This window comes from Methylorubrum rhodinum (assembly GCF_014199935.1).
In the GTDB taxonomy this organism is placed as follows: Bacteria; Pseudomonadota; Alphaproteobacteria; order Rhizobiales; family Beijerinckiaceae; genus Methylobacterium; species Methylobacterium rhodinum.
Genome location: NZ_JACHOP010000017.1, coordinates 51,453 through 102,755, shown reverse-complemented (window position 1 = coordinate 102,755; position 51,303 = coordinate 51,453). Strand labels below are relative to the sequence as shown.

Below are 51,303 nucleotides of genomic sequence, written 5' to 3'. Positions count from 1 at the left end.
GAGCGTCGGCCCCTTCTCGTTGCCCTCCGCCGTGTGGTTGTAGACCACGTCCAAAATCACCTCGAGGCCGGCGCCGTGCATGCGCGCGACCATCTCCTTGAACTCGGAGAAGGCGAAGTCCGGCACCGCGGCGTAGCGTCTTGCGGGCGTGAAGAACGAGATCGTGTTGTAGCCCCAGTAGTTGATCAGGCCCTTCTGCTGCAGGTAGTCGTCCTGCACGAAGGAATGCACCGGCAAGAGCTCGACCGAGGTGACGCCGAGGCTCTTGATGTAGTCGAGCACGGCCGGGTTGCCGAGGCCGGCATAGGTGCCGCGCAGCTTTTCCGGCACCGCCGGATGCAGCTTGGTGAAGCCCTTCACGTGGGTCTCGTAGACGATGGTGCGCTCCCACGGCACGCGGGGCTTTTCGTCCCGGCCCCAAGTGAAGGCGGGATCGATCACGCGCGAGCGGCGGGTGAAGGGGGCGGAATCGCGCTCGTCGAAGGTGAGATCGTCGCCGGTCTCCATCTTGTAGCCGAACAGGGCCGGGTTCCACTCGATGGTACCGACCAGCCCCTTGGCGTAGGGGTCGATCAGGAGCTTGTTCGGGTTGAAGCGATGGCCGGCCTCGGGCTGGTAGGGACCGTGGACGCGGTAGCCGTAGATGGTGCCGGGGCGCGCGTCCGGCAGGTAGCCGTGCCAGACCTCGTCGGTGTATTCGGGCAGCTCGATCCGCTCGATCTCGTTCTTGCCCGCATCGTCGAACAGGCACAGCTCGACCTTCGTCGCGTGGGCCGAGAACAGCGCGAAGTTGACGCCGCGCCCGTCCCAGGTGGCTCCGCGGGGATGGGGCGAGCCCTCGCGGATGCGCGAGCGCGCGGTGCGCGGCCTCGACCCCACATTCCTGTCCTGATCGGCCATCGTCATCCCAATTGTCAGCGTGGCGGGCCCCTGCGGCGGCCCCGTCGCGACGGTGAACGTTCACGCAACGGTGAAGCTCCACCGTGGAGCCGCGTTGCAGCAATTATTTCTGCAGGCGTTTTGCTAAGGTGCAGGCCTGAAGGCAGGGGGCGGGCCGGATATGGCAACACCTCCATGCACCCCGGGAAACGAAACCCGGACGGAGCGAAGGCGTTTCCCGCCACGCCCGAGGGACGACCAGCAGTCCCGATCGGGGCGCGGCGGAGGGCAGGGAGCGGTTCACATGAGCGAAGAAGCGGCCGAGCGGCGGGCCAATCGCGCGGCGATCGCCGAGCGGCACGGGGTCAGCGTCGAGGCGGTGCAGCACCTCGTGCGGGCGCTGGAGACGGGCCACGGCAACATGGCCCAGTTCGACCATCCCGAGTTCGGAGGCCTCGGCCAATGGTCACGCGGCGGCATGATCATGGTCGGGCGGATGAACGACCATGCCCTCAAGGCCCGGGTCGATGCCCTCTGCACCGAACTCGCCGCGGGCCTGCCCCTGCCCGAGACCCACGGCGTGCCGGGGGCGGGCAATTGGTGGCCGGACGGGCTCGGCGTGCCGTCGAGCGTCGGCGCGCAGGACGGCACCCGCTACGCCGTCTTCCCGGCGAGCCGGCGGCTGGCCGTCGAGACGCGAGGGCGGATCGACCTCTACGATCTCGGCGACCGCGAGGTGACCGGCGTCTCGCAGCAGCAGAGCGGCGACGGAACGGTCCGGTTCAGCGGCCCGGCGGGCGGCTTCGCACTGGAGGATCTGATACCGCTCGACCCGGAGCCGAGGGGCGCCGCGGCCGATCCGATCGAGGCCGAGGCGCCCGAGCCGGCGTCGCCGGCGGGCCGCCTCGCCGAGGCCGCTGCGCCCGTGTCGGAGATCGTCTCGGACGCGGCCTCTCGATCCGACGCCGCCCCGGACCGCCGCCCCGCGCCTCCCCCGATCACGGATGCGGGCGAAGTTATGACCATCCTGGAGCGGCTGGCCGAACTCCGTCGCAAGGACGTCCTCACCGATGCCGAGTTCTCCGCCAAGAAGGCCGAGTTGCTGGCGCGCCTCTGAGGGATCCGTCGGCCTCGTCGCCGCAGGCCCCGCTTCGAGGCGGTCATGGGCCGGCCGCCGCGCCATATCCCTGCCATGGCCGAGCGCGCACTCCTCGAGATCGACCGCATCTTCCTTGAGCCGGCCGTCGCGGGCTACGCGCGCGGCGCGGAAATCCTCGCGCGGTTTCCCGAGGCCGAGCGCATCGAAGTGCCCTCGCACTGGAACATCCCCTCGCTCCACGGCAACGAGGGCTCGGTCGAGGATTGGGTGCGGATCAAGCGCTCGACGCTGGTGCTCGGCGTCAAGAAGGGCCTCGCCCTGCGCCCCAACGGGCGCTCGGCCCACTTCATCGCGCCCTCGATCTCGAACGGCTGCGCCATGGCCTGCGCCTATTGCTACGTGCCGCGCCGCAAGGGATTCTCGAATCCGATCTCACTGTTCGTGAACGTCGAGGCGGTGGGCGCGGCGATCACCCGGCACGCCGCCAAGCAGGGACCCCTTCCCCGGCCCGATCAGGTGGACGAGGCGGCCTGGGTCTACGATCTCGGCGAGAACGGCGACCTCTCGGTCGATGCCATGGTCTGCGACAACGTCCGCGACCTCGTCGCCCTGTTCCGGGAGCTGCCGAACGCCAAGGCGTCGTTCGCCACCAAATGGGTCAACCGCGACCTGCTCGACTACGACCCGCAGGGTCGCACCCGCATCCGCTTCTCGCTGATGCCCGCGCGGATCGCCAGAATCGTCGATGTCCGAACCGCGCCGATCCCCGAGCGCATCGCCGCGATCGACGATTTTTTGGCCGCGGGCTACGAGGTCCACGTCAACTTCTCGCCGGTCATCCTCTACGAGGGCTGGGAGGCGGATTGGGCCGAATTGTTCGCCGAGATCGACGACCGGCTGTCGGACGCGGCCAAGGCCCAGCTCAAGTGCGAAATCATCATGCTGACCCACAACGCGGGTCTGCACGCGGTCAATCTCGGCTGGCACCCCAAGGCCGAGGCGCTGCTGTGGCGCCCCGACATCCAGGAGGCCAAGCGCTCCGAGGGCGGGGGCGACAATCTGCGCTACCGCACCGGCTGGAAGGGACAGTGGCTCACGCGCTTCCGCGCGTTGCTCGCCGAGAGGCTGCCGTATTGCACGGTGCGCTACGCCTTCTGATTCACGGCAAGGAATTCGGCGAGGGATTCGGCATGAGCGAACACGAGGCCTACCTGCGCGAGGCGGTCGAGATCGCGCGGGCGAACGTGGCGGAGGGCGGGCGGCCCTACGGCGCCGTGATCGTGCGCGGCGGCGAGGTGGTGGCACGTGCCGCCAACGGCATCCATGTCAGCCACGACCCGACCGACCACGCCGAGATGGCAGCCCTGCGCGCGGCGAGCCGCAAGCTCGGCAAATCGAAGCTCGACGGCTGCATCGTCTACGCCAGCGGCCAGCCCTGCCCGATGTGTCACGCGGCGATGCGGCTCGCGGGTGTCGAGCGCGGCTACTACGCCTTCACCGCCGAGGAGGCGGAGACGGAAGGGCTGTTGAGCGCCGGCATCTACGCCGAACTCTGCCGCCCGGCCGAGGAACAGCCGATGCGGGTCGCCTACCTGAAGCTCGACGGCGAGCCGAACGTTTTTCGCGAATGGTCGGAGCGGCGCAAGGCGGAGGCCGGCTGAGCCGATTCCTCAGGCCGCGCCCGGCGTCAGTGCGTCCAGGGCGCGGTGCGGTTGAACTTGAAATTGTCCGAGTAGGACAGGCCCTTGCGCAGAACCGGGGGCTTGGCCTCCTCGACCCGGTAGGCGATGCCCTGCGACTTGGCGTAGGCCACCGCCTCCTCGGCGGTGTCGAATTCGAGCCGCACCTGTTGCAGCATGTCGGACGAGCCGGTCCAGCCCATCAGCGGGTCGGTCTCGCGCGGGGCGGTCTGGTCGAATTCGAGCAGCCATTGCTTGGTGCGCGCGAGCCCGGACTGCGACGGGTCCTTGGCGGGGCGGTAGATGCGGGCGCTCGACATCGGACGGTGTACGACTCCGGGAAGGGCATGGTCGGGGCGATAGGATTCGAACCTACGACCCTCTGCTCCCAAAGCAGATGCGCTACCAGACTGCGCTACACCCCGACGCCCTGACGGGCCTAGGGGGATTACGATTTTTGCCTCTGACGGGCAAGTGAGCGAGCGCCGTCCAACGGAACGTTCGGGGCTCGTTTTGAGCAATCCGGGGCGAGAGGTCCCGAAAAACTCCCGAAAAGTGTTCGCGGGGCGTTCCGCTCTGCTGCTCGCGGCGGCGGTGCTGTCGCTCGCCCTCGCCGGCTGCACCGACGCCAACACCTCGCCCGGCGTGAGGGGCGACAACGGCATCCGCAGGCGCATCTGGACCGACCCGGCGACGGGCTGCCAGTTCCACTTCTGGGAAAGCGGGGTCGGCAGCAATTACAGCATGGCCCTCGCCCCACGCCTCGGCCCCGATCGTCTTCCTGTGTGTGGCACGGGGAGGATGTGAGCCATGAGCGAGAGCATCACCTACGTCCGCATCGTCGGCGAGCCGTTCCTGTCACGGGCACGCGAGTACCGCGAGCGTCAAACGGCTCGGCGCCGGGCGATCTGGGAATACGCACAGTCGAAGGGCGCGACCGGCTTCAGCACCGCCGGCACCGACCTGTGCTTCAAGGGGCGCTCGCCGCCCAAGAACTGGACGAAGCCGAAGGGCGAGCACGGTTTCAGCCACCCCAAGGTCGGCACTCCCGAGGCCGGCGAACTTCAGCGACTACGCAGCATTCACCCGCAGCCCGTCTACCGAGACGTCTATGGCGACGGCCTCTGCGAGGAGATCAGTTGGGAAGCGTCCGACGGCAGTTCCGGCACCTGGGGCATCGCGGACGGCAGTAATCTGACGCTGGTCTTTGAGGGCGCGTGGCTCGGCTGGGCGGGCGACACGTTCTTCGGCCTAATCCCTGACGCCGAGGCCGAGCGCCACCGCTACGCCACCAAACACCCCGAACGCACCGTCGTCGGCCCGGCCGCGACGTGGACCCTGCCTGAAGGCCTCGTGCGGATCACGAAGGCCGAAATGGACCTGATCGTCGCCGAGCATCGTGTCGCGGAAGAGCGGGCCAAGGCATCTGCCCCCTCCGCCCGGCCCCTCGCTCTGACCGGGGAGGGGTAGATGGCTTGGACAACCCCAGGGCGCGACACCGACACGGAGCGAGAGGAGGCGCGCGCACTCCTCCGCGCCCTACCCGGCTACCCTTTCATGCCGTGCAAAATCTGTACGAGGGAAGGCTACAGCAGTGTCAGTTGCGAGCACAGCGGCTGGGAGCGCGCTCGGGCGTGGCATCCGGGCCTGATCGGCGATGCCTCGTCTGATTGCTCTCCCTCGAAACGAGGGGAGGCCTGACCATGCGCGTCCTCGTCTGCGGAGGCCGAGATCTCGACGCGGCCGATGTCTGGAACTGGCTGGAACGCTTCGGCCATCAGGATGCGGCGGAAGCCTTGGGCTGGCCGAGCCTGCCTCGCATCACGACCGTCATCCATGGCGGCGCCCGCGGCGCCGACGAAGGCGCGGCGCAGTGGGCCGAGAGCGAGGGCCTGCGGGTGCTCTCGTTCCCGGCCGACTGGAAGAAGCACGGCAAGTCCGCCGGCCCAATCCGCAACGCGCGCATGCTCCGCGAGGGCAAGCCGGTCGTGGTCCTCGCCTTCCCCGGCGGACGGGGCACGGCCGACATGATCCGCCAAGCCGAAGCCGCCGGCATTCCCGTCCGACGCATTGCGCCTCACGAGGTCTCCGCCCGGCCCCTCACCACAGCACAGCAGGAGGCTTGAGCCATGAAACTTCAGGATGTTGAAGCCGCTCGGCAGCTGGCTTCTGAGATGTCGTACGTCGAAGGGGCCAAGTTCTTGCGCTCAGAACTCGGCTGGGGCCTGCGCGAAGCGATCCAAGTGTGCGAGCAGATCGCGAGGGAGTTTCCGACATCGCGGCTCGCCGCAAGCCTTGCCGCACGAGATGCGTCCAACCTCTCCATCCGGCCCTCGCCTATCGTCAGGGAGGCTTGAGGTATGAGCGAGGAAGCTTCAGGACGCGCCCCGATGGGGCCGGGCTGGTCGGCAGAGCCCGAGCCGCAGGGCGTCTCGGCCCTTACGGGCGACCATCCCTCGCGCGGCGGAAGTGCAGCCGGTTCACTCAACGGGCCACCCTACGGCATCATCGACCCCGATTACGCGCGCGTCTTCACGATGGCTCGCTGCCTCGCATGGGCCGAAGGCTACGCGCTGATGATGCACGGGTCGTTCACGCGCGACCTCGATCTCTTGGCCGTGCCGTGGACCGAGCGCGCCTGCGATCCCGAGAAGCTGGTGCGGCGGATCGAACAAGCCGCCGACCTGCGGATCATAACCGACGAGCCCGGCCAGAAGCCGCATGGCCGCCTCGCCTGGACGATGGTGTTCACCGGCTTCGGTGATCCGCGGTTCGTGGACATCGGAGTCATGCCGCGGGCCAGAAATGAAGAAGGAGGCGATCAATGAGCTGTTGGCACGCCGTTTCGGCCGATGAATTCGCTCGCCTGCTACAGGCGATTGAGCTTGGAAACGAGGCGGATGCCGCGCGGATGCCCGACGAGGCCGCCGCGCTCAAGGTCATGCAGGCAGCATACGAGCGACTAAAGGCGCTAGGCTTCCGCGACTTCACTTACTGCCCGAAGGACGGACAGTATCGTGAGTTTGTCGAGGTCGGCAGCACGGGCGTTCATAGCGGCTACCGTGATGCCTCTGGCGTGTGGATTGCCGAGGCCGGCGATCTCTGGCCGAGCAAGCCAATCCTGTTTCGCGACCCGCATGCGCCAGGGATGGAAGCCCGCAGGGCGGGGACGCAAGGCGGCCCCGTTCACGACAGCCCGATCGGCGTAGCCGAGGCGCCCCAACCCGATCCAACCCCGAAGGCAGGAGAGTAGACGATGGCAAACTTGATCTTGGCGCCGTCCGGGCTGCCCGAAGAGCGCCTAAAGCCGTGGGCGCTCCAACTCCGCTATCACGATTGCTGCGGCCCAACCGAATACGCACACGTCTGCTTTGTATCCGAGGCGACCGCCCGCGAGATCGTTAAGGCGGGCGCTCCTTACTTCCTCTACAGCAACGACCGCGAAAAGGACGCCCTCGCCCTTCCTCCTGCGGGAGGACGTTGAGGGATGGCTGAGCGTCAACCACCCGTCTTCTCACCCGTCGATTACGACGCCTGGAGCCGCGGCTACACCCCGCCATCCGAACACGTCCTGATCGACGCGCTCCAGTTTCGCAGGGCGAAGGTTCAAATGTCCACCAGCGTTGGGCGAGGCGGGCAGGTCTGGGTCGTCTACAGCGGACCCGCCTTCAATTCCAAAGCGCGCCGGCATTTGCTGGCGATGATGGAGGCGATGGACGCGGCCCTGATTGAGGATGAGCGCCCCGCGTCAGGGAGCGAAGCGGCGGAAGCCGACGAAACGCGAAGCGGTTCGGCCGGAGGCGAGAGCCCGGTCGCTGAAAGCGAGACGCCCAACCATCCTCCCCGCAGGTGGGGTCGCCATGCCCCCCGTCGCCAGTGATGGACGGAACCGATACCCTCCCGTCATGACCGAATCCTCCCCCATCATCGGCGACCTCTCCGCCAAGCCGACGCATGCGCTCACGCCCGCCGAACTGCGTGAGATCGCGCGGAGAATCGAGCGGCGTCGAGAGAGCGGGCTGGCGATCCCCGGCGACCGGGTCGGCCTCTATGCCGAGGCGATGCGAGCCCTGGCGCGGGAACGGGAGAGCGCGAAGTGACGGGCCCCGAGCCGCCCGGCCCCGCCTTCGAACGCTACCTCGCCGAGGTCGAACGCACGCACCCGGAGCGCCCGCGGTATCGCCTGGGCTCGTCCGGCGACGGTGGAGAGGTCCAGCGCCGGCGAGGCCCGGAGCAATGCGCGGCGGTTCGTCGGTCAGTTCATCGCAGGGCCTCGTGCGGCGCGAGGCCGTGCATGAATTCGGGGGAGGAAAGGAGCAACATGGTCCATTCCGGTCCGGGCTTGGCTTGGGCCAGGGCCGCGAGCGTCGGCGCGCCGAGGCGCCCGCGCAGGACGGTCTCGTAGAACGCGTTCTGGACCGTCGGCGGCGGGGGCTTCGGCTTCTCGGGGGGCGGCGTGTCCTCGGCCGGCAGCGCGAACAGGGCGGGCGCGCCCTCGCTGATCAGCCGCGCCACCTCGAAGCGGGAAACCATCTGGCCCGGCCCGTTCCAGTCCGCCGCGTCGAGCGGATAGCCGTCCGGGGTGGAGCGGCCGAACAGGCCCTGCCCGAGGCGCTTTAACCAACTCTGGATCGGCGCCGGATTGCGGATCGTCCGGTCGGCCGAGATGAGCCGCACGGCCGACAGCACGTAGCGCACCGGATCTTTGAAGCCGCGCCCGAGGCTTGCCCCGAAGTCGGGGTCGCGCACGAGCGCCTTGACGACCTGGGCGATGTCGCCGTCGCTGTCCATGAAGACGCGCCCGAGCCGCTCGACCAGGGCTGCGGAGGGCACGTCACCGAGGAGGGCACGGGCGAGCGACGTCGAGACGTGGCGCGCCGTCGCCGGATGACGGGCCAGGATGTCGAGCGCCTCCTCGATCTCGGCATAGCCGCGGCCCTTGATCGTGCGTCCGAGGAAGCTCTTGTCGCCGTAATCGTGTTGCGTCGGATCGAACACAAACAGACCGTCGCGGCGATAGTCGCGCTGCCGGTCCGGCGGCATCCGGGGCTCCGGCGTGAAGCCGTAGCCGACCCCTGTCAGAATTCGGGCGAGCTGCTCGACATCCCCTTGCGTGTAGCCGCCGCCCACCCCAAGGGTGTGCAACTCCATTAGTTCGCGAGCATAGTTCTCGTTGCGCCGTTGTGCCGTGTTTTTAGCATTGTCGAGATAGCCGAGCATCGCCGGATGACGCAGGGTTGCGCCGAGGAGATCACGGAACCGCCCGAGGGCGCGCGGTCGGATCGCCGTGTCGACGTAGTCGCCGACGAACATCCGTAGATAGGTCGTTGGCAGATAGACGTTGAAGTGGTTAAGCCAGAACCACGTCAGCCGCTCGCGCAACTGGTCCGGCGTGGACAGCGCGGCCAGGATTGTGCGCCCGACCGCCCGCTCTCCCGAACGAACCTCCACGGAGCCGACGTCCTTCGCAGCCCGACGGCGTGCCTCGTCGTCGGGCATGGCGCTGATCACCCGAACTTGCGCTCCATAGGCCGAAAATCGCTCGAGGAGCGTGCCGCCGTCCTGAAATGGCTCGCTCGCCGCCTGCGACGCTGGCGGCAGTCGCAGACCGGTTGGCGGATGGATCTGCGCCTCCAGCCACGCCTCGCGGCCCATCGCCCGCATACACGCGAGATCGTCGGGGGTGATGCCGAAAGTTAGTGCGTCCACAAGGGCCGCGTCGTCAATCGCCGCAGGGACTGAAGCGGTCGCGTGAGCGGCCGGCTCCTCAGATCGGACCGGACCGGTGACGCAGGTCAGGGCGATCGCGATCAGGCCGGCGAGGCGGCGCAGGTGACTCGGCATCGCGTGCGAGCTCCTAGGAAAGACGCCAGGCCGGCGACGAACCTAGAATCGACGCCTGAAATGCGGCCCTGATATGGGCTCTACTATCGCCCAGCGGGGAGATCCCTTAGCGGCAAGGCACGCCCGGCGGCCAGCCATGACCCTGCTATTTCCGCCGCCCGGAGCCGGGCCGAGACGCAGCGCTGCCTGTTGGTGCTCCATCATCATCTACTGGCGTGCGGCCTACTGGGTCCGCAGCTGCTACTGGTGCTGGACCAAGACCTGTTGCCGCATTATTTTCTGGCTCAAGGCAACCGCCTGCTGCGCCTAATTCTACTGCCGCTCCGTGGTGCCCGCCTGCGCTTGCTCGACCAACCCCTCATACCTCGAATGACTAATAATATCCTGCGACGGACCACGATCAAAGGCTTTGTCACCTGCTTAAAAGCGACCCGCCCTTGAAGCTCTGCATCGACCAGCATAGCCTCGCGCTCGATATCCTGCCTTTAGAGCCGCTCCCGGTTACATAGTGACGGCCAAGTCTTTGTAATAGCCGGCAGCGGCGAGGCATCTGCGGCACTCCTCTGGGGTGAGGGAGTGAAGGTCTTCCGGATTGTGTCTCGGAGATTAGACGAAAGAACCTATTCCCACTCTCCCGAGCACAGATGCAGATAAACCCAATCTGGAAGATTGTGAAGATTGGGCGCAGCCTCGAAAGGCTGGTCGGCTTCTCTTGCAACTGAGATGCCGTCACTCGCCTGAGCCAGCTCGTCCTCGCCGACGGTAAGGCTTATCTTCGTAGTGGCGTCCATAGGGCAGTTCCTCGACGATTCGGCCGAACATAGATGAAGCGCCGAGGCTTGGCTGTTGCAGCGCGGAAACAGGCGTCCGAAGTTTGATTGGAGCCGGGAACCGAAAAACCCCGCCGCGGCGGCGCCGGGCGGGGTCAAGGCGGAGGTGAGAGCCCGCGGTTATGCGGGTGGCGGTCCGGTCGGGACCGCACCGGGCATCGCGCCGGTGCGCCAGAAGTCACCGATCCACGGCCGCGCCCGCTCAATCACCGGCCCGATGTCCGGCCGAGTCGCCAGCACGGCGCCGACCAGCAGCACCGCGAGGCCGACCCACACCCCGAACACGATCCGCTGCCGCCGCGGCACCTCGCCCTGGATCAGCCCCGGCGCGCAGACGTGGAGCGTCGCCGCGAGCATCGACAGCAGCACGATCGGCGCGACCACCTCGGCGTTCAGGAGCCACTTCGGCGCCTCGGCCAGCCGGTAGACGATCGCGTAGACCGTCTGCCCGAGGTGCGACAGGAAGCTCAGGACGATGCCGACGACGAGGAAGTCGGCGCCCTCCGGCTTAGGCCGGCGCACGGCCTCCCAGGCGTGCGGCGCGTAGACGTAGATGACGGCGCTGTAGAAGCCCGCGGCGAGGATGCGGGCGGCCACGATCATGTCGGCGTTGGGCACGAAGACGTTGATCGTCTGATAGCCCAGGAACAGCACCAGGGCCGTCAGATAGAGCACGCCCCGGATACCCTCCGGCCCGTCCTTGTAGATCATCACCGCGCATTCTCCTCGGCGCTCGCCGCGCGCTTTTCCATCTGGCGAAGGGTGGCCTCGACCACGACCCGCACGTCGTCGAGGCGCCGAGCCTGCTTGAAACTGGCCCGCTCGACCGCGAGCACGGACTTGGCGTGAAGGTCTTCGGCGCGATCCAGGCGGGCCAGCTCGCGCTCGCCGCGGGCGCAGTGCGGGCAGACGAGGCGGCAGAGGAAGCTGCGAAGCCGGCCAGTCATGCGTGCCCGCTCCGGTTCTTGATTCCGTCCTTGATGTCGCGCAGCAGCTCCTTGGTCAGATCATTGCTGCCCTCGGCCCCCTTCATCGCCTGGGTGACGAGGCGGGCGATTTCGACTTGCCCCTCGCGCACGTCCTCAAGGGCGGCGGCGGTGGCGACCGTCGCGGCGGCAGCGCGCTCCAGCGCCGCGGCAGCTTTGCCGGCCTCCTCGATCCGGGCGTTCATGCACTCGCGCCACCACTTCACGACAGCGGAGAGCGCGAGCACGAGGAGCGCGACGGCGCCCCAAGGCCCGTAGTCCTTGAGGAGCCCCGCGATCTCGATGCCGGCCACGGGCAGGACTTAACGCGCGCCCGTGCCGAGGCCCTGGAGCGCGGGCTCCAGCACCTTCGCCGCGGTGCTGTCGGGCTCAAGGTGGAGCGACCGGAAGATGCGGGCGCCGATCTCGGCCGGGCCGCCGGCCATGCGGATCACCCACGCGGGCGTCGAGTCGAGGGCGCGCTGCAGCGCCTTCGCCACCACGGCCGAGCCGACCGGGATGGTGAGCACCTGGCCCTTGGCCGCGCCCTCGACAGCGTTGAGCGCGTAGTCGACGGCGGTGCGCACGACGATCTCGATGCGGCTCGCCAGGAGCGAGGACAGCCACACGGGGCCGATCCGGCCGAGCAGGATCGTGGCGAGGCCGGACAGCGCGGTCACGGCGAAGGCGGAGACGGTCGGCGCGGCGGCGGCGACCATGGCCTCGGCGGAGAGCGTCACCGAGGCATCGCCGATCTTGGCGACCTCCTCGGCGGCGAGGGACGCGCCGGTCAACGCGATAAAGAAGCCGAAGGCTGAAATCGGCAGCCTCGCCCGCATCGGAAGAGCCGAGGCAAGGGCAACGCCGAGGCAAATTCCGCCACCCAGGGCGGCGAGGAACGAGCCGGTCCCTGTCGGAGCGGGCAGCGCGCCGAAGGCCATAGCCGGAGAGCATACGCAGGCAAGTGCCAGCGCCGCGAAGAGGATGCGGGACATGGTGGGCCTCGTTGTCATGGATGATGCGCGGCGGGCCCGGCCGGCGCGGGTCGAGACCGGCAAATTTGCCGGTTTAGATCAGGCGCGGGTCGAGCTGACATTCGTCTCGGCGTGAGGCTCGACCGCGGGCGTGCTGCGGAACAGCCCGGCGAGCCAGGGCCACCACCCGGTCGGCGGCGGCACGACCACCGGCTCGATCACGGGCGTGGGCTTGGTCTTGTCGAGCACGACTGCCACGGGCGCGGCGACGGTGACCGGCTTTGCGCCGCGCACCTGACTCGGCAGAGCCTCGGCATAGGGCGTGCGGAACTGGTCATACTCGGCCCGGCGCCGCGGGATGATGACGGCCGGGCGGTTCCACAGCAGGATAGCCTCGGCCGCCGCTGCCCGGTCGCCGGCCCGCAGCTTGCGCAGCACGGTCGAGCGCAGGAAGGCCGGCTGGCCGATGTTGAAGCAGAGCGAGACCAGGGCGTCGAAGGCGTGCTGCGGCAGGTCCGCCGGCACGGCGTCGCGTACCGTCTTCACAAACTTCTGCACGTCGCGGGCGAAGATCGCATCGCACTCGGCCGCGGTGATGCGCAGGCCCGCGCGCGGCGTTGGGGGGCCCGCGGCGGCGGTGTGGCCGACGCCGATGGTCCAGATGCCGACGCTGTCCTTGTAGGCTTCGAGCCGCCGTCCCTCGCGCGCGATGAGAGCGGCCTCGCCGATGGGGCTGAGGTCCATGGTGGTTCTCCGGTGGTGAGTAGGGCTGTGCAAGGCGGAGTGTGCATCGGCGACCTTTCCAGACAGGCCGTCGCAACAGAGAACAGGATGGACACCGCGTGCCTGCCGGGCTTTAACGACACCGAATCGACCGTTCGGATGGGCGATTGGGTCAGTGACTCAGGGGGACGTGATGGACGCAGAAGCAGAATATGATCGGCTCATCGCCCCACTGACGGGCGACGGCTACACGGTAGTGCTCCGAAATCTGCACAAGTACTTGAAGCCCAAAACATATCTCGAAATAGGCGCTCGCTCCGGCCGCTCGCTTGAACTGGCTGAGTGCAATACTATCGCAATAGACCCTGTGTTTAGCTTGCGGCAGAGTTTTGTTGGAAACAAGCCATCCTGTCTTCTTTATCAAATTGGCAGCGACGATTTTTTCAGTACTAAAGATCCAGTCGCATTGTTCGGAAGACCGATCGACTTATCTTTTCTTGACGGAATGCATCTTGCCGAATTTTTGCTTCGCGATTTCATTAATACGGAAAAAAGTTGCAAAGTAAATTCCGTCGTTGCCATGCACGATTGCGTTCCGGCCGATCTACCAATGACAAGACGGAAGGAGATTGTGTCGGTTGATCAGCTAAGCAAACATGAGCCCACATGGTGGCTGGGCGATGTATGGAAAATAGTACCAATCCTAAAAAAATATCGGGCTGATTTGAAATTGTATGTAGTTAGCGCCCCGCCAACTGGCTTGGTATTGGTTAGTAACTTGAACCCACAGTGTACGATACTTAAAGACAACTATGCTCAGATTATTGAAGAGATGGCTTCCATGAACTTTGATGATCTATTGGCTTATACAAAAAGCATCAAGCTGCTAGCAACATCAGAGTTATCAACGTTTGAAGGGATAAGCAAGTATTTTTACCTTTAAAGTAGCTTGCCTTGACTGTAAATGATAGCGCATCATTAGGGTAAGAAAATGTCACGATCATATGCGGATGCTCCGCAGGCGCTCACCGCCCAAGATGTCAACAGCGTTAAAAGCTTGATTGCTATGAATATTCGTAGTGACGAAAATTATGGGCAAACGGACCCCGGCTTGTTGAAGGAAAGATCCATCACGGCAATTGGCGAAGGCCGTTTGAAGCACTATATTATTACACGTTTTAATTTATGGGATGAAAATCTACGGCGAGCTGCAGGGATCTTAGAGGAGGATGCATACTTAAATTGGATTGAGCGCAGAATTGTACTTTTCCGAGAGTCGCTTCTTCCTACGCTTGTTCATCAAACATACAATGATTTTCAACTGTTGCTTTTCTTTGACACAAACATGGATAGCAGGACGAGCGCATTTATCGAAAGCCTACAGGAATTTGGGTTTATTAAACCCCTATTTGTAGATTTTCGCCTCAAACATGGATGGTCGCATTTTGAGAATACTTTAGCCGCGGAAATCTTATCATCAACTGTCGTGGGCGATGTCGTAGCTACAACAAGGATTGACTCTGATGATGCTCTAAGCATTGGTTTTATGCAAAATCTTAATCAATATTGTAGTCGCATTGGCTATGATGAGGCTATAGCCGATATGTATGTAAATTTTCCGTTTGGGCTGCAATGCACTGACAGAGACATAAGAATCCTTATGTATAATAGAAATCCTTTTCAAACGATGTTGGAGGCAAGAGAAAAATATTTAAACGAAAACATTTGGGTGAGAAAGGGCGTTTTCCAAACGGCACACGATCGGACATTCAAGGTAGGAAAAATTATCAACGTTATTACCTCGTTCCCAATGTGGGCGCAGTTCGTGCACGGTGGCAATGTGGCAAATCACGCCAAGGCAAGCCTTCCGATTGCCGTCCACTCAGACCCATTACGCATTATGTTTGCAAATACCCTCTCCGGCGGACTCAGGGGGTCCCCAATCTGATTGCGCTTGCGTTCCAATGCGCTTCCGGCCATCACAGCAAGGTGCACGTGCTCTTTAGTGCAGGATCATGATGATCACTCGTCGTCGGATTTAGCGAGCCGGCGGTGAACTTATGGGCGAGATGCTGTTCAGATTGGCGCATACTGATGCGTGCTGCCGTTGGTCAGTCAACCACGTTTAGCGAGGAGGCAGGCGATGAACACGAAACCGTTGACCGGAATTATTCCAGCTGGCTCCCTGATCATCTTCTCGCTCGGGCTTGATGAAGACGCCTACAACAAGGGCGCCTACCGAGCGACGCAGGACATCCGTCAGAGCGACGCGATCGACAACTACGCGATGTATATGCGTGATGAGCGTCCTGATGAGCGGCCTTTTAATGAGGGTTTTTGTCTGTGGATGCTCAAAGAAGGGCTTATTGAGGAAGTGGACACCGTAAACTGGTATCTCGGTGACCACGATAGGTTCGATCCACATCACTCCTGACGTAGTTCGCGGCGCAACACTGGCGCGCTCATGCTCTAGGGTGGCAGGCCGCGGAGGTGCTCCGGTGGCGGGTTGCGGCGGATCGGCTATGGTCGCGGCCCTTGGAAGTGAGTGGGCGATTTGATGTTTCAGCGCATCAGCGAATTTCACAGCGCCTGTCCAATTGCCGAAATGGAGAACGGACCTTTTGCGCGCTGGATTGACCTTTCCGGCGGCCACGACACGCAAGGTCTCGTCACCTTTGAAAAGCCGATCGTCTGGCTTCGCCAGAGCACCGCGCAGGCGGTTGTGCTCGATGTGCATGGCGAAGTTGCCTTGGAAGGGGTTCATCACAATGACGCATATGGTTTCTTAAAGTCAATCGAAGGCGCAACTGAGAACGCCGTTAAAATGGCGGAAAGCTTCGCTGCGAAGTCTGATAGCGCAATCACTGTTGAGGTTTGGCTCACAGTGAAAGAAATACCTGCCGTTTCCGCACCATCCCCGCACGCACGCAAAGGCGCTCCTGCTCGTTATCTATCCGTGCCGGAGGATTGGTGCCGCCCCGATGACCCTGTCTTGAAGGCGCGCGCGACTGGTGCAACGCCCCAAGAGAGGGCCGCACTTCCGCCCCCGTCCTTCATTCGGGAGCGCGTGCTGTTCAAGGCCGTCACGTGGTCGTCGCGCAAGGCGCCGCCGGATTGGGAGCAGATGCGATCCGACGCTTGCGCCCGAGCCTACGACGGCACGCTCACTGCGGCGGCGTGAGGTCCGCCGCAATTGTGTAACGTCAAGGCGCCGCCGCGTAGGACCGCGCGATGTGCTCGGGGATCACGCTCGGGATGAAGGCGATCCGGCGCAGGATCAGGGCACCTTGCTGGCCCGTCGCTGCCTCGTTGACGCCGAGCCTCAACGTGGTGAGGCCGACCGGCGCGGCGGTCGGGCTCGCAAAGTAAGCGATATTGCCGTTGATGACGTTGCGGAACGAGCTCGCGCCCACGCCGAAGCTCAGCGCTATCCGACACGACTGTCCTGGCTGCACCACGAGATTCGATCCGAGCGCAGTGGTGGTTCCAGCCGATGTGTGACGGAACTGGACCTCACCGTTGGACTGACGAAACGCTACGATGCGGTTGGTGGCCGTGCCGTCGCAAAGTCCGAAGAGGAATTGCGTAGCTGCTGCCGGAACGGGCGCGGTTGGGATCACGTCCGCATAGAACGTGCCGGTCGTCACGCTGCCGAAGATGTCGGTGAAGGCCGTTCCGCCCAGCGATGCGGCCGTCCCGGCCGAGGCACCGGTCGTCGGGATGAACACGCTCGGCTCGGCGGTGTTCTCGATCTGGACGAACCGCAGCAACCCGTTGACCGCCGCCGTGAAGGTGCCGGCGGTCGTGACCGTCAGGGTCTGCGGCGTGCCGGGTCGGACGATCACGCCGCCGCCGACCTCTGTCGCCACGCCGGTCCCCTGGCTCAGCGCGAGCCACCCGGTGCCGATGCACCAGCAGGTATAGGTGCCCGCGGCGAGCGTGACCGTCTGCGTGGCGGGCGCGGCCGGGTTGGCGAGGTACTGCGTCCGAGCCGGCATGATGACGGCACCGCGGCCGGGCACGAGCGGCAGGGTGTTGGCAGCAAAGCTCATGAAGCTCTCGGCGCTCACATCCTTCGGCAACAGTCCCGTTGCGGTGGAAGTGCGGGCGACGGTCAGGTCGCTCGTCTGCTTGCCGAGGTACTGGCCGCGGGCGAAATCCATATCCAGCGTCGCGCTGGGTAACGGGAACGGCACTTCGCCGACGGCGCCCTGCGCCGCGAACAGCGTCTTTAGGTAGGCGACCTGTTCGGCAATCTCGCGAAGACCGGCACGGGCCGGATCGAAGTCGGTCGCGCCCGCCGCGGCATAGGCCGGGGCGACATAGGCGCGGTTCGATCGCGCCTTGAGGCCCGTGTACCAATACGGCGGGGTGATGTCTTCCTTCGCGTTCCCGCTGAACTGGTTCGAACCGTCGATGTTGATGGAGGCGAAGTCCATCGTTGCCGGATTACGGATCTGAAGGCCGTTCTGCTGCGTCGCGGCCGGCTGCGTGTTCTTGCAGATGTTGCCGGAGAGCAGGATACGCGCCACGGTCGGGTTGAGCTTGGTCGTGTCGCAATCGAGCACGATGCCGCCGCGGTGCAGGCTCGGGCCGTTGCCAGGGAACTGCACCGGATCGACGTCGCGGCTGGCCCAATTGTCGATGCAGAGGTTGTTGCACGCCTCCGAGTCGGTGATGTTGGCGAACAGGATGCCGGCGCCGCCGCACTGCCAGCAAGTGTTGTCGTTGACCTTGAGGTGGTAGCCGACGAGGATGTCGAACGCGGCGCCGCCGAGCGGGCCGCTGCTCACGTCGTTGTGGCAGAAGCTCGAATACGAGCAGTGCGTGATGCCCCAGGCCGGCGGGTGGTCGCCGCGTCCGTAGAGCCTGTTGTGATCGCCAGTGAAGGCGGTCTGGTAGGCGACGTGGATACCGTACGCCTCCTCGAAGTCGCAGTGGGTGCAGTAGTTGTTGCGGTTGACGAGACGCCAACCGTCGGGGTTCTGCATCTCGGGCGGCAGGCCGTTGTTGGACGGCAGGAACAGCGATCCCGACGCGACCAAGTTGACGTTGCTGTGGAAGCCCGTGTTGCGGACGATACAGCGGTGCCAGCCCGAGTCCCGCATGTTGACGAACGATGGTCCGAACGACCTGTGATCGTAGAACCGACACTCTTCGAGCCTGACGAACGCCCCGTTGGCGAACTGTACGAGGCCCGCGGTGTCTGGCGCGTCTAACCGGCCTTCGAACCACACGCCCTTGACGGTAATGTTGCTGCGGGCGTTGCTGTTGATGATGGCGCCGGACGCGCCCGCCACGAGAACGCCCTGGCCCGGCTCGGCGAAGATGTACGAGCCCGCCGCGAAGGAAAACGTGCTGTCGATCTTGTAGCGGCCGACGAGCTTGACCGGCCGCCCGAACGTCGAAATCGTGGAAAGAGCATTCCGATCGTTGGTGACGCCATCGGCGGCGGCGCCGACCATTTGCGGCGTCAGGATGAACGAGGCGTTCCGGAACTTGCGACCGCCGAAGGAAATGTCGAGGGCGGTCGCGACATAGGTCGGCGCTTCCTCGACATAGAAGGCGCCGCCGCCGTCGTCGGGCTTGGCATAGCCCTGCGTCGTGAAGCTCGTGACACCTGCGGTGATGCCCGCCACCAGGGCGAGCGCCCGCGTCGCGGGGCCTGCGATCTGGCGGAGGGCAAGCGCCTTGTCCAGAAGCGGCAGCGTAAGATCGTTCCGCTTCGCGAAGCTGCCCGCCCCCGGCGCCCCGCTCTTGACGTAGGTGCCGTTGCCCGTGGTCGACGTCACCGCACCGGGATCGTTGATGACCTCGGCGATCGCACCGTCCGGCCGGGCGAGCGCGTCGGCGCCCGCGAGCTGGGCTTGCGTGTCAGCCACGAAGCGACCGTAGCCCACGGCGTTCTGCGCCTGATCCCGCGCGGTCGCGGCGTCCGTCGCTCTCTGCTGGGCCTGGGCGGCGGCCGCTTCGGCGAGAGCCTTGGCGGATAGGGTTCCGGGATTGACCGGGCCGGAGACGCCTTGCGCCCCTTCGACGATGTCGATCAGCGCTCGGGTTCGGTCGAGACCAGCAGACATCTCAAGCACTCCGTCCGATCAGGAAGCCTTCGCGGTACAGGCGCATCTCCCCGACCTCGTCGACGTCGAGGTCGCGCATCTCGCGACGCAGGCGGTAGGCGGCGATGCGCCCGAGGGGGATCAGCGCGGCGGCAGCGGGGCTGAAGCTCCAGCACACCGTGTCGCGGTAGAGAGGATCGCCGGCGGCATCGGCGGGTACCGCGGCGTCCGGGTCGATGTCCGACAGGCGGATGAGATCGAGCCCTCCGTAGAGGGTGACGTTCGGATCGTCCGGGTCCGACGAGGTCGCGAATCCACCGCCCCACCAAGAGACGCGCAGCACCAACGTCGAGCCGGCGAGATTCAGCCCGAACGCCCAGATCGGGCGCGGCCGGTTCGTGTCGCGCCAGACCAGCTTGTCGATATCGCCCAGGACTGGAGAGCCCGGTTGAACGGTGGTGGCCATGCAGGTGTCCGGGTTGGGCGGAGCGGTGCGAGGGCTCAGAAGGCCTCGACGAACTCCAGCGGGACTTCGCTCTCGGATCGGGCGATGCGCTCGATCGCGGCGGAGGCCGAGGCGGGGACGAGCTTCATGCGCAGGCGGGGCGAGGCGAAGTTGACGGCCTGGCCGACGCTGTGGGCCTGCCTGAGCCAGGGGCGGATCTCGACCAAGACATCGCCGGGGTCGCCGGCATCGACCGCCGGAAGCCGGGAAATCGCGTGCATGCGCTCGCCGAGCGCGAAATAGGGACCGCGGACCAGCACATCGGCCACGGTGCGCCGGAGCGTGATCTGGGTGTCGCCCGCCGCTGCGGCGGCGGCCAGGGTGTAGGCGACGGTCGGGCGCCCCGCGAGATCCTTCGGACCGATCAGGAAGGGGTTCGCAGCACCGTCGAGCGAGAACAGGAAGCCGCGCAACGACAGGACCTCTTCCGGCGTGTTGACGGCGAAGGTGGTGCGCCCGCGCCAGCGCCCGCTCGGCGCCTGAACCGTTTGCTCCTGTCCGGTCGCCGAGACCCCGCTCATCGCGAAGGCGTTCTCGATCCACCACGCCTCGGACCGGCGCAGGAGCGTGAGCGACGCACGCAGATCAGCCATCTTGCACCTACGGCGTCGTGTCGATCAGGAGGGTGACCGCGTTCGACCATGCGCTCGGCGTGCCGCCCGCCACGAAGCGGACGCGGAACCGATAGGTCTGGCCGTTGGTCAGCGGCCCGGCCTCGGCGCTCTGGCCGTCGCTGCGAATGGTCATTCCGACATAGTCGCCGTCGTCGCCCGTGTTGTTGCGGTACTGCGGCTGCGGGGTCGTGTCCGGGCGTGGCGAGGCGTTCCAGGCCAGGACCGCGTAGGCCTGCCCGCTGCGCAGGCTTTGCGAGACGTTGACGCCGCTCGGGATCGGCACGTCGTTGATCGGCGGGACGTAGGTCGGGAGCGCGGGCCGAGGCGGCTCTTCGGTCGCGGGGTTCCACGCGTAGGCGGCGGAATCGATCGCCGAGAACGAGAGATCACAGCCCGACATATCGGCGCGCAGACCGAAGGCGGGCAACTCGGCAACGGTGTCCATCATCGGCCCCGGATCGACCTCGCCCAACGGGTCGTAGGTGATCCTGACCGTGTCCTCGCCCATCGCGTTGAGCGCCGACAGGTCGGTGGCGAGCGTGCCTTTCCACGCCGGGTGATCCCTGGCGTATTTGATCTTCGCGAGCCGGGCCGCCTGCGTCCATGACGGCACCATGGCGAGATCAATCGCCTCATCCACCACGCCGATCTGCGCTTGACTCGCCGTGTCCTGCCGCGCCTGCAGCTCGGTCGGCTGGTAGTAGGCGTCTGGGTCCGAGTAGGACACTTTGAGCCGGTTGTAGGTGTCGAGCCGGTCGTTGCCCTGGGCGAGGCTCGCGCGGACGATGCTGCGCGTGGCGATCGTGACCGTCGGCGCGATGTAGCGCCCGCCGCGCAGGCCGATGAGCCCGGTCGGGCCCCGCACGAGCCGCCCGTCGCAGGTCGCCAGCATCCGCGTCAGCACGTCCTTGGGCGCCTCGTCGAAGCGGTAGGTGCCCGAGAGCCGATAGCGGAACTCGGTCGAGCCGTCCTTGCGCGCGACGGTCTCGGCGTGGAGGTTGTGCGCGTCCTGGAACGAGGCGATGTCGATCTTGGACCGGCGGAAGCGCGCCCCGTCGGCGCTCAGCAGATAGTCGAGGATGCAGTCGGCCGCGATTTCGCTGAAGCCGAAGGTGCTCTTGTCGTCGGGGTTGTGCGCCGGATTGGTCGGGTCCCAGACCTTCTTTCCGCGGATCAGGAAGCGCAGCGGCGTGGCGTAGCTCTGGGGATAGACGAGCTGTTGCTCCTCGCGCTTCACGCCAAGGAACTGAACGGCGACGTAGGCGAGGCCGCGCAGGCGGTGCTCGGATGTCCAGATGCCGGGGAACTGCCCCAGCAGGTAGGGCGAGGCCGCTTGGCCGTCGGCGCCGAGATGGTTCTCGTAGGAGACGACGTTGATCTGCGGGAAATCGGTGACCTGCCAGCGCCCGTCGCCGTCGGTGCTGATCTGCACGACCTGCGCGTAGCGGTCGCCGATCAGGTATTTTTCGATCGCGTCGATCCCATGGGCGGCGAGGACGATGCCCTGCATCAGGGCGCCGTTGCGCGTCTCGAACAGAAAACGGGAGCCGCCGACGATGGTGCGGCCGTAGACCCCGACCCGCGGCCCGATGGCTTGGTTCAGGACGCTCTGCTGGGTCTCGTTGCGCGGCTTCGGCTGGTTCAGCGACGAGATCAGCAGGTTCGCGCCGACCGAGGCGGTGGTGATCGCCAGCGACCCGATCACGCTGGCCGTCGTCGCGGAGACGGTGATCGCCGTCCCCGTGGCCGTCGCGAGCGCGCTGACGATGGCAAAGCCGATGGTCTCGGCCATCAGATCGCCCAGACCTTCGTCGGACGGGCCGGCGAAACCACGATCCCATCCGCGGCCTTGATCGCCCAGCCCGCGCCGGTCGAGAGGGCGAGATACGTTCCGATCGGCAGTTCGATCACGCCCACGTCGCCGGCCTCCGGGGTGTCGGTCTCAAGGATGCCGGCCCGTGCCGCGAGGTCTGCGGCGAGCGCCGGAAGCCCGCCCATGGCGCGCAGCAGCCGCGCGCAGGCGCGATCGCTCCGGTAGGTGCCGCGTAGCGCCTCGGCCGGATCGACGCCGCGCTCGGCCTTGATCCAGTCGCAGGCCCACAGTGCGCAGTCGCGCTCGCCCCAGACGAAGGGCAGGCGGGCGCCCTCCGCGAGGAAGGTGCGAAGCCGGGCGCGACGGTCGAGGTTCATCGGCCGCTCCCCCTCGTGCGGCAGGAGATGCCCGTTCTCGGGGCGAATGCGCGGGCGCGGGCTGCCGACGGGGCCCTGGCCATAAGACATCGCCCGCGGAGCAGGATCGTGGTGGAGAGCGTCGTGCATCGGATCACACCGGCCAGTTGATCGCCTTGCCGGGCAGGCTCGCCACGAGCTCGAGCCCGCGGTCGCCGGGAAAGCGCGCCTGCTGATCGGTGTCCGTAAGGAATCCGAACGGCGGCTTGTTGCGCGCGGTCCACGGCCCCTCGGCCGACACGCTCACCGAAAACTGGCCGTTGCCGAGCGCGTCGTAGCTCATCACGTCCATCTCGCCTGACCAGACCTCGATCGGATCGTCGAGCCGCACGATCGCGCCGCCGGTCGCCTCGACGTAGAACTGGACGAGCACGCGGACGTCGCGCCCGCGGACGTTGGCCGATTGCGAGCGGGCGAGCGCCGCGATGCGGGCCGAGACGCCCGACATCGTGAAGGTCGCCTTCGGCGCCGTCGTCCCGACCGGCACGTCGAGGCCGTCGATCTGCGCCAGCGTGCCCGTGCCGTCCCAGGTCTGTCCGTCGCCGGTCACCAGCGGCCCGGCCCCGTAAAGCCAATACCGGCCCGGCCCGTCGGCGAAGTCGAAGTAGGCGAGGACGGCGAGGCGGACCGTGCGTCCGGCCGCGACCGCCGCCTGCGTGGCGGTGAGGAAGGGCATCGGTTACCCGGCGCGCTTCTGGAGTTCGCGGATGCGCTGCGGCAGCGCCCGGTCCCGCGCATCGACGTAGGCCTTCAGGTCGGCCACGGCCTGCGCGTCGGCGCCGGGCGCGTTGATGGTGGTGCGCGCGTCGATCGTGCCGATGCCGCCGCCCATGCCGGCGCTCGGCTTGGCCCACCCGACCGGGCCGCCCGAGGCGTACCCCGGCAGGCCGCGTCGCATTGCTTCCGCCACGGCGACGCCGCCGACGCGGGCGACGTCGTCTTGGCTCCACACCACCTCGCCGCGGTGGACGATGCCCGCGGGCTGGAAGCGGCCGCCGTGGCCCGTGTAACCGCCACGCGCGAAGCCGCCGAACACGTCGTCCGCACCGCCCAGCGCCAACGTCAGCCCGTCTGAAGCGCCGCCGCCGCCGCCGAACAGGCTGGAGAAGAAGCCGCCGATCCCGCCTCCGCCGCCCGCGCTGAACCCCGCAGAGACGAGGCTGTCGATGCCCGACGAAATCAGCCGGTCGCCGATGCGCAAGGCGATGTTGGAGAACGCCTGAAGCGCATCACCGCCGTGGCTGAGCTGCGTGGCGAAGTCGGTAAGCGCGCCGCTGGCCATGTCCTTCGCCTCGGTCAGGCGCAGGGTCTCACGCGTCTGGTCGAGCACGGCCTGCTCGTAGCGCGTCCCGGCGAAGGGGCGGGCTGCGGCGTAGGCCTGCTGATCGAGCCGGTCGCGGCCGAGCTGCGCACGCGCGAAGTTGTCGTTGTCGGAGAAGGCCAGGAAGCGGCCGGCCGAGATGATGCGCTGTCGCTCCGTGGCCTCCTGCGCGTATTGCGAGGCGAGGGCCTGCGACACGGTGATGCCGCGCCCCTGGGCCTCGGTGATCGAACGCAGCGCATCCGTGCGGGCCCGCAGCCCTTCCGTGTCGCGCCCGCCCGCCTCGGTGGTCAGTCGCAGTTCGTCGCGCTGCTGCTGAAGCTGTCGGGTTCGCTCGCCTTCTTCCTGAAGGGTCTGCTGCGTGTTGGCCCGTGGGGTCAGAATGTCCCTGAGATAGCCGCGCGTTTCGGCCGGCAGCGTCGAGAGATCACCGCCTGACTCCTGAAAACGCTGCGCGCGGCGCGGACCGGCGTTGTAGCCGATCAGCGCCAGCGTCTCGTTGCCGCCGAACTGCGCCAGCAGATCGCGCATCAGCCGCGCCTGCGCATCGATCGCCGAGGCGGGATCGAGCGGGTTGGTCAGCCCGTACTGCCGCGCCGTGCCGGGCATAAACTGGGCGATGCCCTGCGCGCCGGCGGGCGAGACCGCGTTCGGGTTGAAGCGGCTCTCCTGATAGCCCTGTGCGGCCAGAAGGTTCGGGTCCAGGCCGTAGCGGGTCGCGGCGTCGTAATAGAAATCGCGGTAGGCCGAGGGCACCTGCCCGATGCTGCGCGAGTAGCGCCCCTCGGAGCGGTACGTCTCCTGTCGAAGGCGATCCAGCTCCACCTGCCGGGTCTGCTCCAAGATCGCGCGGCCATCCGAAGGGGTCGTCTCGAGGCGCTTGTCGAAATCGGAATTGATCCGGGCGACGGACGCGGCGATCTGCGAGTAGCCGGAGGTCTGAAGGCCGAGCTGTGCGGACTTGAGACCTTCGTTGAGGGTCTTCAGCTGCTCTGCGGTTCGAAGGGAGTCTTGGGCCGCCTGCCGTTTGGCCGCGTCATCCGCGATTCGCCTCTGCTCGGCCTCAAGGCGCTCCACGTCGCCCCTGAACGTGGCGATGCGCGGCCCGGTGATGAGCTGCTGAACGTAGCTCGTGCTCCCGGCATTATCGCGCTCAGCCTCGGCCAGGGCACGCCGCGCGGTCGCCAAGCGCGTTTCGAGGTCCCCGCCCGTCGTCGCCCGATCAACCGCGCGACCGACCTTGTCCCAGAAATTCGAGAGCCGATTGCCGGTGCTCTCCAGCGCATGGCCCCATCCGCTCGTCAGTTCCGTCGCGCTGGTCAGGCTTGTCTTGTAGGCGTCGAAGAGGGCCCGCTGGGCACCGAGGCGATCCCCCTGCGCATCCAGTCGCTTGATGGTTTCGAGCGTCGTCGCGTTCAGGAAGCCGAGCTGATCGTTCAGCGTCTTCGCGCCGCGGGTCGGATCGGCGAAGGCGGCGGCCAGCGCCTTGTTCGCCTCCGTCAGGTCCTGGCCCGTGGTCGCCGCATAGTCGCGCGCCGTCCCGAGAAGCGAGCCGGCGAGCGCTGAACGGATGCCGCCGGTGCCGGCGTACTGTCCCAGCAACTCGCGAGCGCTGCGGACCGAGAGCCCGGCGCCGTCCGCCGACGACAGCGCCAGGGCATTGATGCCGCCCACTGTCATGCCCGACGCGCGCCCGATGCCGGCAGTCGACCGAGCCAGGGCGAGCTGCGTGCTGGCGTAGGACTGTTGCGCCACCACAGCGGCGATGGTCGCGGTGGCTGCCCCGCCGATCGCGCCGCCGAGCAGGCCGATGCGTGAGGCAAACCCGCCGACGGCATCGCCCGCCTGCGAGAGCGCGCCTTTGATGCTGGCGCCGCCGGGGCCGGCGAACACCTGTGCGATCTGCGGCCCCTGCTGAAGCGCGATCATGCCGAGCGGCGAGCCGGATCCGAGCTGAGAAGCGATGTCGCTGCCCTGATACACGAGGTTGGTGACCTCGTCCGAGCGCAGCCGACGCCCGGCAGCGTTCTCGTTGGCAGCCGCACCGCCGAGCCCGCCGAGCCGACGGCTGGCCGCGGCGTTCGCCTCGGCGCGGGCGCGAGCGGTCTCCAGGCCGCCGAGGGTCGCTGCCCCCTGGGTGCCGAGTTCGCGCCAGGCCGCCGTGGCGCTGCGCACCGCCGTGGTCGAGTTCGCCGCCGCTGCCGCCATTGAGGAATAGCGGTTGGTCAGCTGCCCCATCGTCCGCTCGTAGGTGGCGGCGTCGATGATGCCCTGCTGATAGGCCCGGTTCAGGGTGGCGGTGCCCCGCTCCAGGCGCTGCTGGGTCCGGTAGGTCTCATCGACCTCGCGACGAAGCTTTTCCAGCGCCGCACCGGCCGAGAGCTGCCGACGCGCGGCCTGTTCCGTCTGCTGGGCCGTCTGTTCGGTCGCCTGCCCGAGCCGATCCTGCGACGCCGCCACGGCGTCCGCATCCGAGCGGGCCTTCTCGGCGCCCTCGGAGACGTAGCGGATGGTCGCGGTGCGGATGGCGTTCAGGGTGGGCATCAGCGGTCCGCTCCCTTCTTGTCCATCATCTTGCGCCACTCACCGTCCATGAGCCCGACCAGCCGCTCCAGCCGCTCGTACTCGTCCAGATCGGTGATCCCGTAGCGTTCGGCATAGGCGTGGATCGCGGTCCATCGGATCGGGCCGAACACGCCGAAGCCGATGGCGCGATCAGCCTGGAGGCGCCAGAACGCGGACCAGACGAAGGTGAGGTGTTCGGCCAGTTCCGGGCGCCGCATCAGCGCACGCGGCACCTGACCATCCTCTTCGGCGATGTCGATCAGCCACTCGGCCCGCTCGCCGAACTCGCCCTCCCATCGGAGGGCGTCGATCAGTTTTTTGCGTCGGCCTTTCCGTCGACCTCGGCCTCGACGGCGACGGCGTTGGCCGCCCAGGTCACGGCCCCCCGGAACATGTCGAACTCGGGATCGCCGAGCAGCTTGCCGGCGAGGTCGGCCGAGTAGGGCAGCGGCGTGGTGCCGTCGTCCTCGGTAAAGCCGTCCCAATCGAGCAAGACGGCTTCGTTGAGGCATTCGCCGATGATGCGCTCGCGATCCTCCGCGCGGAGCCCGCGCAGCTTCTGGTGCGCCGGGATCGCGGAGGCCTTGCGGTCGAACAAGCGCTTGTAATCGGCGTTGCCGAGGCCGCGGACCTTGAGGCGGACGCCGGGCAGGCCGGGGATGTCGTCGATCCAGCGCCCCTGCTCGATCACGGCGACGTTGGTTTTCAGGGCGGAGAGCTTCACGCGGAGGGCTCCTGCTTCTCGGTGATGGCGGGCGCGGGCTTGGTCGGCTCGGCCTTGGCGCCCTCGCTCGACCCGGCGGCCTTGGCGCTCGCGAGCGTGCCGAGCCCCTTACCGACGATGAGTTCGGCGTAGGCGTCGGTCATCTCGACCTCGGTGCCCGCCTCGTAGCGGACCTCGTCCGCGCGGGTGGCCTCGCCCTTCGGAAAGGCCTTCGGATAGCCGGAAAAGCTTTCGGTGATACGGACCGTCTTCATGACACGCCCCTCTGCATTTTGATGGAACACTGCTCGCCGGTGTGGAGCACGGCCCGGAACGGGATGATCACCATCACGTCGTCGTTGTTGTCGCCGGTACGCCGCTCGGGATTCATGGGGCGACAGTTCGGCATGGTGATCCGATACCGCTGCGTCGCGGCGTTCCCGACCGTGAAGTCGGTCGCGAAGGAGCCATGCGCCAAGGCGAGCGCGTAGAGGTCGTCGGTCTCGAAATAGGCCTCGATGTTGCCCGTGACGTCGATGTCGCCGAGCCCGAAATCCTCGGTGAACAGATTGCCGACGCTCGGCCGGACGCGCAGACCATTGTTCACCGACAGCGACAGGCTGCGCACCTTCGGCGCCGGCGCGCTGCCGCCGAGCCCGAAATCGAGGATCGCGACGTTGGCCGATGCCGTGGAGATCGGATTGGTGGTCGGCGCGGCGTAGGTCGCCCCGGTGAGCAGGCCGCCGGGCAGGGCCTCGGTCTGCGCCATGATGCCGAACGAGCCGGTGACGGGCTGGCGCGCCGCAATCGACAGGTTGAGCGTGCTGATGCGCGCGCCGGGGAAGCGCGAGACCGTGACGGCAGAGTCGCCGATGGGCAGGGTCTCTTCGAACGTGAAGCTCCGGCCCGTCGACCCGTTCTTGAGCACGTTCGAGGTCCAGGTGCCGAACAGGGCCGCTTCGAAGATGTCGTCGAAGGTGTTGTAGGCCATCTCGAAGTTGTAGGCCCCGGCCGCGTCGAGCCCGAGGAGGATCTCGTTGCGGACGTTGCGGTCCGCATAGATCTCGTTCGAGGTCGCGGTCGTCTTGTTGATCCCCGGCCCGCCGCCGGTCGAGCGCAGCGTCTTGAACGAAGGCGTGGCGGGCGTGACCCCCCACGTCGCCTCGGCGACATAGGCGATCCGACGATCCGACCCGTTGGCGATCGACATGGCAGTCTCCAGAAGTAGGGAAGCGTCGGGCGGCCCGGCCGGTCAGCCGCGGATGTCGGCCTGGTAGGGGATCGCGAACGACAGGACGTAGTAGTTGCCGGCGTCGTTGTTCGGGTCCTGCACGGGCGAGGACGGCGCGAAGGTCTGGACCCCGCCGAACTCCTTGCCGCGAAACAGGGCGGCCAGTTCGTCCGCCCAGGTGAGGCCTTCCGCGGTGCCGGAGGCGCGCCGCATGTTGATCTCGATGCGGATCGCGCCCTCTTCGCGCCACCAATTGTCCCCCGGCGCGCCGATGGTTAGTTGCCGGCTGTTGGCGACCGGGAAGGTGACCTGCAGGAAGGGCTTCGGCTTGCCCTGCGCATCCTTGGGGGGATCGCCCTCCAAGGGCTCGTTCAGACCGTAGATGTCCGTCCGCCCGTTCCAGTAGGCGGCGAGCCGCGCTTCGACGGCGTCGACGACGAGCTTCAGCGCCATGTTCAGCGCCCCGGATCGATGTAGATGGCGGGCTGGCGCGTCAGCCAATCCTGCCTCAGCCCGGCCCGACCCTTGCGGATGCGCTGGCCGAGCGCCTGCGCCGAGGCGGTCTGCGCCCAATCGCCGACCGCGCCGCCGGGAAACGAGCGATAGGTGAACCCGACGTAGGCGATGTTGCCGAATCGGCGCCGCGCCAGCACGGCAACCGCCTCGTACACACCATCGGGCGCCTGGCTGGACTGCCCTCGCTCGATCTTGCGGGCGTAGGGCTGGCTGTTCAGGACGATGTAGCTCTCGGCCGGCGGCGGGTTGGTCGGGTCGTCGAAGGCGACGTTGTCGGCGAACCACTGGTGCGAGCGGGCGTAGCGCTCCGTCTTGACCGGCGAGTGCAGGATCAACTGCGCGTCGACCCACTCGATCACGTCGAGCAGGAGATGGAACTCGGCCAGGACGACGCTGCTGGGCTTCAGACCGTCCAGCGTGGCCCGTCGACCGCCATCGACGAAGAGATCGTAGTCGGGCGCGTAGCCGAGCGCCCGGCGGTTGGTTTCCTGCGCCTCGCCGATCACCTCGCGGGCCAAGCCGGCGAGCGCATCACCTTGCGCCGCCGGGCTCAGCATCTCGTCGCGGATCAAGGCGATGTCGCGCGCGATCGGGTCGAGGCGCACGCTGGTGCGGGTCGCCATCACCCGGTCGCCCAGATCTCGAAGCGCACCACCTCGCCATCGATCCAGATCGGGTCGACCACCTCGACCGTCTGGCTCCAACCGCCGTACTGCATCGTGTCGAGCTTTCTTGGGCGGCCGTAGGCCTCCAGCCCAGTCGGCGAGAGCACGATCTTCGTCATGCCCTGCAGCACGCCCTGGCCGAGTTCGTCCGGCCGGTAGCCGCTCGGGCGCCCGCGCACCGTGACGCTCGCCTCGCGCCCGTTGGCGTGGAGCGTCACGTCTTGCCCGTGCCGGCGCAATTGGCGGTCCAGAGCGGCGATGGCCTGCGCCGGGCTCATCCCAGGAACGGCCTCCGGTGCCGCTGCAGCAGGGATTCGGCCTCCGGATCGGGCAGCGCGTTGTTCGCGCCCTGGACGAAGTAGGAGAACGAGCCGACCCCCTCGACCGACTCGGATTTCAATCCCGCCTCCCGCTGGCGCCCGGCGAGCGATGCGTTGGCGAGAAGCATCACGGCCCGCTCGACATCCGCGGGCAGCATGCCAGCCGGGATCGGGCCTTCCTCGTCGTCCGGCAGGACGTAGCCGGCCACATATTCGACCGTGAGCGTGCGACCGTACCAACCGCACCGGTCACCGTTCCGCACCGCATGGAGCGCGACGCCGTCGACTTCGTAATCGTCCACAGCGAGCGCCACGCCGTCGCGCACGATGCTCAGGACCTCGACCACCGGCGAGCCCTCGAGGGCGAGACCGTCGGGCGATCGGCACAGATCGAAGCGCTCCCGCAGCGTCTGGCGCCCGAATGTGCGATTGCAGAAGCGCTCCGCCGTGGCGGAGGCTTGGTCGATCAGCAGCCAGGCGGCGCGGTCCGACTCCAGCGGAAAGCCGAACATCTCGCGCGCCCGCGTGACGGTGGTGAGCCGGTGCGAAGCCGGCGGGATGAGGACGGTCGCGGTCATTGCGTCGGCTTGGCCGCTTGGCAGTTGACGGTCGTGCCCGACGGCGCCGGGCCGAACAGCGTCAGCGAGAGATTGCCGATCGACAGGTTCGGCGCCGTCGCCTGATAGACGACGAGGTCGGCATAGGTCGCGGTCGGGTCACCCACGGTGTTGACGACGTAAGGCCGCGTCGCGCTGGCCACGTTCTGCGCCGTGCAGGTGACGACGGGCGTGATCCCAGCCTCGTACGGCTTGGCGAAGGTCCACCGCACCGGCTGCCCGGCCGGCGCCACCGTCATCCGGGCGCGCTGGACGGACGTCGCATGGGTGTGATCGGCGCGGGCGTAGCGCACCGACGAGCCCTCGACGCTGTCGGTGCCCGTGGCCGGCGGCGCCGAGGTGGCGGGCGCCGGCATGACGGTGACGGCGTCCGCGGCGGTGAGCGGCGCATAGAGCGAGGAGGGCTGTGCCCAGGCAGCGCCCGGCGCGAAAGCGAGGACCGCGGCGAGGAGGAAGCGCGCGAGCATCCCGGCCTCCTCAGTTCACGAACGCGGCCATGAGCAGGGGCGTCACGGCGGTGAACGTCGTGCAGGACGAGGTGGCGATCAGGACGATGCCGGCGGTGTAGCGGTCGCCGAAATCCTGGCGCGTGCGGTAGGAGGCATTCGCCGCGATCGGCGTGCATTCCAGCGGGGCGATGGCGGCGCCGGCCGTCGGAACCGCCGTCGCATTGAGGATGGCCACGAAGCCGGCCGTCGCCCCGAACGTCGCGTGGTATCCGTAGAGGTTGCCCGCGCTGGCCTTGGCAACGACGCTCGACCCGGTCGTGGTCTGGGGCAAGATCCCCGCGCCGGCGGCCGACGAGGTCACCAGAAACACGCTGCCGATCGTCTGACTGGACGCCGGAAGGGAGACGATCATGCGCCCGTTGAGATCGCATGAGGCGTGAGCGGTCTGCCCGGTCGTCAGCGTCGGCAGCGTCGCATTGTACTGGCACGGATAGACGTTCTGCGGGACGCCGTTCGGGATGCCTTGGACCGCCTGCGCCTGCGAGCCCGCCGTGCCGGGCCCGGTGACCGAACCGGTGGGCGACGGGTTGGTCATCTGCGCGAAAATTGGGTTGCCGGAGGCGTTCGGCGCTCCGGCGATTCGCAGATCCGCCAGCACCGAACCCATCGCGTTGCTTCCCGGCGGCAGCGGCGAGCCGATTGAAAAGATGCCCTCTCGCACCGAGACGTTGGTGGCAACGGTGATCGTCCCGGTGCCAGGCGTCGAGACCCGAACCCGTACGTTGGTCCGGCCCGTCGCGCTGAGCGCGATCTGCCCATCCGTGGTGCGCGTCGCCTCCGGCACGCCGGTGCCGCGGTTAATGGCGTTGATGCCGGTCCACGTCGTGCCGCCGTCGATCGACTGCTCGTAAGTGAGCGTCGCACCGGAGGCGGTGAGGCCCGTAAAGGCGTAGCCGACCGTCGCCTGGCCGTTGATCGCGGTGGTGATAGCGGCGTTGGCGGCGGCGGCGTTGAGCGGGCCCGTCGTGCGGACGTCCTGCTCCGTAGAGCCGGCGACGGTGGACGAGCCGCCCGATCCGCCCCCGAAGGTCGACACGACGTTGCCGGCCGCGTCGTAGACGGCGACCGGAATCAGCGCCCCTGATGACGTGCGATAGGGCGGTGCCGTCGCGGGCGGGGGATCGGCCAGGACCGGGCCGGCGCACAGGAGCGCGAGTGCGATCAGCCCAAAGCGGCGCAGGATCATGGCCGGCTCCACTTCGCGAGGGCTAGTTCTTGAGGACCATGAACGACACGACCACCGTGCCGTTGAGGGCCGCAGCGGCGTCGCCGTTGCGCACCGTGATCGTGACGCTGCTGGCCCCAGGGGCCACGCGCACCACGCCGGGCGAGCCGGTCGTGTTCGTGCCGTTGGCGAGCGAGGCGAACACGATGTCGCCCGCCGCGACCGTGCTGTTGGTCAGCGTGAGGGTGTAGGTCGCGCCCGCCGCCGTGGTGAGCGCCTCGGAGGTGATCTTGCCCGAGAGCTTGTTGAGGGTCGCGGCACCGGCCGTGGCGGTGGTCGTCTTGGTGCCGCCGTCGAGCGCGAGGCCGCCCGGCGGGCGCAGGATGGCGGGCGACTGCGCCAGGGCGCCGATGGTCAGGGCGAGAAGGGCGATCGCGCCCGCGAGAAGGGTCCGCATGGGTCGGGTCTCCTGGGATGGCGTCAGGTGCGGGCCGGACGGCCGCGGGTGCCGCGCGCGTCCTCGGACCGAGCCACGCTGTCCGTCGTGATCGGGGCGGGCGCGGCGGCGGGACTGTCGGCGGGCGCAGCAGGGGCCTCGCCGCCGTCGCGGGCGGCGCCGGCCTCTTCCACCAGCCCGTTCGCCTTGAGATCGGCGAGCCGCTGGCGCGAGACGCGGAAGGGCGCCTGATCGGGCATGACGAGCCCGTCCTGGCCCTGACCCTCGCCGGGCTGGCCCATGAAAATCTTGAGCGGGCGCACCAGCACGGTGCCGCTGTCCTCGTTCGCCATGACGGCCTCGCTGTCTGTTGGGGGGGCAAGGGCGGCCGGAAATGGCCGCCCCGTCGCTGGCGAGAGCCGATCAGGCCGGCAGAGTGCCGGTGATGAAGGCGTTCGGCCGCTTGACCACGAGCGCCAGCCGCTCCTCGGCGCGGATCGTGATCATGTTTTTCTCGAAGTCGTCGGCGTTCTCGGTCGAGATCAGCACCTCGATCGCCATGCGGTCGAAGATCTGCGCCGCCGTCTTGAACGCCCCCGTGAGGAAGGTGCCGACCGGCATCGCGAAGCTCGGCGAGACGGGCAGGTTCCAGAGCTGCGGGACGATGCGGCCCTGGGGGTCGCCGATCAGGTAGCGGCCCATGCCGTCCTTGATGGTCTCGATGCGGGCCCAGTCCGTGGGGTTGAGCACGTAGCCGTCCATCGGGAGGAAGGCGAGGACGCCCTGAAGCGCGGCGAGGCGCAGCCGGTCGATGGCGGTCTCGCCCGTCACCTGGAAGGCGCCGGTGTAGGTCGAGGCCTGCGGCACGAGGCCGAGGATGTTGGCGCCGGTGCCGTCGCCAACGAGAAGCTGGTTCTCCTCGGTGAGCTGGATGCCGTAGCGCATCTCGGCGTCGATGGTGCTGCGCAGGCCGGGCGCGTCGTCGAGAATCTGACGAGAGGCCTTGACGAGGTGCGCGATCGTGCGGACCGGAAAGCTCTTCAGGTTCCAGGTGTAGTCCGAGTAGGGCTTGGGCTGGGTCTCGGGCACGGGCGCCGCCGCGTTGGTGCGCGCGGTCTGCACGGCAAATTCGATGGCGTTGGAGGCGGTCTGCCCCTGAGCGAGCAGGTCGCGCACGGTGAGCGGGCGCTGCGGCAGGCCGACGACGCCGGCCAGACGCTCGGCCGGGACCAGCGAGTTCGAGATCGAGTTGGTGTTGCCGAACGTGGCCGGGGCGGTGGTGATCGCCTTCGTCTCGATCGTCATGGCGACCTTGCCGCGCTGGCTGCCGCCGAGGATGGTGGCCTTGACCTCCTCGTTCTCGATGACGAGTTGCCCGAGCGACTTTTGCTCCATCGGCGCGCCCGGCCCGCCACGGCGGGCGGCCTTCTGCTCGGCATCGGCGAGCCGGGTGTCGAACTCGCGGATCTTGATGTTGAAGTCGGACAGGCCCTTGTCGACGGCCGCCTTGGTCTCGTCGCTGAGCGCCCCGGCCTTCTTGGCCTCGCCCAGCGCGCCCTCGGCAAGACGCCTCACCTCGTCGCCGATGGTCTTCAGGTTCGCGGCCGCGGCCTTGAACTCGGCCTCGCCGGCACCGTCGCCCTGGCCGGCCGCATGGGCGGCACCTTCGGGGGCGAGCGCGACGCGGATGCCGCCGATCCCGCAATTGGCGAGGAACGACGCGTGGAAGGCAGCCGGGCGCGCCCCGGCAAGCAGGATGTGGGTCTTCATGGTCGGGTGTCCTGGGATCAGAGCTTGAAGGCGGCGATCTCGGCCAGCAGTTCGCTGAGCGCGGATTTCGCCTCGGGGGGGCTCGCCTGTCCGCCCGGCTCGTCCCGAGCCTGCGTCTTGGGGAAGCCCGCAGCGGCGATGTCGCGGGCCTGCGCGTGCGAGAAGCCGATCTCCCGAAGGGCGCTCTCGAACTCGCGGAGGGTGGAGGGCACCGCTTTGGTGCCGATCTCGGCCATGGGCTCGCCCACGGCGATCTCGTGAAGGTCGCGCAGATGCGACATCAGCTCGGCGCGTTGGCCCGCAGTCGGCGCGTTGCCGCCCGACAGCGTCGCCTGATGCAGGGCGGCCAGCGCCGCGATGCTGGCGCGGGCCCGGTCGCGGTCGACGAAGCCGTGAACCGCCTTCACCTGCGTGATGATGGCGTCGGCGTTGGACGGGTCGTCCACGATGCTGATCTCGACGACGTTGACCGCCTTGAGCTGCCGCCTGGAGCCGTCCGCGCCCTTCACATGCTCGGCGCCGTTCGGCCGGACCTCAAACCCGATCGACAGGCCGGTGAAGGCGCCGTCCACGAGCCCCGCATGCAGATAGCGTCCGGTCTCGGTGCTCATGCCGGCGACCCGGCCCTTCACGTAGAGGCCGCGGCTGTCCTCCTCGACGACGTGGTAGGAGCCGACGCCGCGGCGCCCGCCGAGCTGCGGCAGGCCGTGGTTGAGGTGCATCGCGATCTTGCGGCCCGCGGCCTTGCGCTCGGCCAGGCCGTCGCGGAACGCCCCGGGCAGGATCACGTCGCCGTGGCTGTCCACGGTGCCGAAGACGGCGCCGTAGCCCTCGAACTCGCCGCTGTTCGGCGCGCCCGCGTTCTTCACCTCGAACGGCGCGACGAAGATGTCGGTCATCGTCCTGCTCCCAGCATCTCACGAAGGCGGGCCGCGTCGCCCGGGCCGAGCAGGCCCGTCGCGTGAACGTAGACGGGCCCGATCACGCTGAAGTCGATGCCGCCACGGCCCGACGGGACCGGCCGGTAGCTCTCGGCCTCGTCCACCCACTGCCTGCGGTGAAGGTCCCACAGCCGGCCCGGCTGCGAGCCGTAGACGAGGCGGGTCTCAGGGGCGGGCTGCGGCAGCAGCGCGCCCACCGCGCGGGCGACGCGCGCAAAAAATTCCCGGATCATGCAAGCTCTCGCAAGTATTCTCTTGACAAACACGTGCCATTGGCGCATTCTGATCTTGCCAACACGGAGATACCCGATGCGAACCGAGATCGAGACCGCTATCCGCGCCACCCACTGCTGGATCATGATTCGCTTCTACGGCGCCGCGCTGCCCGCCTCGCTCTCCGCGGCCTACGACGAGGCCGAAGGCGCCTTCGCCATGCTCGCCGAGGCCGCCCCGCGCGAACGTGCCCGGCTGACGCGCCAGGGCTTCGGCGTCGAGACCCTCAAGGGCCTCCAACTCGCCATCGAAGACGCTGGCCTCTGGCCCGCCTACGCCAAGGACGCCCGCCCCTTTACCGGCCGCGCCTACGATCTTGACGAAGGCCTCGCGCTGGCGAGCGCCCTGTGACCGGCGCCGAGCTGCGCTCCGCCCGCGAGGCGCTCGGCCTCAGCGTGTCGCTGTTCGCCGAGCGCCTGGAGGTCGACCAGAGCGCCGTGCGACGCTGGGAAAGCGGCGACCGCGCCATCCCCGGCCCCGTGCGCGTCCTCGTCCGCCTCTGGCTCCGCGAGCGCAGCCGCTGAAGCTTGCCGCTCAGCTCCTGGCCTTGGCCGTCACGCTCCAATCCGGCTCAAAGCTCGAGTCGGCGTTGCGGTCGCGCCGCTCGTCTTCGCCGAACCACTCGGCCTCGGGCAGTAGCTCGTCGGCACAATCTCGCGCGCCGCCCAGCCGGTGGCCTGCTGGCGCCTCGAAAATACAACCGCCCTCATCGGTATCGGCGGCGGGCGCTTGCGTTCCGGCCATCAGGCAAAATTCCCGTTCAGGCGCTCTCGGTGGCGTGCGTTTTTCAGGTCCAAGTGGCCGTCCCAATCGGCTTTCGGCCCGAGGATCTTGCGACCTAACGGCTCGCCATCGGCGCCGCGGGCTCGCGCAAGATTGTGCATCAAGTCGTCGTCCGAACTCGTGTCCAAAATGACCCGCGTAGCCTGTGCGTGCGGTGTGCGAGGGGCGCGTCTCACCGCCATTTCAAGAGCTTCGCGCACGACTGTCGGGCGGTCGGGAGCAAATCCAAGGCGGGCCCACGCATAACCGCCAACGTTGAGGTTGGCGTGTGCGTCGATCCGCGCAACGCCAATACGGTCGTAAGCTTCGACGCTCGACCGCAGCATTGTCTTGGCGTTGCCGCCGCCTTGATATTTCTTTGGCAACTCAAAATATGTATGCCTAACAACCCAAGTATTGCCTTCCCGGATAAAGTTGCGCGTTACTTTTGCGGTCCCCTTGGCGTTGCTCGCAACCATAACCAAGGAGTTCGGTCGAGCGCCAGGCGCCCAAATGACCGACAATTTCTCTTCTTTTGGCACCCCGGACAGGAATGAGGAGGTCGCTTCGCGCAACTGAGCCTCATCGCGGAACAGCCCTTGATCAAGCGTTCTATCACCAATGGTGACTGTGTCGCCGCTGATGTCGCGCTGCGCCGCTGCGCCGGCCCAGCCGCCTGATGACGATTTAGGAACACTCGGACGAGGCGGAGGTGGCGATTCGGGGCGGCTCGCCGCAGGGCTGGGCGGGGAGGCGGCCGCCTGCTCCGCCCCCTTGAAGCCGATGACGCCTTTCTTCTGATCGGCCGCGAGCTTGCGCAGGGCGTAGGCCCGACCCTTCGGATGGGTCTCGACGAACTCTTGGACCGTCGCCTTGCCCTGGTAGGCGCGCACCCGCTTCGACAGCACCTCGATCGTGTCGTCGGCCGAGACGCCGGACGTCTTCAGCGCGGTCTCGCCGGCGAGCGCCTTCTTCGGGGCAGCGGCCCGCGGCTTGCGCGGCGCCTTGGGCGCGTCGTTGCCCGCGCCCGGCTTGTCCTTGAACTGCCCCCGCGGCCCGCGCGGGTGCAGCATCTCGTTGAAGGCCTTTCGGACGGCCGAGGAGACCCCGGTCGCCGCGAGCGGCCCGGCCTTCCCCTTCGATGTGCGTGCCATCAGCCCCTCAGCAGGTCCGCCGAGAAGAGGCCCTTCAGATCGTCGTCGGTGACCGCGTCGATCTCGTCGTCGGTGGCCTCGTCGGGATCGTCGGCGCCATCAGCCGCGCCCTCGGCTGCAGCCTGCGCCTCGGCCATCATCTGCGCGGCGGCCAAGGCGGCTTGCTCCACCAGCACGTCCAGCGGCATCATCGCGCCCTGGATCATCAGGTGGTCGCCGCCCTCGACCGGCGGCAAGTTCTCGTAGCGGCGGGCGTCGTTCGGCGTGTAGATCGCGCCATTGACCATCCCGCGCAGGAACTCGGCCCGGCCCTTCGAGTCGGCGCGCAGCAAGCCCTCGACGTTGAACTCGGCGTAAAACCGATCCCGCTCGCCCGGCCGCAGGCACCGCATCCCGAGCGCCTGCTCGATCTCCTTCATGTGCGTGCGGAGGCAGTAGATGAGAAAGCCGAGGTTCACCTGCTCCACACCGGAGCCGAACATCGTGTGACCTTCGGCAGCGTGCCCGATCAGTATCGGCGGCACACGAAACAGGCGGGCCACAGTCTCAACATTGAAACCGCGCGTCTTCAGCAGCTCCGCGTCGGCCGGCGTGAGGGTCAGGGCCTCCCACTTCCACCCGCCTTCGAGGACCGGCACCTTGCCGGTGTTCTGCGCGCCCTGAAACTCGGTCAGGTAGGCTTTCGCGTCCTGGCGCTGCGTCTTGTCGAGGTAGCTCGGCGCCATGAACACGCCCGACGGGCGCATGCCGTTCTTGAAGGTGGTGCCGGCGACGCGCTCCGCGCCGAGCGCGGCGCCCAGACTGTGACGCCCGGCCGAGACGACGGAGAGGCCCGTCAGCCCGTCGAGCGAGAAGCCCTTGAGGTGGAGGATGTCCTCCTCCTGGTAGACCGTCGTCAGCCCGTCGAAGGTGTAGGTGTAGGTCCGCGACCCGTCCTGCTGGCGCTGCACCTGCATCAGGCTCGGCAGCAGCGGCTCCAGGGCGATCACCGACCCGTCGCCGCGCTTCTGGATCGCGGCGTATCCGTTCCCCCACACCAGCTTGCAGGCGATGATCGCGGTCCAGAACTCGACCGCCGTCATGTCCGCGTTCGGCCGGTCGTGGATCACTCGGTAGAGCGGGTGATCCTTCGCGAGGCGGGCCTCGCCGTCCTCGTCGCCCGCCTCGTAGAGCATCAGCGGGAGCGTCGCGATCGTCTGCGCGATCAGCCAGACGCAGGCCCAGAACGCGTCCAGGGTGAGCGCCGTCTCCGGCGTCACCTTCTCCCCGGAATGCGCGGGCTCAAGGCCGATGTGACGATACAGCTGGGGGTCGGTCAGCCGCAGGGCTTGGCCAAGCGTCGTCACCGCCTTGCGGAACAGGCCCATGCGGTGCCTTTCGGATCAGGCGAACAGCGGTTCCCGAAGGAAATCGCTCGGGTCGGACGGCTTCGCCGGGTCAGGGTTGGTCGCCATCAGCGCGACCGCGTTGAACAGGGCCATCGCCACGTCGATCTTGGCGTCACCCGCGTTCTGCTTCGTCGCCCGGATCGCGGTGGCGGTCGGCTCGATCTTGAGGTTCGACACGCACCAGGCGGCGAGGCCGGAACCAGAGTGCCGGAGCGTGCCGGACGCCAGCTTCCGCTCCGCCGTTTTGATCGCGTTCATCAGGCCGTAGCCCTGGCTGACGCCGATCAGGAGCTTGTCGTCCTGAGTGATGCCGACCTCGGCGAAGGCCTCGATCAGTTCGCCGAGGCCCGCCGGATCGACGCCGACGCAGGCGAGTAGGCCCGCCTCCTTCACCCGCTCGGCGACGGCGACGATCTCGGAGATGTCTTCCAGCGCGTCATCGACGATGGTCAGCTCGCGCGCGGTCGCAAAATCCCGCAGCCGCGCTGCGATGCTCTTTCGCCGTTCCAGCACGCCCTTGTGGGCCCATGCCTTTGTCCAAGCGAGCCAGTCGCGGGTGACGCGATCCCGGCCCACCACGGCGATTCCGAAGATGTCGTCTAGGCCGCCGCCGTCGATGCCGACGCAGACCACCTCGGAGCGGTCGAGCAAGCCTTCCAGTGTCAGGCCGCCGGGCTCCGCGGCGCGCTCCCAGAACTCGGCGCCGGGCCAGCGGTTGGCCCGCAGGCCCATGCCGATCTCGACGTTGAGGTGCTTCGCCAAGAAGGTGCGGCGCGTGTCCTCACCCTTGGCTTCTTCCTTCCGAAGCTCGTCCTCCAGCCACTCACGGCTGACGGATCGATCAATGTTCGGATTGGTGATGTAGAAGTTGTCGGGGTCGAGGTAGGCTTTCGCCTCGATCATGGCCCTCGGGAACTCGTAGATCAGCCCAAAGCTCTTCGGATCGACGACTTTGCCGTCCCGCACATCGCGGAAGTAGTCGAGCTTCGCCTTGAACACCCCCGCGGGCGGTTCATCGCTCTGCGTCGAGAGCGAGATCACGAAGCCCTCGGGCCGGGAGACCAAGCCGCCGGTCGCCTCCCGCAGCATCGCGTCCGCCTTCGGCCGCTTGCCGAAGATCCACAGCTCGTCGATCAGGATGCGCCCGGCCTTCTTACCGGAAACGGTGTCAGTGTCCGCCGCGACGACCTTCAGGGCCGCCCGCGTGCTTAGGTGCGTGATCGTTTTGAGGTGGTCCTGAACGTGCAGGAAGCCACCCTCGCCCGCCGCCGCATCAAGCTCCGGGTCCGCCCGCACCATCGCGGCGGCAGGCTTGTAGGCGTTCTGCGCCACCTCAATCGTCGGCGCGAGGATCAGCACCTCTTCTTCGTGGCGCCAGTTGATGATGAGCGCCGTGAGCATGATGCCGGCGCCGAGGGTCGATTTCGTGTTCTTTTTGCTGATGAGCAGGAAGAACTCGCGGATGAGTTGCTGGCCCAGGTCGGCGTCATAGGCGCCGAAGATGGCCGCGACCCAATCGAAGACCCACGGCTCGCTGACCTCGCCGAAGGTCGGTTGCCCTGGCAGATCAACGACGCGAAGCGACTTGAAGACGTCCAGCGCATCCTGCGCCGCCGCCGGGAACAGCGGCTTGAAAGGGATCATTGATCGCCCGGCGACGATGCGCTTCTCCCAATCCGGACAGGCGGTCGTCCATTCGGGTCTCACGGATTGCTCGACACCAACCGCGGGCCGCTACGCTGGGCGAACTTGCCGCCGTTCGCCGTCGCTTGGTCGGCGGCGGCCTGCCGCTGTTTCTTCTTGCCCTCCGGCGCCGTGGCCTCGGCGAACGTCTTGGCGGCCAGGGCGAGGTTCTTCAGGGTGCCCGCGCGGCTCGACAGGCTGACCGCCTTCATCATCGCGTCCCGACGCCGGGCAGCATCCTTGCCCGGCGTGGCATCCTCGATAGCCTGCTCGATCTCGCCGATGTAGGCGGTGTCGGCCTCCAGCTCGTCGAGCATCCGAACCGCGAGGGATTGGCCGCGGGTGATGATGGTCTCGGGACTGGCGTCCACGAGCACGGCTCCGAGCCTGACGCGCTCGACGATAGGCGCCACAGCATCGGCCAAGGGCTGCGGATCGTGCGGAGTGGGCTGCGGAGCGTCGGCGCCCGGCCGCAGCCAGCCGCCGGCCTTCGCGCGCAGGCGTATCGCCTTCTCGTCGCAGTTGTACCAGCGCGCCAACTCTCTGACAGGCAACGCTGTTTTCGTGTAATCGCGCTCGACCGCTTTCCAGTCGATCGGCTTTTTCGCCTTCGCCATCGTCACGCCGTCCGCAGCACTCCGCGGCCCTCGAATTCACCCACCGGGAAAAAATCTGCGAATGGGCCCCTATGCGGTTGCCGGCCCCCACCCCCCCGACTTTCGACCCTACCCCTCCCTCTGGGGTCAGGCGGTCGTCCGGCGCTTGCGGGCCTGCCTCTCGGCGTGCCGGCGCTGCTGTCGAGTGCGCCGCTCCGGGGTCGCGTGCCCGCTCATGATCCCCGAGGGCCCGCCGCCGCTGCCAAGCATGACGGCCCAATAGAACGCATCAGCGCGGGCTTTCAGGATGTCCAGCGCGGTCACCTTTGGGTGTGTCACAGCCCCAACCTCTCAGCCCGAGCCCGCGCCGTCTTCACCTGATGGTGCTTCGGGCAGAGCGCCTGCCCATTGTCCGGGTCGAGCGCCGCCCCGCCGTCCTTCCGCTCGACGATGTGGTCGGCGTAGAGCCTCACCCCGCCGCGCCCACCCTGCGCCCCGCATCCCGTCCACTGGCAGCGCCAGTGCGCGCGCTTCAGCACCTCCAGGCGCCAGGCCTTGTGCTCGGCCGTCAGCAGCTCGGGATCGGCGCGCTTCGGGGCCGGGCGGGCTGTTCTCGTGTCGAGGGTGCCGAGGCGGGGCTGAAGGGTAGCGAGGCGAGCCATGCCCTAGGCCAAGCATGAAAAAGCCCCGCAGCGATCCTGTCGCTCGGGGTCTAAATGTGCAGAAACCGCACATCAGTGCTTGACCAATGTGCGGTTTCCGCATATACATGACTTGTCCGGCGGTGGTCGCCGGATACCACAGAGGAGAGCGAGATGCCTGTCATCTCAATCACTCTGCGGTGGAAGAGCCTGACGATCACCATCGTCCTGTTCTTCTAACCCAGAGGGGCCGGGTGGGGTGGTTCAGACCTCACCCGGTTCCCAACGGAGAATGTAGGACGGACTGGGAGGCGCCGCAATGGACACCTCGTACCCCGACAATCAGATGCTTCGAGCGCAGCACCTGTTCAATGTGCGAAGCCTTATCGGTCTCACCCAGCAAGAGATGGCCGACAACCTCGGGCTGAGCCTGCGCGCCTACAGCGATCTTGAGAACGCCATCTCAAAGATTCGCACCCTGCACGTCCTGGCCGTGGATCAGCTTGCCCTGTGGGAGGCCGTACGCCGTAACGATAGGTCGTTACTTCCAGCGCGGCTTCGGATGGATCTGATGGATGCGGTCGCCCTGATGCGGGCCGGGGCGCCCTAACCGGCTGAGTTTGGGGCGCAACTTTCCAACGGTGAGAAGCGGCAGGGCCTATGTCGGCCTCACGTCCGTTCTCGCGCTCGACCCGTCCGTATTGTTCTGCAATCTGCGCAGGGCGGACAATAGCGCTGCCCTATCGCGGGTCAAGGGCTCGATAGACGTCATGCCGCCCTATGCACATGGTCGAAGGGGTAGCGAACCTCGGTTGTGCTGCCGAGCAGGCTGATCTCGACCACCACCTCTTCCGCCTGCATGTCAGTGAAGAGGGCGCGCGCCGTGAAGCCAGCCATGGGTCCGACCGCGACCTTGAGGGTATCGCCGGGCTCGAACGGCGCCGTCGGCGCGTGCATCGTCGCCCCGCTGCGCTCGGCGTCCGCCATGCCCTCCAGCCACGCCAAACCGACCCGCCCGATCGCCAGGGCGCCCCGCATGTTGGAGCCGAGAATGCTGGTGAGGCCGTGCCGGTTGCGGCCCTCGGCGTCGCGTTCGCGCAGCAGGGCCAGTTCCTCGTCACCGATGCCGCCGGGGGCGCCGACGAAGAGGTAGGAGCGCATCGCCGGGCGCTGGAACTCGCGCCGGGGCAGCTTGAGGTTTCCACGCTCCGGCCGGCGCCAAAAGAACTCGCAAGGGACGTATGTGAGGAACGGTGCTCCCTCGACCTCACGTAGGCTCTTCGCCGCCTTCAGCTCGCGCTGCGGCGCCGTCATGCAGACGTACCAGCGCTTCCCGGCCGCAGTGATGTCCGGCACCTTGTTCCGCTCTTCCTTGGACAGCGGCACCTCGGCCGCGATCTTGGCGTCGTGCTGCGGCGTGGCCTTGGCGTCGAAGCCTCGTCCGTTCCGGCTGGCAGGCATGGCGGCTGTTCCTCGATACGCTACGAGAGGGGGTGGCGTGGGGCGGCGGTCAGGACCGCAGGAAATCCTGCGCGAGCCGGGCGAGCCCCTTCGGCGTAACCCGGACCTGCGTGCAGACGCGCTCGGTGCCATCGCCGCGGTGCTGAACCGTGACCTTGTGCTCGAGGAGGCCAGCTGCGATGCGGGCCTAATAGCCAAGGTCCTCGCGGGCGCCGGCCCGGCGGTAGATCCAGGCGCGGGTGCGCAGGTGCTTGAACAGGTCGGTGGGGCGCAGCTGCAGGTTCTTGGCGGCCTCCGTGATGCACATGGAGCCGTCAGCTTCGGCGATGCGCTTGTAGGCCTCGACCTTGGGCGCCTGAAACGCGATCCGCTCGGCCTGCTGGCGCACCTGCCCGCTGAGGCGCTCGTTCTCTTCGGCCTTGTCGGCGGCGAGGCGCAGGGCCTCGGCGAAGGTTTGCGGCAGGGCGGCCGCCGCCCGATTCCGCAGTTCGGCCTCCATCGCGTTGAACCGCTCGATGTAGGCCTCCTTGAACACCGCAGCGGCCGGTCCGGTGAAGCCCATCACGAGGAACGCGAAGCCGTCCTTCGTCATCGTGACGTGCGAGGTCGTCTCGCCGGTTAAGTCGTTGATTTTGAACGGCTGAAAATTCAGCCCCCGAAATCTGGGGCTGCAATGTAGGTTGGTGATGGCCTGTAGGACGTTCTTGTGATCCTTCCGGAAGTAGGCGGCCACGTCGCGGCTGTCCGCGCGGAGCTGATCGCCCACGAGGCGGACGATCGGTTGACGGTCGGCGCCGCCGGGCTGCATGTCGGTCTCGGTCATCTCGTTCTCGCTCGATTCGGGGTGGTCGCTGATCCCTCGTTGGCGCGAGGGGTTGGAAAAGGCGGCGAGGTGGGCTTGCAGGCTTGAGCCTCGCCGCCGGCTGATGTCGCGAGTGCGGTCAGTGCTTACCCAGTATAGGCGCGCTAATCGCTCCCGCAGCGCGTTCTGCACAACTTCATTCGTTCCTCGCTAGATGTAGTGGTTTGTGCAGAAATCTGTGCGGAGTTCAGGATGTCGCAGAGGCGGACCGCTGTGCCGCAATCCTCGCCTTCCGCTCCGCCTCGGCGGCCTGGAAGCGGCGGACGTGCTCCAGATGCTCCGCTTGGCTGCCCCGGCTCGCCGCGGCCGTCAGATCGGCGTCGAGGCGCCGGCCGGCCTCTGCGATGGAGGCGATGAGCGCCTCGGCCTCGGCAGCGCCCTTGTCGCGCTCGGCTTGGGTCGGCGGCGGCTTCGGGGCCGGCAGGAGACGGGCGCTGAGGATGATGCGCAGTTCGCGCTCCTCCATCCGCAACTGGCCGAACGCCTCTTCCGCCGCGCGGGCCAGTTCCGGCGCATCCGGCGGAAACCGGCAGTTGGCCCACCGGATCAGTCCCTTCGACCACGCGAGGCACGCCCGACTGACGGCCTCGACGGGCAGGTGATCGACGGCCTGAACCATCGCCGTCAGGGTCAGCGCGAACGTTTCCCGGTCCAGTGCACGCAAGGTGCCGAAGCCGTAGGCGAAGCCGTGAAGCCGGTCCTTGATCGCCTCGCGGCTGCCCGGCTGCATCGCGTCCTGCAGCGCCTTCCGCCGGGCGGCGAGGCCGCGGCGCTCGTCATCCGTGGGCGCGTCGCTGCGGGAAATCGAATACCGTCCGGGCGCCTCCTCCTTCACCGCGCGGGTCAGCGCCTTCAGCCGGGCCTGAGCGGCCGCAGGCATCTCCGGGAGCATGTCCGCCACCGGCGCGGGCAGGCTCGGCGTCCAGGTCGAGGGTACGGTCATCGAAGCCTCCTCGGCGCTTGTCGTGGAATCGCTCGTGGGCGTGCTGGGTGAGGCCGCTGACGCGCTGGCCGGATGCCGGGCCGCGCGGACCGGGCGGCGGAGGCTCGGGCCGGCCGCACTCGCGGTTCGCCTCGCGGCGCATCCAACCGTCGTGGGTCGCGTCCCAATCGGCGCGGACCTCGCCCTTGCTCTCGGCCCAGGTCCGCATCTCGACCGCCGTGCGGTGCATCCACACGAGCGGTCGGCCGAGTTCGACCCTGACCCGCTCGCTCCGTTCCCCGGGCTGCCAATCGACCGGCAAAGCCCGCTTCCGGGCCGCTCGGGTTTTTCTCGTCGGGGCTGCTGACCCGTCAGGGTCAGCGGGGAAGGTTTCAGGGTGGGGGGTTGAGTTATTTATCTTGGGGGGGGGAGTAACGCCTCGTCACGCTCCGTAACGCCGCGTAACGCGTTACTTCCGTTATGACGCTCCCTAAACCGGCGCTGCCGCTCCGCATTGGCCTCGCGCTTCGCCTCCGCCGCGGCCTCGGCCTTGGCCGCACGCTCAGCCTCGACCCGCTCCGCCGCAGCGATGGCGGCCTGCCCGCGGGCAAGCTCCAGTGCCACACGCTGCAGCAGCTCGGGATCGAGCCCAGCGCGGACGAGGTCCGCTATGAGGCTGATGTCGGCCACTCCGCACCTACTCCGCAGCAACCAGCTGACGATGGGATTCTGCCGCACGGGCCTTGGCCTCTGCGCAGCAGTCGATGTCGTCGCAGGCCCACACGCCCCGACGGTTGCGGAAGACGCCGAAGCCGAAGCAGCCGGCCTCTACGAGACCGCAGATATCGCAGTCTGCTTGGCGTGGGGCGGCGGCCTGGACCGAAGGCAGCACAAGCCCGGGATCAAGGTGCTCGGCATCGCCGACGAGCTTCGGACGCGGGCCGGCGCGCATGGTTCAGCGCCCGATCGACGCGGCGGTCATGTGCGGCAGGTCGAGATGCCCCGGCATGAGCATCTGGCCCTCGCGCTTTAGGCGCCGCCTCTCCGCAGGTGTGGTCGGCTTGGCCTCGCGGGCGGCCTTCTCCAGGATCTCGGCGCCCGTGAGCGGCGCGAGCTTGTCCTTGCGCGTCCGCTTCTTCTTGGTCTCAGCCTGCGGTTCGGTCACGGTCTCGGGCATTGGACGGCTCTTCTGGCATGAGGAGGAGGGGTCAGACGCGCATCGGCATCAGGACGGCCATGGCGCCGGGGATCGCGGCGTCGGGCAGGATGCGGATCGGGTTGCCGGGCCCGGTGATCTGCAGACGCAGGCTCTTCGAGCCGATGCGGGCGGCGGCGCGGGCCATCCCGGCGAGGTATTCGGCGTTCATGCCGATGCTCTCGGCGCCCAACTCGCCTTCGCAGGCCAGCCGCGTCGCGACCTTGCCGAGGTCAGGGTTGTTGCTGGTGACCCGCAGGCCGCCGTCGCAAGGTTCCAGCTTCACGGCGCGTCCGCGCTCGGTGGTGTTGGCGCGAGCAAGTTGGAGCACGCGGTCGAGCGCCGCGAGGCTGATCGTAACTTCGGCGCCGCCCTCGGCCGGGACGACCCGGCGCCAGTCCGGGAAGGTGCCGTCGATGAGCTTGCAGCGGAGCCGAGCGTCGCCCGCGACTATCTCCATCTTGACCGGACCGCCCTTACCGTCCGGAGCGAGGTACGCCGTGATCTTGGCCTCACCCGTGCCGATCAGCGGCAGGGCCAGCCGCACCGCGTCGCGCGGGACGATGATCGGCGCCCGGTCGGCGCTCTGGCCGGCGAGGTTGTGTGTGCGGCTGACGAGGCGGTGCCCATCCGTGGCAACCGCGATGGCCTGCCCGTCCTTCACCTCGAAGCAGACGCCGTTGAGGTAGTAGCGGGTCTCCTCGGTGCTCATGGCGTCGGCTGCGCCGCCGATGAGGTAGGCGAACACGCCCTCCGGCAGGGTCAGCGCCCAGGCGAGACTATCGACGCTGAGCACCGGGTGATCGACGGATGGCAGAGAGCCGAACGTCGCCTCCGTGTCGCCGGCCGTCAGGGTCACGATGCCGTCGGCGTCGCCCGCGAGAGCGATTGTTTCGACGTCGAGCGCCCTCAGCATGTCGCGCAGCCGGTGGGCGGGCAGGCAGGCCGCGCCCTCTCCGCGCGCCTCAATTTCGACCCGCATTTCGCAGTCGAGATTCGTGCCGGTGACGGCCAGCGTGCCGAAGCCCATGGCGAGATTGACGAAGGACAGGATCGGGATGGTGTTGCGCCGCTCGACCGCGCGGGCGGCCTCCTTGACTGCGCGCAGCAGCTCGGCGCGCGGCGCCTCCACGCGGAACGGCGCTGCCTCGTTGGTCTTCTTGCTCATGACGGGCTCCGGGGTGTGGAAGGGCGGGCGCGCGTCGCGTGCCGATCGTCCTGCATTCGCGCGCGGACCCAGCAGACCTGCGGCTCAGTGAGGCCGATGGCCTCGGCGATGGTCAGGGTGTCGTGGCCCTTGGCCCAGCGGTTCGCGATCTCGGCGCGGTTGCGGGGCGTGTCGGGCCAAGTGTCGGCGGCGGATGCCGGCGCGGTCATCGCGACGCCCCCGCGAGCACGGTCTCGACCTGTCCCAGGCTCAGCCCGAGGGCGACGGCGATGTAGGCGGGGCTCTGGTTGAGCCGGGCGCGGGTCTCAATCTCGGCGGCGTCTTCGGCCTCGACCGCGAGGGCGCTGAGGATCATGCGGACGCCGGCGGCCGAGCGGTCGATGTCGACGCGGGGATGGCTGGGCACGTACCGCTGCCCGTCATCGGCGATGATGCCGGCGGCAACCGCCACGTCGAGGCACGGCTTCACCCGGTTGTCGATGTCGCCCGAAAAGGGCGGCAGGCGGAGGGTGACGGCGCACGGGCCGGCGATGCGGCCGGGGCGCGGGTTCGCCGTGCAGATCTCGAGGACGGCGCTGTCCCGCCAGCGGCGGTAGCGCGGCGTCTTCACGCGACCGCGGCCGGGCGCGTTGAAGAACAGGCTGTTGGTGCTCGGCGGCAGCGCGAAGCCAATTTCGACCGAGGGCACGATTCGACGCTGGGCGTAGACCGGGCGCTCCTCGGCCTTGAGGCGCGCGCCCGTGCGTCGGTATGGGGAGCCGGGCGCGCGCATGGGCGTCAGGCCGCGAGGGAGTCGTCGGTGGGGACGGCGCCGCCCGCGCTCGGACCGGCCTCGGCTTCCGGCGCCGCGCCGCCGCGGCCGAGCCCCGCCGCCTTCGCCAGTTCGGAGCGCGCCGCCGAGTAGTTCGGCGAGACGAGTGGATAGTCGACGGGCAGGCCGAACCGGGCGCGGTAGCTCTCCGGGGTGAGCCCGTGGGTGCGCAGGTGGCGACGCAGCGTCTTGTAGGGCTTGCCGTCGAGGAAGGAGATCAGCGCGTCGGGCGTGATCGACTTCTTGATCTGCGCCGCGCTGGGCATCTCGGTCTCGGGCTGATCCGCGACGGTGGAGCCGGGGCGGGCGGGCGGAACCTGCGCGTCCTCGGCAAGCGCCGCCCGCACCGACCGGATCAGGCCGGGTAGCTCGCCGGCAGGCAGCGGGTTGTTCGAGACGTAGGCGGCGAACAGGTCGGCGGTGCGATCCAGCGTCGGATCGAAGACGGCGCAGGCTTCGAGGATCGGGAACGGCTTGTCGTCGTCGGCCATGGCGGGCCTCCTGTGGGTGATGAAGAGCCGGGAGCCGCCCGGCGGCGGGATTGATGAGGCGTCAGCCGGAGGCGGGCGGCGGCGCAACGCGCGGCACGCCGAAGCTCCTGCGGTGCGGGGCGCCGATGACGTGCTGGCCAGGGCCGAGCACGGTGATCACCACACCGTTATCGACGACGAAGGTGCCGGTGTCGGCCTCGCGAAGGTCGCCGTAAGCGACGAGCGAGGCGACGGCTTCCTCGCGCAGCTTCTCGCGGAAGCCTTCCACGTCGATGCCGTGGATGCGCTCAAGCCAGCGCAGCAGCGCATGATCGGTGATGGACAGAGGGTAGCGCGTCATTGGTCGCCCCCGCCGCCGAGACGGGCGTGGAGCGCCTGCGCCTCCGTCAGGAGTTTCTGTGCCTTGTCAGCCAGCGCCACACTTTGCGGACCGCGAAGGTTGCGAGCTCTCTCCATCTCGCGGGTGAGCGCGTCGATTTCATTCTGCAGGTCCTCGACGGCGTACTCGGTCAGGCGCAGGCGAAGGTCGTAGTCTAGGCCCTTCAGGCGCTCGCGCATGAGATTGTAGAGCGTGCCGGGCGCCCAGCCGATCCGGCGAGCCAGCCGGTCACGCGCCTCATCGGCGTTGCCGCCATGGCGCGCCCGCTCGCGAGCGATGCAGGTGCCCGCCAAGGTGCGAGCCTCCTCAAGATAGACGCCCGCGCTCACGCGCCGCCTCCCTGGATGAATTGTCCGCCGTTGCTGGATGCCCATGCCATCGGTCCCGTGGTCGATTGCGCTCGACCACGGAGGACGGGTTGCGGATGGAGGGCTCGGAGAGACGCACGACACGCAGGGGCGCGACCGGACACGGCTTGGCAGCAGAGCCGGGCGCGCAGGAACAGACCGACGCCACGGGCGGCAACCCGACGGCGACGAAGACGAGCGACACTGCTGGCAAGCGCGGTCGCAAGATGATGAACGGGGTGAAGCGCGCGCACGGCTGGCGCGTGCAGGAGGGGAAGCGCGATGGAGGCTGACGACGACAGCGGCGCGGCCGCTTCGCTCCTGGCGCTGCATGCCATGGCGACGTGGCTGGTGCAGCGGGAGATGGAGCGGGCGCCCGAGGCGCGGGCGGGCCTGCTGACGCACGTCGAGATCGCGATGGCCGCGGTGGTGCGGCGCGATCCGGCCTTGCTCGGCGCGGCGCAGGCGGCGTGCGCGTCGGTGGCGCGGGCGGCCGGGGCGAGCGAGGCGCCGGCGGGGCTGCAATAGGGTGCGCCCGGTCCCGGTGACGCGGGAACGAGAACGGGGACCGAGCGCGGTCCGGCGGCAGGCCGGGGGGCTGGCTGCCGCTGGATGGGGGAAAGGGATGCGAAGCGCTGCGCCATCACACCGGCTCCAGACCGAAGCGGCGGCAGGCGAGAACGATGTCGCGGCGGCTGAACGCACCGGTGGCGTCGCAGAAGCGCTTGCGCTCGCGCTCGACTACGGTGCGACCCCGACCGAAGGCGTGAGCCACCTCCGACTCGCTCAACCCGCCGGCCAGCATGCGCGCGACCAGCAAGGTGCGCGGCGACAAGCCGTCGATGCCGGCGTCCGGCCGGACGCGGCTGCGCGGCAGGTCGTTGACGAGTTCGGTGGAGGCGAAGGTCATCGACCGGCCTCCGCGACAGCGCGATTGCAGGCCGCGAAGAACCGCTCGATGCGCAGGGCGTTCGCCCGCAGCGCTTCCAACGGCCGACGTTCGAGGTGGTAGGAGACCGTCGCCGAGTGCCGGCCGGCACGGCGGGCAATCTCCTTGACGGAGACGCCCTCGGCGTCCTGAGAGCGCCAGAGCTTGCGCTGGGAGCCGAGGACGGGACGCTGGGCCCTCACGGCTCCGCCCTCCCGAGATGCAGAACCGGGAGATCGCCGCGAGAGGCGGCGGCGCGCAGGGCGAGACCATCGAGGATGGCGATCGTCATGGCCGCGGCCAGGGCGAAGACGGTGAGGCGAAAGAGGATGGGGCGGGTCGTCATGCCGACCTCGCCGAAAGGCAGGCACAACCGGGTCGGACGTCAGCGGCCCGCGCCGCCCGGTCGTGCTGCTCTACATCAACGGGTTGCGACACACCGACGATGGAGCTGAGAATGAGACGTTCACGCATCACGGCGCTCCTCAATCCTGAGAAGACCGTTGCTCAATTGACTGTTGAGGGACTCGACCAATCGAAGGCGCAATTCACGTTTGACGCTGCGGCCTTGGATGACGCTCTTGAGAGTTTGATACGAGCTCGCGAAGAGATGCAGCCAGCGCAGAACACAACAATGGACGAGGGACAACTTGCTGTTGTTACGCCATACGTGGACCCGATGTGGAGCGTCTCCGCCGAGACGATCGGCGGCCTGCGAATTCTGAGTTTTCGCCATCCTGGCATAGGGTGGGTTCATTTTGCTCTGCCACCCACAAGTGTCAGTGGCATTTTGACAAATCTTACTGCGTCCGTTCCTGACCGACCGTACAATCCAGGCTCCTAAAGCCTGCATCAAAGCATCGAGGCAGACCGTAATCCGCACGCTGCTGCCTGCCTCACGGAGGTCAAAGAGTTGATTTTGGCCAGCTCGTGAAAACTGAAGACTATGCTCACGGCAGACGGTGACGATGTCGCGGCTTTTGCCGCCCCCGCCAGCGCTTGCCGTGCAGCTGTTGACGAACTCGATGTAGCTGCCGGGGCCGACCGGCACGTTCGGAGTCGTGGCCGCGCTCATGCTGCGAC

General features: G+C 67.7%; 72 protein-coding genes, 1 tRNA gene and 1 pseudogene (2 of these 74 running past the window's edge). 20 read left to right on the top strand and 54 right to left on the bottom strand.

The features are described from left to right. A protein-coding gene (gene glgX, locus HNR00_RS17765) for a glycogen debranching protein GlgX (RefSeq protein WP_183571709.1) crosses the window boundary here: on the bottom strand, positions 1-900 show its beginning. The gene continues 1,371 nt to the left of window position 1, outside the view; 900 of the gene's 2,271 nt are visible here — the first part of the coding sequence; the start codon lies at positions 898-900; the stop codon falls past the left edge of the window. A gap of 283 nt (positions 901-1,183) precedes the next feature. On the opposite strand from glgX, the gene HNR00_RS17760 reads away from it, so the two are divergent. The 3 genes from HNR00_RS17760 to HNR00_RS17750 all read left to right on the top strand — a co-directional run bounded on the left by HNR00_RS17760 (position 1,184) and on the right by HNR00_RS17750 (position 3,639). Further along, positions 1,184-1,996 carry an SHOCT domain-containing protein gene (locus HNR00_RS17760; protein ID WP_183571698.1) on the top strand — a complete coding sequence of 271 codons (813 nt, stop codon included), beginning with the start codon at positions 1,184-1,186 and terminating at the stop codon, positions 1,994-1,996. A gap of 75 nt (positions 1,997-2,071) precedes the next feature. Next, complete coding sequence (locus HNR00_RS17755; RefSeq protein WP_183571697.1) at positions 2,072-3,136, top strand: spore photoproduct lyase family protein; 1,065 nt, start codon at positions 2,072-2,074, stop codon at positions 3,134-3,136. A 32-nt stretch (positions 3,137-3,168) separates the two neighbouring features. Further along, complete coding sequence (locus tag HNR00_RS17750; protein ID WP_183571696.1) at positions 3,169-3,639, top strand: nucleoside deaminase; 471 nt, start codon at positions 3,169-3,171, stop codon at positions 3,637-3,639. Positions 3,640-3,665: 26 nt separating this feature from the next. Here the strand turns inward: HNR00_RS17750 and HNR00_RS17745 are convergent, their stop codons facing one another. Further along, a complete protein-coding gene (locus tag HNR00_RS17745) occupies positions 3,666-3,977 on the bottom strand; it encodes an ETC complex I subunit (RefSeq protein WP_183571695.1) in 312 nt (103 codons plus the stop codon). 28 nt (positions 3,978-4,005) lie between these two features. Continuing rightward, a tRNA-Pro gene (locus HNR00_RS17740) sits at positions 4,006-4,082 on the bottom strand. 49 nt (positions 4,083-4,131) lie between these two features. Between HNR00_RS17740 and HNR00_RS17735 the strand changes: the two genes are divergently transcribed. The 8 genes from HNR00_RS17735 to HNR00_RS17700 all read left to right on the top strand — a co-directional run bounded on the left by HNR00_RS17735 (position 4,132) and on the right by HNR00_RS17700 (position 7,757). Continuing rightward, complete coding sequence (locus HNR00_RS17735) at positions 4,132-4,464, top strand: hypothetical protein (protein WP_183571694.1); 333 nt, start codon at positions 4,132-4,134, stop codon at positions 4,462-4,464. Between the two features lie 3 nt (positions 4,465-4,467). Continuing rightward, the gene (locus tag HNR00_RS17730) at positions 4,468-5,127 is read left to right on the top strand and encodes a hypothetical protein (RefSeq protein WP_183571693.1); all 660 of its coding nucleotides are present in this window, start codon (positions 4,468-4,470) and stop codon (positions 5,125-5,127) included. A 233-nt stretch (positions 5,128-5,360) separates the two neighbouring features. After that, positions 5,361-5,783, top strand: coding sequence for an SLOG family protein (locus tag HNR00_RS17725; RefSeq protein WP_183571692.1), 423 nt, complete (start codon positions 5,361-5,363; stop codon positions 5,781-5,783). A 3-nt stretch (positions 5,784-5,786) separates the two neighbouring features. Then, positions 5,787-6,014 (top strand): hypothetical protein, encoded by a 228-nt coding sequence (locus HNR00_RS17720; RefSeq protein ID WP_183571691.1) that lies wholly within the window; start codon positions 5,787-5,789, stop codon positions 6,012-6,014. A 3-nt stretch (positions 6,015-6,017) separates the two neighbouring features. Next, on the top strand, positions 6,018-6,485 hold the full coding sequence (locus tag HNR00_RS17715) for a hypothetical protein (RefSeq protein WP_183571690.1): 468 nt from the start codon (positions 6,018-6,020) through the stop codon (positions 6,483-6,485). Beyond that, positions 6,482-6,910, top strand: coding sequence for a hypothetical protein (locus tag HNR00_RS17710; protein ID WP_183571689.1), 429 nt, complete (start codon positions 6,482-6,484; stop codon positions 6,908-6,910). Before HNR00_RS17715 ends, HNR00_RS17710 begins: the two co-directional genes overlap by 4 nt. Before the next feature lie 234 nt (positions 6,911-7,144). Next, on the top strand, positions 7,145-7,537 hold the full coding sequence (locus tag HNR00_RS17705) for a hypothetical protein (protein WP_183571688.1): 393 nt from the start codon (positions 7,145-7,147) through the stop codon (positions 7,535-7,537). 25 nt (positions 7,538-7,562) lie between these two features. After that, on the top strand, positions 7,563-7,757 hold the full coding sequence (locus HNR00_RS17700; protein WP_183571687.1) for a hypothetical protein: 195 nt from the start codon (positions 7,563-7,565) through the stop codon (positions 7,755-7,757). 160 nt (positions 7,758-7,917) lie between these two features. Here HNR00_RS17700 and HNR00_RS17695 read toward each other — a convergent pair whose 3' ends face one another. The 6 genes from HNR00_RS17695 to HNR00_RS17670 form a co-directional block, all read right to left on the bottom strand. Next, positions 7,918-9,501 (bottom strand): DUF1800 domain-containing protein, encoded by a 1,584-nt coding sequence (locus HNR00_RS17695; RefSeq protein ID WP_183571686.1) that lies wholly within the window; start codon positions 9,499-9,501, stop codon positions 7,918-7,920. A gap of 950 nt (positions 9,502-10,451) precedes the next feature. Then, positions 10,452-11,045, bottom strand: a complete 594-nt coding sequence (locus tag HNR00_RS17690) for a hypothetical protein (RefSeq protein WP_183571685.1) — start codon at positions 11,043-11,045, stop codon at positions 10,452-10,454. Beyond that, the gene (locus tag HNR00_RS17685; protein WP_183571684.1) at positions 11,042-11,278 is read right to left on the bottom strand and encodes a hypothetical protein; all 237 of its coding nucleotides are present in this window, start codon (positions 11,276-11,278) and stop codon (positions 11,042-11,044) included. The genes HNR00_RS17690 and HNR00_RS17685 overlap by 4 nt, the downstream gene beginning before the upstream one ends. Then, positions 11,275-11,610, bottom strand: a complete 336-nt coding sequence (locus tag HNR00_RS17680) for a hypothetical protein (RefSeq protein WP_183571683.1) — start codon at positions 11,608-11,610, stop codon at positions 11,275-11,277. The genes HNR00_RS17685 and HNR00_RS17680 overlap by 4 nt, the downstream gene beginning before the upstream one ends. Before the next feature lie 9 nt (positions 11,611-11,619). Then, positions 11,620-12,090: a hypothetical protein gene (locus HNR00_RS17675; RefSeq protein WP_183571682.1), complete on the bottom strand. Its 471-nt coding sequence runs from the start codon at positions 12,088-12,090 to the stop codon at positions 11,620-11,622. 279 nt (positions 12,091-12,369) lie between these two features. Continuing rightward, entirely contained in the window at positions 12,370-13,014 is a 645-nt protein-coding gene (locus HNR00_RS17670; protein WP_183571681.1) for a lysozyme, read from the bottom strand. A gap of 172 nt (positions 13,015-13,186) precedes the next feature. Here HNR00_RS17670 and HNR00_RS17665 point away from each other — a divergent pair, with 172 nt between their 5' ends. The 4 genes from HNR00_RS17665 (at position 13,187) to HNR00_RS17650 (ending at position 16,174) form a co-directional block, all read left to right on the top strand. Further along, positions 13,187-13,936 carry a class I SAM-dependent methyltransferase gene (locus HNR00_RS17665; RefSeq protein WP_183571680.1) on the top strand — a complete coding sequence of 250 codons (750 nt, stop codon included), beginning with the start codon at positions 13,187-13,189 and terminating at the stop codon, positions 13,934-13,936. A gap of 48 nt (positions 13,937-13,984) precedes the next feature. After that, the gene (locus HNR00_RS17660; RefSeq protein ID WP_183571679.1) at positions 13,985-14,941 is read left to right on the top strand and encodes a glycosyltransferase; all 957 of its coding nucleotides are present in this window, start codon (positions 13,985-13,987) and stop codon (positions 14,939-14,941) included. A 195-nt stretch (positions 14,942-15,136) separates the two neighbouring features. After that, a complete protein-coding gene (locus tag HNR00_RS17655; protein ID WP_183571678.1) occupies positions 15,137-15,427 on the top strand; it encodes a hypothetical protein in 291 nt (96 codons plus the stop codon). Between the two features lie 123 nt (positions 15,428-15,550). After that, entirely contained in the window at positions 15,551-16,174 is a 624-nt protein-coding gene (locus tag HNR00_RS17650) for a hypothetical protein (RefSeq protein WP_183571677.1), read from the top strand. 22 nt (positions 16,175-16,196) lie between these two features. Here HNR00_RS17650 and HNR00_RS17645 read toward each other — a convergent pair whose 3' ends face one another. From HNR00_RS17645 to HNR00_RS17540, 22 genes are all read right to left on the bottom strand, one after another. Next, positions 16,197-19,073 carry a right-handed parallel beta-helix repeat-containing protein gene (locus HNR00_RS17645; protein WP_183571676.1) on the bottom strand — a complete coding sequence of 959 codons (2,877 nt, stop codon included), beginning with the start codon at positions 19,071-19,073 and terminating at the stop codon, positions 16,197-16,199. A 1-nt stretch (position 19,074) separates the two neighbouring features. Continuing rightward, positions 19,075-19,518, bottom strand: coding sequence for a hypothetical protein (locus HNR00_RS17640; protein WP_183571675.1), 444 nt, complete (start codon positions 19,516-19,518; stop codon positions 19,075-19,077). A gap of 35 nt (positions 19,519-19,553) precedes the next feature. Then, positions 19,554-20,150 carry a hypothetical protein gene (locus HNR00_RS17635; RefSeq protein ID WP_183571674.1) on the bottom strand — a complete coding sequence of 199 codons (597 nt, stop codon included), beginning with the start codon at positions 20,148-20,150 and terminating at the stop codon, positions 19,554-19,556. A gap of 7 nt (positions 20,151-20,157) precedes the next feature. Then, on the bottom strand, positions 20,158-21,963 hold the full coding sequence (locus HNR00_RS17630; RefSeq protein ID WP_183571673.1) for a phage tail protein: 1,806 nt from the start codon (positions 21,961-21,963) through the stop codon (positions 20,158-20,160). Then, positions 21,963-22,490: a DUF6950 family protein gene (locus HNR00_RS17625; protein WP_183571672.1), complete on the bottom strand. Its 528-nt coding sequence runs from the start codon at positions 22,488-22,490 to the stop codon at positions 21,963-21,965. Before HNR00_RS17625 ends, HNR00_RS17630 begins: the two co-directional genes overlap by 1 nt. A gap of 4 nt (positions 22,491-22,494) precedes the next feature. Further along, entirely contained in the window at positions 22,495-23,076 is a 582-nt protein-coding gene (locus tag HNR00_RS17620) for a hypothetical protein (protein ID WP_183571671.1), read from the bottom strand. Positions 23,077-23,079: 3 nt separating this feature from the next. Next, a complete protein-coding gene (locus HNR00_RS25845) occupies positions 23,080-26,265 on the bottom strand; it encodes a phage tail length tape measure family protein (RefSeq protein WP_183571670.1) in 3,186 nt (1,061 codons plus the stop codon). Next, positions 26,265-26,540 carry a phage tail assembly chaperone gene (locus HNR00_RS17610; RefSeq protein ID WP_446685661.1) on the bottom strand — a complete coding sequence of 92 codons (276 nt, stop codon included), beginning with the start codon at positions 26,538-26,540 and terminating at the stop codon, positions 26,265-26,267. Before HNR00_RS17610 ends, HNR00_RS25845 begins: the two co-directional genes overlap by 1 nt. 56 nt (positions 26,541-26,596) lie before the next feature. After that, a complete protein-coding gene (locus tag HNR00_RS17605) occupies positions 26,597-27,010 on the bottom strand; it encodes a phage-derived protein YdaY family protein (RefSeq protein WP_183571668.1) in 414 nt (137 codons plus the stop codon). Continuing rightward, a complete protein-coding gene (locus HNR00_RS17600) occupies positions 27,007-27,264 on the bottom strand; it encodes a hypothetical protein (protein ID WP_183571667.1) in 258 nt (85 codons plus the stop codon). Before HNR00_RS17600 ends, HNR00_RS17605 begins: the two co-directional genes overlap by 4 nt. Continuing rightward, positions 27,261-28,199: a phage tail tube protein gene (locus HNR00_RS17595; protein WP_183571666.1), complete on the bottom strand. Its 939-nt coding sequence runs from the start codon at positions 28,197-28,199 to the stop codon at positions 27,261-27,263. The genes HNR00_RS17600 and HNR00_RS17595 overlap by 4 nt, the downstream gene beginning before the upstream one ends. Before the next feature lie 42 nt (positions 28,200-28,241). Further along, positions 28,242-28,673 carry a phage tail terminator-like protein gene (locus tag HNR00_RS17590; RefSeq protein WP_183571665.1) on the bottom strand — a complete coding sequence of 144 codons (432 nt, stop codon included), beginning with the start codon at positions 28,671-28,673 and terminating at the stop codon, positions 28,242-28,244. 2 nt (positions 28,674-28,675) lie between these two features. Further along, on the bottom strand, positions 28,676-29,359 hold the full coding sequence (locus tag HNR00_RS17585; protein ID WP_183571663.1) for a hypothetical protein: 684 nt from the start codon (positions 29,357-29,359) through the stop codon (positions 28,676-28,678). Next, positions 29,359-29,679, bottom strand: a complete 321-nt coding sequence (locus tag HNR00_RS17580) for a hypothetical protein (RefSeq protein ID WP_183571661.1) — start codon at positions 29,677-29,679, stop codon at positions 29,359-29,361. Before HNR00_RS17580 ends, HNR00_RS17585 begins: the two co-directional genes overlap by 1 nt. Continuing rightward, complete coding sequence (locus tag HNR00_RS17575; protein ID WP_183571659.1) at positions 29,676-30,299, bottom strand: hypothetical protein; 624 nt, start codon at positions 30,297-30,299, stop codon at positions 29,676-29,678. The genes HNR00_RS17580 and HNR00_RS17575 overlap by 4 nt, the downstream gene beginning before the upstream one ends. Next, a complete protein-coding gene (locus HNR00_RS17570) occupies positions 30,296-30,805 on the bottom strand; it encodes a hypothetical protein (protein WP_183571657.1) in 510 nt (169 codons plus the stop codon). The genes HNR00_RS17575 and HNR00_RS17570 overlap by 4 nt, the downstream gene beginning before the upstream one ends. Positions 30,806-30,815: 10 nt before the next feature. Next, the gene (locus HNR00_RS17565; RefSeq protein ID WP_183571655.1) at positions 30,816-32,033 is read right to left on the bottom strand and encodes a hypothetical protein; all 1,218 of its coding nucleotides are present in this window, start codon (positions 32,031-32,033) and stop codon (positions 30,816-30,818) included. Between the two features lie 22 nt (positions 32,034-32,055). Then, entirely contained in the window at positions 32,056-32,469 is a 414-nt protein-coding gene (locus HNR00_RS17560) for a hypothetical protein (protein WP_183571653.1), read from the bottom strand. Between the two features lie 23 nt (positions 32,470-32,492). Continuing rightward, complete coding sequence (locus tag HNR00_RS17555; RefSeq protein WP_183571651.1) at positions 32,493-32,801, bottom strand: hypothetical protein; 309 nt, start codon at positions 32,799-32,801, stop codon at positions 32,493-32,495. A gap of 70 nt (positions 32,802-32,871) precedes the next feature. Further along, positions 32,872-34,218 carry a phage major capsid protein gene (locus HNR00_RS17550; RefSeq protein ID WP_183571649.1) on the bottom strand — a complete coding sequence of 449 codons (1,347 nt, stop codon included), beginning with the start codon at positions 34,216-34,218 and terminating at the stop codon, positions 32,872-32,874. A 17-nt stretch (positions 34,219-34,235) separates the two neighbouring features. Next, positions 34,236-35,117, bottom strand: coding sequence for an HK97 family phage prohead protease (locus tag HNR00_RS17545; protein WP_183571647.1), 882 nt, complete (start codon positions 35,115-35,117; stop codon positions 34,236-34,238). Then, positions 35,114-35,392 carry a hypothetical protein gene (locus HNR00_RS17540; RefSeq protein WP_183571645.1) on the bottom strand — a complete coding sequence of 93 codons (279 nt, stop codon included), beginning with the start codon at positions 35,390-35,392 and terminating at the stop codon, positions 35,114-35,116. Before HNR00_RS17540 ends, HNR00_RS17545 begins: the two co-directional genes overlap by 4 nt. A 76-nt stretch (positions 35,393-35,468) precedes the next feature. On the opposite strand from HNR00_RS17540, the gene HNR00_RS17535 reads away from it, so the two are divergent. Then, entirely contained in the window at positions 35,469-35,783 is a 315-nt protein-coding gene (locus HNR00_RS17535) for a hypothetical protein (protein ID WP_183571643.1), read from the top strand. Beyond that, complete coding sequence (locus tag HNR00_RS17530) at positions 35,780-35,956, top strand: helix-turn-helix domain-containing protein (protein WP_183571641.1); 177 nt, start codon at positions 35,780-35,782, stop codon at positions 35,954-35,956. Before HNR00_RS17535 ends, HNR00_RS17530 begins: the two co-directional genes overlap by 4 nt. Positions 35,957-35,966: 10 nt before the next feature. Here HNR00_RS17530 and HNR00_RS17525 read toward each other — a convergent pair whose 3' ends face one another. From HNR00_RS17525 to HNR00_RS17500, 6 genes are all read right to left on the bottom strand, one after another. Beyond that, complete coding sequence (locus HNR00_RS17525) at positions 35,967-36,176, bottom strand: hypothetical protein (RefSeq protein WP_183571639.1); 210 nt, start codon at positions 36,174-36,176, stop codon at positions 35,967-35,969. Continuing rightward, a complete protein-coding gene (locus HNR00_RS17520; protein ID WP_183571637.1) occupies positions 36,176-37,348 on the bottom strand; it encodes a hypothetical protein in 1,173 nt (390 codons plus the stop codon). The genes HNR00_RS17525 and HNR00_RS17520 overlap by 1 nt, the downstream gene beginning before the upstream one ends. Next, entirely contained in the window at positions 37,348-38,715 is a 1,368-nt protein-coding gene (locus HNR00_RS17515) for a phage portal protein (protein WP_183571635.1), read from the bottom strand. Before HNR00_RS17515 ends, HNR00_RS17520 begins: the two co-directional genes overlap by 1 nt. A 15-nt stretch (positions 38,716-38,730) precedes the next feature. Further along, a complete protein-coding gene (locus tag HNR00_RS17510) occupies positions 38,731-40,380 on the bottom strand; it encodes a terminase large subunit (RefSeq protein ID WP_183571633.1) in 1,650 nt (549 codons plus the stop codon). Positions 40,381-40,439: 59 nt separating this feature from the next. Further along, complete coding sequence (locus HNR00_RS25350) at positions 40,440-41,036, bottom strand: hypothetical protein (protein WP_210306535.1); 597 nt, start codon at positions 41,034-41,036, stop codon at positions 40,440-40,442. A gap of 314 nt (positions 41,037-41,350) precedes the next feature. Continuing rightward, positions 41,351-41,677, bottom strand: coding sequence for an HNH endonuclease (locus tag HNR00_RS17500; protein WP_183571631.1), 327 nt, complete (start codon positions 41,675-41,677; stop codon positions 41,351-41,353). 298 nt (positions 41,678-41,975) lie between these two features. Between HNR00_RS17500 and HNR00_RS17495 the strand changes: the two genes are divergently transcribed. After that, complete coding sequence (locus HNR00_RS17495) at positions 41,976-42,266, top strand: helix-turn-helix domain-containing protein (protein WP_183571629.1); 291 nt, start codon at positions 41,976-41,978, stop codon at positions 42,264-42,266. Positions 42,267-42,424: 158 nt separating this feature from the next. Here the strand turns inward: HNR00_RS17495 and nusG are convergent, their stop codons facing one another. From nusG to HNR00_RS17430, 12 genes and pseudogenes are all read right to left on the bottom strand, one after another. After that, positions 42,425-43,117 carry a transcription termination/antitermination protein NusG gene (gene nusG / locus HNR00_RS17490; protein WP_183571627.1) on the bottom strand — a complete coding sequence of 231 codons (693 nt, stop codon included), beginning with the start codon at positions 43,115-43,117 and terminating at the stop codon, positions 42,425-42,427. 49 nt (positions 43,118-43,166) lie between these two features. Further along, positions 43,167-43,925: pseudogene (locus tag HNR00_RS17480) on the bottom strand (Rha family transcriptional regulator). A 241-nt stretch (positions 43,926-44,166) separates the two neighbouring features. Continuing rightward, on the bottom strand, positions 44,167-44,922 hold the full coding sequence (locus HNR00_RS17475) for a hypothetical protein (RefSeq protein ID WP_183571623.1): 756 nt from the start codon (positions 44,920-44,922) through the stop codon (positions 44,167-44,169). Positions 44,923-45,315: 393 nt separating this feature from the next. Then, on the bottom strand, positions 45,316-45,591 hold the full coding sequence (locus HNR00_RS17470) for a hypothetical protein (protein WP_183571621.1): 276 nt from the start codon (positions 45,589-45,591) through the stop codon (positions 45,316-45,318). Between the two features lie 7 nt (positions 45,592-45,598). Then, entirely contained in the window at positions 45,599-45,853 is a 255-nt protein-coding gene (locus HNR00_RS17465; RefSeq protein WP_183571619.1) for a hypothetical protein, read from the bottom strand. A 3-nt stretch (positions 45,854-45,856) separates the two neighbouring features. Next, a complete protein-coding gene (locus tag HNR00_RS17460) occupies positions 45,857-46,078 on the bottom strand; it encodes a hypothetical protein (RefSeq protein ID WP_183571617.1) in 222 nt (73 codons plus the stop codon). 31 nt (positions 46,079-46,109) lie between these two features. Beyond that, positions 46,110-47,264: a DNA polymerase III subunit beta gene (dnaN, locus tag HNR00_RS17455; RefSeq protein ID WP_183571615.1), complete on the bottom strand. Its 1,155-nt coding sequence runs from the start codon at positions 47,262-47,264 to the stop codon at positions 46,110-46,112. After that, positions 47,261-47,473 (bottom strand): hypothetical protein, encoded by a 213-nt coding sequence (locus HNR00_RS17450; protein ID WP_183571613.1) that lies wholly within the window; start codon positions 47,471-47,473, stop codon positions 47,261-47,263. Before HNR00_RS17450 ends, dnaN begins: the two co-directional genes overlap by 4 nt. Then, positions 47,470-48,036 carry a RusA family crossover junction endodeoxyribonuclease gene (locus tag HNR00_RS17445; protein WP_183571611.1) on the bottom strand — a complete coding sequence of 189 codons (567 nt, stop codon included), beginning with the start codon at positions 48,034-48,036 and terminating at the stop codon, positions 47,470-47,472. The genes HNR00_RS17450 and HNR00_RS17445 overlap by 4 nt, the downstream gene beginning before the upstream one ends. Positions 48,037-48,041: 5 nt before the next feature. After that, complete coding sequence (locus HNR00_RS17440; protein ID WP_183571609.1) at positions 48,042-48,566, bottom strand: Ros/MucR family transcriptional regulator; 525 nt, start codon at positions 48,564-48,566, stop codon at positions 48,042-48,044. Between the two features lie 61 nt (positions 48,567-48,627). Beyond that, entirely contained in the window at positions 48,628-48,906 is a 279-nt protein-coding gene (locus HNR00_RS17435) for a hypothetical protein (protein ID WP_183571607.1), read from the bottom strand. Further along, entirely contained in the window at positions 48,903-49,274 is a 372-nt protein-coding gene (locus tag HNR00_RS17430; protein ID WP_183571605.1) for a hypothetical protein, read from the bottom strand. Before HNR00_RS17430 ends, HNR00_RS17435 begins: the two co-directional genes overlap by 4 nt. A 146-nt stretch (positions 49,275-49,420) precedes the next feature. Between HNR00_RS17430 and HNR00_RS17425 the strand changes: the two genes are divergently transcribed. Together HNR00_RS17425 and HNR00_RS17420 are read left to right on the top strand one after the other, a co-directional pair. Continuing rightward, complete coding sequence (locus HNR00_RS17425) at positions 49,421-49,585, top strand: hypothetical protein (RefSeq protein WP_183571603.1); 165 nt, start codon at positions 49,421-49,423, stop codon at positions 49,583-49,585. Next, entirely contained in the window at positions 49,575-49,820 is a 246-nt protein-coding gene (locus tag HNR00_RS17420) for a hypothetical protein (RefSeq protein ID WP_183571601.1), read from the top strand. The genes HNR00_RS17425 and HNR00_RS17420 overlap by 11 nt, the downstream gene beginning before the upstream one ends. A gap of 115 nt (positions 49,821-49,935) precedes the next feature. Here HNR00_RS17420 and HNR00_RS17415 read toward each other — a convergent pair whose 3' ends face one another. From HNR00_RS17415 to HNR00_RS26080, 5 genes are all read right to left on the bottom strand, one after another. Further along, positions 49,936-50,202, bottom strand: a complete 267-nt coding sequence (locus tag HNR00_RS17415) for a hypothetical protein (protein ID WP_183571599.1) — start codon at positions 50,200-50,202, stop codon at positions 49,936-49,938. Then, on the bottom strand, positions 50,199-50,423 hold the full coding sequence (locus HNR00_RS17410; protein WP_183571597.1) for a helix-turn-helix domain-containing protein: 225 nt from the start codon (positions 50,421-50,423) through the stop codon (positions 50,199-50,201). Before HNR00_RS17410 ends, HNR00_RS17415 begins: the two co-directional genes overlap by 4 nt. Continuing rightward, positions 50,420-50,566, bottom strand: coding sequence for a hypothetical protein (locus tag HNR00_RS17405; protein WP_183571595.1), 147 nt, complete (start codon positions 50,564-50,566; stop codon positions 50,420-50,422). Before HNR00_RS17405 ends, HNR00_RS17410 begins: the two co-directional genes overlap by 4 nt. Before the next feature lie 120 nt (positions 50,567-50,686). Further along, complete coding sequence (locus HNR00_RS17400; RefSeq protein ID WP_183571593.1) at positions 50,687-51,295, bottom strand: hypothetical protein; 609 nt, start codon at positions 51,293-51,295, stop codon at positions 50,687-50,689. Then, a protein-coding gene (locus HNR00_RS26080; protein ID WP_183571591.1) for a transcriptional regulator crosses the window boundary here: on the bottom strand, positions 51,292-51,303 show its final stretch. It continues 270 nt past the right edge of the window; the window shows 12 of its 282 coding nt (coding positions 271-282); the start codon falls outside the window, past its right edge; it ends in the stop codon at positions 51,292-51,294. Before HNR00_RS26080 ends, HNR00_RS17400 begins: the two co-directional genes overlap by 4 nt.

What these genes read in the sequence shown, in the direction of transcription:
- HNR00_RS17550 (WP_183571649.1), bottom strand. Translation starts at nt 34,218, where the DNA reads ATGAAGACCCACATCCTGCTTGCCGGGGCGCGCCCGGCTGCCTTCCAC.
- HNR00_RS17620 (WP_183571671.1), bottom strand. Translation starts at nt 23,076, where the DNA reads ATGCCCTTCCTCACCGCCACGCAGGCGGCGGTCGCGGCCGGACGCACG.
- HNR00_RS25350 (WP_210306535.1), bottom strand. Translation starts at nt 41,036, where the DNA reads ATGGCGAAGGCGAAAAAGCCGATCGACTGGAAAGCGGTCGAGCGCGAT.
- HNR00_RS17710 (WP_183571689.1), top strand. Translation starts at nt 6,482, where the DNA reads ATGAGCTGTTGGCACGCCGTTTCGGCCGATGAATTCGCTCGCCTGCTA.
- HNR00_RS17555 (WP_183571651.1), bottom strand. Translation starts at nt 32,801, where the DNA reads ATGGCGAACGAGGACAGCGGCACCGTGCTGGTGCGCCCGCTCAAGATT.
- HNR00_RS17405 (WP_183571595.1), bottom strand. Translation starts at nt 50,566, where the DNA reads ATGACGACCCGCCCCATCCTCTTTCGCCTCACCGTCTTCGCCCTGGCC.
- HNR00_RS17435 (WP_183571607.1), bottom strand. Translation starts at nt 48,906, where the DNA reads ATGACGCGCTACCCTCTGTCCATCACCGATCATGCGCTGCTGCGCTGG.
- HNR00_RS17500 (WP_183571631.1), bottom strand. Translation starts at nt 41,677, where the DNA reads ATGGCTCGCCTCGCTACCCTTCAGCCCCGCCTCGGCACCCTCGACACG.
- HNR00_RS17540 (WP_183571645.1), bottom strand. Translation starts at nt 35,392, where the DNA reads ATGATCCGGGAATTTTTTGCGCGCGTCGCCCGCGCGGTGGGCGCGCTG.
- HNR00_RS17725 (WP_183571692.1), top strand. Translation starts at nt 5,361, where the DNA reads ATGCGCGTCCTCGTCTGCGGAGGCCGAGATCTCGACGCGGCCGATGTC.
- HNR00_RS17590 (WP_183571665.1), bottom strand. Translation starts at nt 28,673, where the DNA reads ATGGCGCTGAAGCTCGTCGTCGACGCCGTCGAAGCGCGGCTCGCCGCC.
- nusG (WP_183571627.1), bottom strand. Translation starts at nt 43,117, where the DNA reads ATGCCTGCCAGCCGGAACGGACGAGGCTTCGACGCCAAGGCCACGCCG.
- HNR00_RS17520 (WP_183571637.1), bottom strand. Translation starts at nt 37,348, where the DNA reads ATGGCACGCACATCGAAGGGGAAGGCCGGGCCGCTCGCGGCGACCGGG.
- HNR00_RS17580 (WP_183571661.1), bottom strand. Translation starts at nt 29,679, where the DNA reads ATGAGCCCGGCGCAGGCCATCGCCGCTCTGGACCGCCAATTGCGCCGG.
- HNR00_RS17760 (WP_183571698.1), top strand. Translation starts at nt 1,184, where the DNA reads ATGAGCGAAGAAGCGGCCGAGCGGCGGGCCAATCGCGCGGCGATCGCC.
- HNR00_RS25845 (WP_183571670.1), bottom strand. Translation starts at nt 26,265, where the DNA reads ATGCCCACCCTGAACGCCATCCGCACCGCGACCATCCGCTACGTCTCC.
- HNR00_RS17400 (WP_183571593.1), bottom strand. Translation starts at nt 51,295, where the DNA reads ATGAGCGCGGCCACGACTCCGAACGTGCCGGTCGGCCCCGGCAGCTAC.
- HNR00_RS17460 (WP_183571617.1), bottom strand. Translation starts at nt 46,078, where the DNA reads ATGCCCGAGACCGTGACCGAACCGCAGGCTGAGACCAAGAAGAAGCGG.
- HNR00_RS17575 (WP_183571659.1), bottom strand. Translation starts at nt 30,299, where the DNA reads ATGACCGCGACCGTCCTCATCCCGCCGGCTTCGCACCGGCTCACCACC.
- HNR00_RS17515 (WP_183571635.1), bottom strand. Translation starts at nt 38,715, where the DNA reads ATGGGCCTGTTCCGCAAGGCGGTGACGACGCTTGGCCAAGCCCTGCGG.
- HNR00_RS17645 (WP_183571676.1), bottom strand. Translation starts at nt 19,073, where the DNA reads ATGTCTGCTGGTCTCGACCGAACCCGAGCGCTGATCGACATCGTCGAA.
- HNR00_RS17595 (WP_183571666.1), bottom strand. Translation starts at nt 28,199, where the DNA reads ATGTCGATCGCCAACGGGTCGGATCGTCGGATCGCCTATGTCGCCGAG.
- HNR00_RS17720 (WP_183571691.1), top strand. Translation starts at nt 5,787, where the DNA reads ATGAAACTTCAGGATGTTGAAGCCGCTCGGCAGCTGGCTTCTGAGATG.
- HNR00_RS17625 (WP_183571672.1), bottom strand. Translation starts at nt 22,490, where the DNA reads ATGCACGACGCTCTCCACCACGATCCTGCTCCGCGGGCGATGTCTTAT.
- HNR00_RS17535 (WP_183571643.1), top strand. Translation starts at nt 35,469, where the DNA reads ATGCGAACCGAGATCGAGACCGCTATCCGCGCCACCCACTGCTGGATC.
- HNR00_RS17695 (WP_183571686.1), bottom strand. Translation starts at nt 9,501, where the DNA reads ATGCCGAGTCACCTGCGCCGCCTCGCCGGCCTGATCGCGATCGCCCTG.
- HNR00_RS17450 (WP_183571613.1), bottom strand. Translation starts at nt 47,473, where the DNA reads ATGACCGCGCCGGCATCCGCCGCCGACACTTGGCCCGACACGCCCCGC.
- HNR00_RS17635 (WP_183571674.1), bottom strand. Translation starts at nt 20,150, where the DNA reads ATGGCTGATCTGCGTGCGTCGCTCACGCTCCTGCGCCGGTCCGAGGCG.
- HNR00_RS17630 (WP_183571673.1), bottom strand. Translation starts at nt 21,963, where the DNA reads ATGGCCGAGACCATCGGCTTTGCCATCGTCAGCGCGCTCGCGACGGCC.
- HNR00_RS17750 (WP_183571696.1), top strand. Translation starts at nt 3,169, where the DNA reads ATGAGCGAACACGAGGCCTACCTGCGCGAGGCGGTCGAGATCGCGCGG.
- HNR00_RS17495 (WP_183571629.1), top strand. Translation starts at nt 41,976, where the DNA reads ATGGACACCTCGTACCCCGACAATCAGATGCTTCGAGCGCAGCACCTG.
- HNR00_RS17420 (WP_183571601.1), top strand. Translation starts at nt 49,575, where the DNA reads ATGGAGGCTGACGACGACAGCGGCGCGGCCGCTTCGCTCCTGGCGCTG.
- HNR00_RS17755 (WP_183571697.1), top strand. Translation starts at nt 2,072, where the DNA reads ATGGCCGAGCGCGCACTCCTCGAGATCGACCGCATCTTCCTTGAGCCG.
- HNR00_RS17565 (WP_183571655.1), bottom strand. Translation starts at nt 32,033, where the DNA reads ATGATCCTGCGCCGCTTTGGGCTGATCGCACTCGCGCTCCTGTGCGCC.
- HNR00_RS17510 (WP_183571633.1), bottom strand. Translation starts at nt 40,380, where the DNA reads ATGATCCCTTTCAAGCCGCTGTTCCCGGCGGCGGCGCAGGATGCGCTG.
- HNR00_RS17465 (WP_183571619.1), bottom strand. Translation starts at nt 45,853, where the DNA reads ATGCGCGCCGGCCCGCGTCCGAAGCTCGTCGGCGATGCCGAGCACCTT.
- HNR00_RS17715 (WP_183571690.1), top strand. Translation starts at nt 6,018, where the DNA reads ATGAGCGAGGAAGCTTCAGGACGCGCCCCGATGGGGCCGGGCTGGTCG.
- HNR00_RS17665 (WP_183571680.1), top strand. Translation starts at nt 13,187, where the DNA reads ATGGACGCAGAAGCAGAATATGATCGGCTCATCGCCCCACTGACGGGC.
- HNR00_RS17560 (WP_183571653.1), bottom strand. Translation starts at nt 32,469, where the DNA reads ATGCGGACCCTTCTCGCGGGCGCGATCGCCCTTCTCGCCCTGACCATC.
- HNR00_RS17650 (WP_183571677.1), top strand. Translation starts at nt 15,551, where the DNA reads ATGTTTCAGCGCATCAGCGAATTTCACAGCGCCTGTCCAATTGCCGAA.
- dnaN (WP_183571615.1), bottom strand. Translation starts at nt 47,264, where the DNA reads ATGAGCAAGAAGACCAACGAGGCAGCGCCGTTCCGCGTGGAGGCGCCG.
- HNR00_RS17570 (WP_183571657.1), bottom strand. Translation starts at nt 30,805, where the DNA reads ATGCTCGCGCGCTTCCTCCTCGCCGCGGTCCTCGCTTTCGCGCCGGGC.
- HNR00_RS17440 (WP_183571609.1), bottom strand. Translation starts at nt 48,566, where the DNA reads ATGGCCGACGACGACAAGCCGTTCCCGATCCTCGAAGCCTGCGCCGTC.
- HNR00_RS17600 (WP_183571667.1), bottom strand. Translation starts at nt 27,264, where the DNA reads ATGAAGACGGTCCGTATCACCGAAAGCTTTTCCGGCTATCCGAAGGCC.
- HNR00_RS17525 (WP_183571639.1), bottom strand. Translation starts at nt 36,176, where the DNA reads ATGGCCGGAACGCAAGCGCCCGCCGCCGATACCGATGAGGGCGGTTGT.
- HNR00_RS17705 (WP_183571688.1), top strand. Translation starts at nt 7,145, where the DNA reads ATGGCTGAGCGTCAACCACCCGTCTTCTCACCCGTCGATTACGACGCC.
- HNR00_RS17585 (WP_183571663.1), bottom strand. Translation starts at nt 29,359, where the DNA reads ATGGCGACCCGCACCAGCGTGCGCCTCGACCCGATCGCGCGCGACATC.
- HNR00_RS17445 (WP_183571611.1), bottom strand. Translation starts at nt 48,036, where the DNA reads ATGCGCGCGCCCGGCTCCCCATACCGACGCACGGGCGCGCGCCTCAAG.
- HNR00_RS17640 (WP_183571675.1), bottom strand. Translation starts at nt 19,518, where the DNA reads ATGGCCACCACCGTTCAACCGGGCTCTCCAGTCCTGGGCGATATCGAC.
- HNR00_RS17475 (WP_183571623.1), bottom strand. Translation starts at nt 44,922, where the DNA reads ATGACCGTACCCTCGACCTGGACGCCGAGCCTGCCCGCGCCGGTGGCG.
- HNR00_RS17655 (WP_183571678.1), top strand. Translation starts at nt 15,137, where the DNA reads ATGAACACGAAACCGTTGACCGGAATTATTCCAGCTGGCTCCCTGATC.
- HNR00_RS17745 (WP_183571695.1), bottom strand. Translation starts at nt 3,977, where the DNA reads ATGTCGAGCGCCCGCATCTACCGCCCCGCCAAGGACCCGTCGCAGTCC.
- HNR00_RS17700 (WP_183571687.1), top strand. Translation starts at nt 7,563, where the DNA reads ATGACCGAATCCTCCCCCATCATCGGCGACCTCTCCGCCAAGCCGACG.
- HNR00_RS17685 (WP_183571684.1), bottom strand. Translation starts at nt 11,278, where the DNA reads ATGACTGGCCGGCTTCGCAGCTTCCTCTGCCGCCTCGTCTGCCCGCAC.
- HNR00_RS17415 (WP_183571599.1), bottom strand. Translation starts at nt 50,202, where the DNA reads ATGACCTTCGCCTCCACCGAACTCGTCAACGACCTGCCGCGCAGCCGC.
- HNR00_RS17545 (WP_183571647.1), bottom strand. Translation starts at nt 35,117, where the DNA reads ATGACCGACATCTTCGTCGCGCCGTTCGAGGTGAAGAACGCGGGCGCG.
- HNR00_RS17660 (WP_183571679.1), top strand. Translation starts at nt 13,985, where the DNA reads ATGTCACGATCATATGCGGATGCTCCGCAGGCGCTCACCGCCCAAGAT.
- HNR00_RS17730 (WP_183571693.1), top strand. Translation starts at nt 4,468, where the DNA reads ATGAGCGAGAGCATCACCTACGTCCGCATCGTCGGCGAGCCGTTCCTG.
- HNR00_RS17670 (WP_183571681.1), bottom strand. Translation starts at nt 13,014, where the DNA reads ATGGACCTCAGCCCCATCGGCGAGGCCGCTCTCATCGCGCGCGAGGGA.